Origin of the sequence: Rhizobium sp. BR 315, from assembly GCF_050577975.1 — a bacterium.
Classification (GTDB): domain Bacteria; phylum Pseudomonadota; class Alphaproteobacteria; order Rhizobiales; family Rhizobiaceae; genus Rhizobium; species Rhizobium miluonense.
Genome location: NZ_JARWKZ010000002.1, coordinates 287,556 through 344,453 on the forward strand (window position 1 = coordinate 287,556; position 56,898 = coordinate 344,453).

The 56,898-nt window shown below is 61.0% G+C and carries 52 protein-coding genes, 1 pseudogene and 1 riboswitch (1 of these 54 cut by a window edge); of the genes and pseudogenes, 32 read left to right on the forward strand and 21 right to left on the reverse strand.

Going from position 1 to position 56,898, the window contains the following annotated elements; genetic code table 11:
* Nucleotides 1-646 carry the 3' portion of an aldo/keto reductase gene (locus QD409_RS03815; protein ID WP_092847386.1) on the forward strand. 389 nt of this gene lie to the left of the window's left edge, so 646 of the gene's 1,035 nt are visible here — the last part of the coding sequence; its start codon lies off the left edge, out of view; its stop codon occupies nt 644-646.
* Between the two features lie 82 nt (nt 647-728).
* Here the strand turns inward: QD409_RS03815 and QD409_RS03820 are convergent, their stop codons facing one another.
* A complete protein-coding gene (locus tag QD409_RS03820; protein WP_092847384.1) occupies nt 729-1,760 on the reverse strand; it encodes an aldo/keto reductase in 1,032 nt (343 codons plus the stop codon).
* Nucleotides 1,761-2,040: 280 nt separating this feature from the next.
* Here QD409_RS03820 and recX point away from each other — a divergent pair, with 280 nt between their 5' ends.
* Nucleotides 2,041-2,577, forward strand: a complete 537-nt coding sequence (gene recX / locus QD409_RS03825) for a recombination regulator RecX (RefSeq protein ID WP_092847382.1) — start codon at nt 2,041-2,043, stop codon at nt 2,575-2,577.
* A gap of 130 nt (nt 2,578-2,707) precedes the next feature.
* Entirely contained in the window at nt 2,708-3,256 is a 549-nt protein-coding gene (locus QD409_RS03830) for a DUF922 domain-containing Zn-dependent protease (RefSeq protein WP_092847380.1), read from the forward strand.
* 54 nt (nt 3,257-3,310) lie between these two features.
* Here QD409_RS03830 and QD409_RS03835 read toward each other — a convergent pair whose 3' ends face one another.
* Both QD409_RS03835 and araD read right to left on the reverse strand, forming a co-directional pair.
* Nucleotides 3,311-4,036, reverse strand: coding sequence for a ribonuclease activity regulator RraA (locus QD409_RS03835; protein ID WP_092847378.1), 726 nt, complete (start codon nt 4,034-4,036; stop codon nt 3,311-3,313).
* A gap of 18 nt (nt 4,037-4,054) precedes the next feature.
* Complete coding sequence (araD, locus tag QD409_RS03840) at nt 4,055-5,791, reverse strand: L-arabinonate dehydratase (protein WP_092847376.1); 1,737 nt, start codon at nt 5,789-5,791, stop codon at nt 4,055-4,057.
* Between the two features lie 226 nt (nt 5,792-6,017).
* Here araD and QD409_RS03845 point away from each other — a divergent pair, with 226 nt between their 5' ends.
* From QD409_RS03845 to nadC, 5 genes are all read left to right on the forward strand, one after another.
* Nucleotides 6,018-6,710 carry a GntR family transcriptional regulator gene (locus QD409_RS03845; protein ID WP_092847374.1) on the forward strand — a complete coding sequence of 231 codons (693 nt, stop codon included), beginning with the start codon at nt 6,018-6,020 and terminating at the stop codon, nt 6,708-6,710.
* 114 nt (nt 6,711-6,824) lie between these two features.
* A complete protein-coding gene (locus QD409_RS03850) occupies nt 6,825-7,727 on the forward strand; it encodes an NUDIX hydrolase (protein WP_092847447.1) in 903 nt (300 codons plus the stop codon).
* Nucleotides 7,728-7,796: 69 nt separating this feature from the next.
* Complete coding sequence (gene nadA, locus QD409_RS03855) at nt 7,797-8,768, forward strand: quinolinate synthase NadA (protein ID WP_092847372.1); 972 nt, start codon at nt 7,797-7,799, stop codon at nt 8,766-8,768.
* Entirely contained in the window at nt 8,765-10,306 is a 1,542-nt protein-coding gene (locus tag QD409_RS03860) for an L-aspartate oxidase (RefSeq protein WP_092847370.1), read from the forward strand. Before nadA ends, QD409_RS03860 begins: the two co-directional genes overlap by 4 nt.
* A 1-nt stretch (nt 10,307) precedes the next feature.
* Complete coding sequence (gene nadC, locus QD409_RS03865) at nt 10,308-11,165, forward strand: carboxylating nicotinate-nucleotide diphosphorylase (RefSeq protein ID WP_092847368.1); 858 nt, start codon at nt 10,308-10,310, stop codon at nt 11,163-11,165.
* 38 nt (nt 11,166-11,203) lie between these two features.
* Here nadC and QD409_RS03870 read toward each other — a convergent pair whose 3' ends face one another.
* From QD409_RS03870 to QD409_RS03885, 4 genes are all read right to left on the reverse strand, one after another.
* Complete coding sequence (locus QD409_RS03870; protein ID WP_092847366.1) at nt 11,204-11,611, reverse strand: type II toxin-antitoxin system VapC family toxin; 408 nt, start codon at nt 11,609-11,611, stop codon at nt 11,204-11,206.
* Nucleotides 11,608-11,880 (reverse strand): type II toxin-antitoxin system VapB family antitoxin, encoded by a 273-nt coding sequence (locus QD409_RS03875; protein ID WP_092847364.1) that lies wholly within the window; start codon nt 11,878-11,880, stop codon nt 11,608-11,610. The genes QD409_RS03870 and QD409_RS03875 overlap by 4 nt, the downstream gene beginning before the upstream one ends.
* Nucleotides 11,881-11,985: 105 nt before the next feature.
* Nucleotides 11,986-12,762, reverse strand: coding sequence for an SDR family oxidoreductase (locus tag QD409_RS03880; protein ID WP_092847362.1), 777 nt, complete (start codon nt 12,760-12,762; stop codon nt 11,986-11,988).
* A gap of 116 nt (nt 12,763-12,878) precedes the next feature.
* Nucleotides 12,879-13,739, reverse strand: coding sequence for a MurR/RpiR family transcriptional regulator (locus QD409_RS03885; RefSeq protein WP_092847360.1), 861 nt, complete (start codon nt 13,737-13,739; stop codon nt 12,879-12,881).
* 242 nt (nt 13,740-13,981) lie between these two features.
* Here QD409_RS03885 and murA point away from each other — a divergent pair, with 242 nt between their 5' ends.
* From murA to QD409_RS03940, 11 genes are all read left to right on the forward strand, one after another.
* Nucleotides 13,982-15,238, forward strand: coding sequence for a UDP-N-acetylglucosamine 1-carboxyvinyltransferase (gene murA, locus QD409_RS03890; RefSeq protein ID WP_092847358.1), 1,257 nt, complete (start codon nt 13,982-13,984; stop codon nt 15,236-15,238).
* On the forward strand, nt 15,235-16,125 hold the full coding sequence (locus QD409_RS03895; protein ID WP_092847356.1) for an N-acetylglucosamine kinase: 891 nt from the start codon (nt 15,235-15,237) through the stop codon (nt 16,123-16,125). Before murA ends, QD409_RS03895 begins: the two co-directional genes overlap by 4 nt.
* 274 nt (nt 16,126-16,399) lie before the next feature.
* Nucleotides 16,400-17,323, forward strand: coding sequence for an N-acetylmuramic acid 6-phosphate etherase (murQ, locus tag QD409_RS03900; RefSeq protein ID WP_092847354.1), 924 nt, complete (start codon nt 16,400-16,402; stop codon nt 17,321-17,323).
* Nucleotides 17,324-17,403: 80 nt separating this feature from the next.
* Nucleotides 17,404-18,924 carry an ABC transporter substrate-binding protein gene (locus QD409_RS03905; protein WP_092847352.1) on the forward strand — a complete coding sequence of 507 codons (1,521 nt, stop codon included), beginning with the start codon at nt 17,404-17,406 and terminating at the stop codon, nt 18,922-18,924.
* 129 nt (nt 18,925-19,053) lie between these two features.
* Complete coding sequence (locus QD409_RS03910) at nt 19,054-20,013, forward strand: ABC transporter permease (protein WP_092847350.1); 960 nt, start codon at nt 19,054-19,056, stop codon at nt 20,011-20,013.
* Complete coding sequence (locus tag QD409_RS03915) at nt 20,013-20,852, forward strand: ABC transporter permease (protein ID WP_092847348.1); 840 nt, start codon at nt 20,013-20,015, stop codon at nt 20,850-20,852. The genes QD409_RS03910 and QD409_RS03915 overlap by 1 nt, the downstream gene beginning before the upstream one ends.
* Entirely contained in the window at nt 20,849-22,588 is a 1,740-nt protein-coding gene (locus QD409_RS03920; protein WP_092847346.1) for an ABC transporter ATP-binding protein, read from the forward strand. The genes QD409_RS03915 and QD409_RS03920 overlap by 4 nt, the downstream gene beginning before the upstream one ends.
* Nucleotides 22,589-22,625: 37 nt before the next feature.
* Entirely contained in the window at nt 22,626-23,627 is a 1,002-nt protein-coding gene (locus QD409_RS03925) for a serine hydrolase domain-containing protein (protein ID WP_425348529.1), read from the forward strand.
* A gap of 10 nt (nt 23,628-23,637) precedes the next feature.
* A complete protein-coding gene (locus QD409_RS03930; RefSeq protein WP_092847342.1) occupies nt 23,638-24,753 on the forward strand; it encodes an anhydro-N-acetylmuramic acid kinase in 1,116 nt (371 codons plus the stop codon).
* Nucleotides 24,754-24,869: 116 nt separating this feature from the next.
* Entirely contained in the window at nt 24,870-25,820 is a 951-nt protein-coding gene (locus tag QD409_RS03935) for a lytic transglycosylase domain-containing protein (RefSeq protein WP_092847338.1), read from the forward strand.
* Between the two features lie 146 nt (nt 25,821-25,966).
* Nucleotides 25,967-28,237, forward strand: coding sequence for an FdhF/YdeP family oxidoreductase (locus QD409_RS03940; protein ID WP_092847336.1), 2,271 nt, complete (start codon nt 25,967-25,969; stop codon nt 28,235-28,237).
* 97 nt (nt 28,238-28,334) lie between these two features.
* Here QD409_RS03940 and putA read toward each other — a convergent pair whose 3' ends face one another.
* Nucleotides 28,335-32,039, reverse strand: a complete 3,705-nt coding sequence (gene putA / locus QD409_RS03945; RefSeq protein ID WP_092847334.1) for a trifunctional transcriptional regulator/proline dehydrogenase/L-glutamate gamma-semialdehyde dehydrogenase — start codon at nt 32,037-32,039, stop codon at nt 28,335-28,337.
* Nucleotides 32,040-32,223: 184 nt separating this feature from the next.
* Here putA and QD409_RS03950 point away from each other — a divergent pair, with 184 nt between their 5' ends.
* Both QD409_RS03950 and QD409_RS03955 read left to right on the forward strand, forming a co-directional pair.
* Nucleotides 32,224-32,685, forward strand: a complete 462-nt coding sequence (locus QD409_RS03950) for an Lrp/AsnC family transcriptional regulator (protein ID WP_004125091.1) — start codon at nt 32,224-32,226, stop codon at nt 32,683-32,685.
* A gap of 134 nt (nt 32,686-32,819) precedes the next feature.
* Complete coding sequence (locus QD409_RS03955) at nt 32,820-33,086, forward strand: hypothetical protein (RefSeq protein WP_092847332.1); 267 nt, start codon at nt 32,820-32,822, stop codon at nt 33,084-33,086.
* Nucleotides 33,087-33,132: 46 nt separating this feature from the next.
* Here the strand turns inward: QD409_RS03955 and QD409_RS03960 are convergent, their stop codons facing one another.
* A complete protein-coding gene (locus QD409_RS03960; RefSeq protein WP_037154392.1) occupies nt 33,133-33,318 on the reverse strand; it encodes a 4-oxalocrotonate tautomerase in 186 nt (61 codons plus the stop codon).
* Between the two features lie 114 nt (nt 33,319-33,432).
* Here QD409_RS03960 and QD409_RS03965 point away from each other — a divergent pair, with 114 nt between their 5' ends.
* Complete coding sequence (locus QD409_RS03965; RefSeq protein WP_092847330.1) at nt 33,433-34,317, forward strand: LysR family transcriptional regulator; 885 nt, start codon at nt 33,433-33,435, stop codon at nt 34,315-34,317.
* Between the two features lie 41 nt (nt 34,318-34,358).
* Here QD409_RS03965 and ahpF read toward each other — a convergent pair whose 3' ends face one another.
* The 3 genes from ahpF to QD409_RS03980 all read right to left on the reverse strand — a co-directional run bounded on the left by ahpF (nt 34,359) and on the right by QD409_RS03980 (nt 37,744).
* Entirely contained in the window at nt 34,359-35,939 is a 1,581-nt protein-coding gene (ahpF, locus tag QD409_RS03970) for an alkyl hydroperoxide reductase subunit F (protein WP_092847325.1), read from the reverse strand.
* Nucleotides 35,940-36,057: 118 nt separating this feature from the next.
* Nucleotides 36,058-36,621 carry an alkyl hydroperoxide reductase subunit C gene (gene ahpC / locus QD409_RS03975; RefSeq protein ID WP_092847320.1) on the reverse strand — a complete coding sequence of 188 codons (564 nt, stop codon included), beginning with the start codon at nt 36,619-36,621 and terminating at the stop codon, nt 36,058-36,060.
* 238 nt (nt 36,622-36,859) lie between these two features.
* Nucleotides 36,860-37,744: a LysR substrate-binding domain-containing protein gene (locus tag QD409_RS03980; protein WP_092847315.1), complete on the reverse strand. Its 885-nt coding sequence runs from the start codon at nt 37,742-37,744 to the stop codon at nt 36,860-36,862.
* Nucleotides 37,745-37,914: 170 nt separating this feature from the next.
* Here QD409_RS03980 and QD409_RS03985 point away from each other — a divergent pair, with 170 nt between their 5' ends.
* The gene (locus tag QD409_RS03985) at nt 37,915-38,775 is read left to right on the forward strand and encodes an urea carboxylase-associated family protein (protein ID WP_092847311.1); all 861 of its coding nucleotides are present in this window, start codon (nt 37,915-37,917) and stop codon (nt 38,773-38,775) included.
* Nucleotides 38,776-38,897: 122 nt separating this feature from the next.
* On the opposite strand, the gene QD409_RS03990 is transcribed toward QD409_RS03985, so the two are convergent.
* From QD409_RS03990 to thiC, 6 genes are all read right to left on the reverse strand, one after another.
* Complete coding sequence (locus tag QD409_RS03990) at nt 38,898-39,218, reverse strand: hypothetical protein (RefSeq protein WP_092847305.1); 321 nt, start codon at nt 39,216-39,218, stop codon at nt 38,898-38,900.
* A 157-nt stretch (nt 39,219-39,375) separates the two neighbouring features.
* Nucleotides 39,376-39,990 carry a thiamine phosphate synthase gene (locus QD409_RS03995; RefSeq protein ID WP_092847302.1) on the reverse strand — a complete coding sequence of 205 codons (615 nt, stop codon included), beginning with the start codon at nt 39,988-39,990 and terminating at the stop codon, nt 39,376-39,378.
* Nucleotides 39,987-40,760 carry a thiazole synthase gene (locus QD409_RS04000; RefSeq protein WP_092847300.1) on the reverse strand — a complete coding sequence of 258 codons (774 nt, stop codon included), beginning with the start codon at nt 40,758-40,760 and terminating at the stop codon, nt 39,987-39,989. The genes QD409_RS03995 and QD409_RS04000 overlap by 4 nt, the downstream gene beginning before the upstream one ends.
* 3 nt (nt 40,761-40,763) lie before the next feature.
* Entirely contained in the window at nt 40,764-40,961 is a 198-nt protein-coding gene (gene thiS / locus QD409_RS04005; RefSeq protein ID WP_004125194.1) for a sulfur carrier protein ThiS, read from the reverse strand.
* The gene (thiO, locus tag QD409_RS04010) at nt 40,952-41,932 is read right to left on the reverse strand and encodes a glycine oxidase ThiO (RefSeq protein WP_092847298.1); all 981 of its coding nucleotides are present in this window, start codon (nt 41,930-41,932) and stop codon (nt 40,952-40,954) included. The genes thiS and thiO overlap by 10 nt, the downstream gene beginning before the upstream one ends.
* 1 nt (nt 41,933) lies before the next feature.
* Nucleotides 41,934-43,760, reverse strand: coding sequence for a phosphomethylpyrimidine synthase ThiC (thiC, locus tag QD409_RS04015; protein WP_092847443.1), 1,827 nt, complete (start codon nt 43,758-43,760; stop codon nt 41,934-41,936).
* Between the two features lie 92 nt (nt 43,761-43,852).
* Nucleotides 43,853-43,984: riboswitch (TPP riboswitch) on the reverse strand.
* Between the two features lie 582 nt (nt 43,985-44,566).
* Between thiC and QD409_RS04020 the strand changes: the two genes are divergently transcribed.
* The gene (locus QD409_RS04020; RefSeq protein ID WP_092847294.1) at nt 44,567-45,658 is read left to right on the forward strand and encodes a porin; all 1,092 of its coding nucleotides are present in this window, start codon (nt 44,567-44,569) and stop codon (nt 45,656-45,658) included.
* Between the two features lie 146 nt (nt 45,659-45,804).
* On the opposite strand, the gene QD409_RS04025 is transcribed toward QD409_RS04020, so the two are convergent.
* On the reverse strand, nt 45,805-46,446 hold the full coding sequence (locus QD409_RS04025; RefSeq protein WP_092847292.1) for a TetR family transcriptional regulator: 642 nt from the start codon (nt 46,444-46,446) through the stop codon (nt 45,805-45,807).
* A gap of 492 nt (nt 46,447-46,938) precedes the next feature.
* Between QD409_RS04025 and QD409_RS04030 the strand changes: the two genes are divergently transcribed.
* From QD409_RS04030 to QD409_RS04060, 7 genes and pseudogenes are all read left to right on the forward strand, one after another.
* Nucleotides 46,939-47,745 (forward strand): EF-hand domain-containing protein, encoded by an 807-nt coding sequence (locus QD409_RS04030; RefSeq protein WP_092847290.1) that lies wholly within the window; start codon nt 46,939-46,941, stop codon nt 47,743-47,745.
* A 293-nt stretch (nt 47,746-48,038) separates the two neighbouring features.
* Nucleotides 48,039-48,656 (forward strand): RNA polymerase sigma factor, encoded by a 618-nt coding sequence (locus tag QD409_RS04035; protein ID WP_280949820.1) that lies wholly within the window; start codon nt 48,039-48,041, stop codon nt 48,654-48,656.
* A complete protein-coding gene (locus QD409_RS04040; RefSeq protein WP_092847286.1) occupies nt 48,649-49,098 on the forward strand; it encodes a hypothetical protein in 450 nt (149 codons plus the stop codon). The genes QD409_RS04035 and QD409_RS04040 overlap by 8 nt, the downstream gene beginning before the upstream one ends.
* Nucleotides 49,095-49,544, forward strand: a complete 450-nt coding sequence (locus tag QD409_RS04045; RefSeq protein ID WP_092847284.1) for a periplasmic heavy metal sensor — start codon at nt 49,095-49,097, stop codon at nt 49,542-49,544. Before QD409_RS04040 ends, QD409_RS04045 begins: the two co-directional genes overlap by 4 nt.
* Nucleotides 49,545-49,618: 74 nt before the next feature.
* Nucleotides 49,619-51,133 carry a DUF1800 domain-containing protein gene (locus QD409_RS04050; protein WP_092847282.1) on the forward strand — a complete coding sequence of 505 codons (1,515 nt, stop codon included), beginning with the start codon at nt 49,619-49,621 and terminating at the stop codon, nt 51,131-51,133.
* A 2-nt stretch (nt 51,134-51,135) separates the two neighbouring features.
* Nucleotides 51,136-52,356 carry a DUF1501 domain-containing protein gene (locus QD409_RS04055; RefSeq protein ID WP_092847280.1) on the forward strand — a complete coding sequence of 407 codons (1,221 nt, stop codon included), beginning with the start codon at nt 51,136-51,138 and terminating at the stop codon, nt 52,354-52,356.
* Between the two features lie 32 nt (nt 52,357-52,388).
* Nucleotides 52,389-52,664: pseudogene (locus QD409_RS04060) on the forward strand (aldehyde dehydrogenase family protein); the annotation flags it as partial.
* A gap of 175 nt (nt 52,665-52,839) precedes the next feature.
* Here QD409_RS04060 and QD409_RS04065 read toward each other — a convergent pair.
* Nucleotides 52,840-53,085: an SMc00767 family acetate metabolism repressor gene (locus QD409_RS04065; RefSeq protein WP_092847275.1), complete on the reverse strand. Its 246-nt coding sequence runs from the start codon at nt 53,083-53,085 to the stop codon at nt 52,840-52,842.
* 365 nt (nt 53,086-53,450) lie between these two features.
* Here QD409_RS04065 and QD409_RS04070 point away from each other — a divergent pair, with 365 nt between their 5' ends.
* A complete protein-coding gene (locus tag QD409_RS04070) occupies nt 53,451-54,863 on the forward strand; it encodes a helix-turn-helix domain-containing protein (protein WP_092847271.1) in 1,413 nt (470 codons plus the stop codon).
* A gap of 139 nt (nt 54,864-55,002) precedes the next feature.
* Here the strand turns inward: QD409_RS04070 and QD409_RS04075 are convergent, their stop codons facing one another.
* Nucleotides 55,003-56,724, reverse strand: coding sequence for an ABC transporter ATP-binding protein (locus QD409_RS04075; protein WP_092847267.1), 1,722 nt, complete (start codon nt 56,722-56,724; stop codon nt 55,003-55,005).
* Between the last annotated feature and the right edge of the window lie 174 nt (nt 56,725-56,898).

Here is a 56,898-nt window from a genome sequence, read left to right on the forward strand (position 1 = left end):
TGATGCCTCGACGCCCATCGAAGAGACGCTTTCCACACTTGATGGCCTCGTGAAGGCGGGCAAGATCCGCTACGTCGGTGCTTCGAATTTCTCCGGCTGGGAGCTGATGAAATCCCTTGCCGTCTCGGAGCGGCAGTCCTACGCGCGTTATGTCGCGCATCAGGTCTATTATTCGCTTGCCGGTCGTGACTACGAATGGGAACTGATGCCGCTGGGTGCAGATCAGAATGTCGGCGCGCTGGTCTGGAGCCCGCTGGCATGGGGCAGGTTGACGGGAAAGATTCGGCGCGGTCATCCGCTGCCAGAAACCAGCCGCCTGCACGAAACGGCATCTTTCGGGCCGCCGGTCGATGACGAAAAGCTGTTCGATATTGTCGATGTACTTGACGAGATTGCCGCCGAAACCGGCAAGAGCGTGCCGCAGATCGCGATCAATTGGCTGCTGAGCCGGCCGACGGTCGCAAGCGTCATCATCGGTGCGCGCAATGAAGAACAGTTGCGGCAAAACCTCGAGGCGGTCGGCTGGACGCTTTCCAAGGAGCAGATCGAAAAGCTGGATAAAGTCAGTGCTGTTGCAGCACCCTATCCTTATTTTCCGTATCGGCGGCAGGAGGGGTTTGCCAGGCTCAATCCGCCTCTGGTCTGAGCGGAGAGCTTGCAGCTCTCCGAAATCGCCATGACGAGAAATTGGCGGCAGAGGTGGTGTCGCTCCGCCGCCAAATTTATCTTCACCGGCCGCCCTCGATCTTGCGATGGCGCTGGTTCCGGCCGCTTTCGCCGTAGGGATAGGCGGCGGGCTGGGGTGCGCTGATTTCGTTCAGCCTATCCATCTCCGCCTCGGATAGCTTCAGTTCGGCGGCGCCGAGATTGTCGGCAAGCTGCTCCGGCGTGCGCGCACCAAGAATGACCGACCTGATGGCTGGCCGCGCCGCCGTCCAGGCAAGCGCCACCTGCGCCATCGAGACGCCGCGCGCCGTGGCGATCTCTTCCACGGCCGCAATGATTGCCCAAGTCCGTTCCTGCGCATTACGCGGCGCAAAGGATTCGCTGCCGCGATTGGGATTTTCGCCAAGCCGGGTGGCGCCGGTCGGCGTTTCATCGCGCTTGTATTTGCCCGTCAGCCAGCCGCCGCCGAGCGGCGACCATGGAAGCAGGCCTATGCCGGCATCCAGGCAGGCATCGACGATCTCAAGCTCGATGTCGCGAACAAGCAGATTGTATTGCGGCTGCAGCGTGACTGGGCGTGTGTATCCACGCGCCTTGGCGATCTCGGCTGCCTTGGCGATATGCCAGCCGACATAGTTGGAAAAGCCGTAATAGCCGATCTTGCCGGCGCGCACTGCATCGTCCAGAAAGCGAAGCGTTTCCTCGATCGGCGTCAAGGCATCCCAGGCATGTATTTGGTAGAGATCGATGTGCTCGATGCCGAGACGGTGCAGGGAATCGTCCAGCGCCTGACCGAGATGCCGGCGCGAAAGTCCGAGGTCGTTCGGTCCCGTGCCCATCGGGAACCGGCCTTTGGTGGCGATGACGGCCTGGCGGGCCTCGGTCGGACGGGCCTTCAGCCAGCGGCCGATGATCGCCTCCGACTTGCCGGCGCTATAGACGTCGGCGGTGTCGATGAAATTGCCGCCCCATGCGAAATAATCGTCAAGAAGCCTATGTGACGCCGCCTCGTCCGCTTCCGCGCCGAAAGTCATGGTGCCAAGGCAATAGGCCGTGACGACGGCCCCGCTTGGGCCGAGCTTGCGATAATCCATTCCTGCCTCCTCTGAACGGAGCGCTGGTCCCCGATCGGCAAAGCGGTCGGGAGAGCTGCAGGCTCCGTGATCCATAGCAATGTGGTGCTTGAGACGGCCTCCACCGTCGATGGGGTTCGACGCTCGGCGTGTTATTGCCGCGGCCGCACTATCACCATAGCCAATCATCCCATGATTACCAAGCGAATTTGGGCCGAAAACCGCATTCGTTGCCTGGGTCGCTTGGCCCGCGCTAAGATCCCCTTTGTTATGATTCTCCTTTTGCCGAATGCCCCCCTTCATGGATGAAACGCCGACAAGCCGCATGCTCTCCTGGGCGCGCAACTCCACGATCTACCGCCTCGAACGCCGGATGATGACGGAGAAGCAGCTGTTCGATGCGATCGCCAAAAAAGCGAAACAGAAGTTCGAGGATATCAGCGACGCTCAGATCAAGGCGCTTGCCGATTTTGCCGTCAAATTCGCCTATGAGCTGAAAGTGCTCGATGATGTCGCTTATGCCGAGATCAGCACGCGCTCGGCAGTTCGCTCCGGCAAATCGAAGAAAGCCATCGCCTTCAGGCTCGCGTCCAAAGGCATTGACGGCGAAACGGTCGTCGCGGCAGTGGAAGAAGTCGACGATCTCCACTCCGCCGTCATCTTTGCCAGAAAGCGAGGTTTCGGGCCCTTCCGGCGCGGCGATCTTGATGAGAAGCGCAAGACGAAGGAACTGTCAGCCTTTGCCCGCAATGGCTTCAGCTTCGCCATCGGCAAAAGGGTTTTCGACATGGAGCGAGAGGATGCCGAAGAGCTATTGCAGTCGGCCTCCGCATTCTGACGCCTGATGCTCATTGAAATAGCTGAGGTCACCCGCTAGTTTCGCCACGCTTGAGTAGGGCGTGCAGGGGAAGTTCGTGAAAGCAGCTATTCGATTACTCGCCGTGGCGACGTGCATCGCCTGTTTGCCTATGACTGCCCGTGCTGATTGGCAGGCGGTGGAGACGACCAAGACCTACACGATTTCAGGAACAACCGGGGCCGAGCTTTACGACTCTATTGGTGAACGTGGCCCATTGCTCGGGCCGAAGGTCAGGGCGATCGCCCATACCGATTTCAAGCTGACCTGGACGCGGAAATACGAGCCGCAGCCGGATGGTGCTTGCACGATCACCGTCAACATACCGAAGCTGATCATCACCTACACTTTGCCGAAACCCCCGGCGCAATTGCTGGCTTCGACCCGCAAAAGCTGGCAGAAATTCATCGCCGGCGTCGAGGCGCATGAGCGGGTGCATGGCGGGTATATCAAGGACATGGTCAAGGAAATCGAGGCCATGAGCGTCGGCTTCTCCGTGCCCGATGACCCGAAATGCAGCAAGATCCGCGTGGAGTTGACGAAGCGGCTTGGCGAGATCTCCAACAAGGAGCGGCAGCGAAACAGCGACTTCGATAAGGTCGAGTTCAGCGACGGCGGCAATCTCCAGCAGCTCGTTCTAAAACTGGTGCGCGAGGAATAGCTGAGAGGAGCGCAGCCGGTTGGGTTGCTCCCGGCTGCGATTGGTCGGGGCCGCTTAGCGGCCCTTCTGTTTCCGCCATTCGGCGAATTTCTGTTTCGGCGCGTCGCTGGTCGCCGGATAAAGGCCGATGATGGTCGCGCCGTTCAGGACTTCCTCGGTGACGAAATCCTCATAGGCCGTCATCTCCACGGTCTCAGTGGCAATCTCATCGGCGAGATGCGCCGGGATGACGATGACGCCCTCATTGTCGCCGACGAGCACGTCACCGGGGAAAACCGCCACATCGCCGCAGCCGATCGGGCCGTTGATTTCGATGGCCTGATGCAGCGTTAGGTTCGTCGGCGCCGACGGGCGGTGATGATAGGAGGGGATGTCGAGGGCAGCGATTTCCGGGCTGTCGCGGAAGCCGCCATCGGTGACGACGCCGGCCACGCCGCGCACCTGCAGCCGCGAGATCAGGATGGAGCCCGCTGAGGCGGCACGCGCATCCTTGCGGCTGTCCATAACGAGGACGAAACCAGGCGGGCACTGTTCGACGGCGGCGCGCTGCGGGTGCTCCGGATTGCGGAAGACTTCGAGCGTGTTCAGATCTTCGCGCGCCGGAATATAGCGAAGCGTGAAGGCCTGCCCGACCATGTTTGCCTTCTTGGGCGAGAGCGGCCGAACATCCTGGAGGAATTGGTTGCGCAAGCCCCGCCGGAAAAGTGCGGTGGCGATCGTCGGCGTTGCGACGCCCATCAGCTTGTCACGCGTCTCGTTGCTCAGCACGTAGTTGCTCATGCGATATATCCTCTGGGATCAATAGATATCGGGTTCGCCCGGTGTCGGGCCGAAGGTGGTTTCCAGGAAGTCGAAGTCGCAGCCCGTATCGGCCTGCGCCACGTGGCGCGAAAACATCCAGCCATAGCCGCGGCCGAATTTTTCCGCCGGCTTGACCCAGGCGTCGCGCCGCCGCTGCAGCTCGTCCTCGTCGACAAGCATGTCGATGCGCCGCGCCTCGAGGTCGAGACGAATGATATCGCCGTTGCGCAGTAAGGCCAGCGGACCGCCGACATGGGATTCGGGCGAGACATGCAGGATGCAGGCGCCGTAACTGGTGCCGCTCATGCGGGCGTCGGAGAGGCGGAGCATGTCGCGATGTCCCTGCTTCAAGAGCGCCTTTGGGATCGGCAACATGCCCCATTCCGGCATGCCAGGGCCGCCCTGCGGGCCGGCGCCGCGCAGCACCATGACGTGGTCGGGCGTGATGTCGAGATTTTCATCGTCCACCGCTGCCTTCATCTCCGGATAGGTGTCGAAAACCAGCGCCGGTCCCTGATGCCTATGGAAGCGCGGATCGCAGGCGGCCGGCTTGATGACGGCGCCTGTTGGGGCGAGGTTGCCCTTCAGCACCGCGAGCGAACCTTCGTGATAGACCGGATTGTCGAGCGAGCGGATGACGTCGTCATTGTAGCACTTGGCGCCCTCCAGCGTTTCGCCGAGGGTGACACCGGACACGGTAAGCGTGGTGAGGTCGAGCTTGGAGGCGAGCTTTGCCATCAGCGCCCGGAGGCCGCCGGCATAATAAAAATCCTCCATCAGGTAGGCTTTTCCGGTCGGTCTGATATTGGCGAGCACCGGCGTCGTGCGCCCGGCCTCATCGAGATCGTCGAGCGAGAGATTTGTGCCCGCCCGCCGCGCCATCGCGATCAGGTGCACAACGGCATTGGTCGAACAGCCAGTCGCCATCGCCACCGCCACCGCATTGTTGACGGCCGCCTGCGTGACGATCTTGGCGGGAACGAGATCTTCCCACACCATCTCCACGATGCGGCGGCCGACAGCCGAAGACATGCGGATGTGATTGGCATCCGGCGCCGGGATGGAGCTTGCGCCGGGCAGCGTCAGCCCTAGCGCCTCGGCGATCGCCGTCATCGTGCTCGCCGTGCCCATGGTCATACAGTGACCGTAGGAGCGGGCGATACCGGCCTCGACATCGACCCATTCCTTCTCCGAAATGGTGCCGGCGCGGCGCTCGTCCCAGAATTTCCAGGCGTCGGAGCCGGAGCCGAGATATTCACCGCGATAATTGCCGCGGAGCATCGGGCCGGCCGGCAGATAGATCATCGGCAGGCCCATGGAGATCGCGCCCATGACGAGGCCGGGCGTGGTCTTGTCGCAGCCGCCCATCAGCACGGCGCCATCGACCGGGTGCGAGCGCAGCAACTCCTCAGCCTCCATCGCCAGCATATTGCGATAAAGCATGGTCGTCGGCTTCACATAGCTTTCCGATAGTGACAGTGCAGGCAGTTCCAGCGGGAAGCCACCGGCCTGCAGGATGCCGCGTTTCACATCCTCGACGCGATGCTTGAAATGCGCATGGCAAGGATTGGCGTCAGACCAGGTGTTAAGGATGGCGATGACCGGCTTGTCGGTCCATTCTTCCGGACCGTAGCCCATCTGCATGGTGCGCGAGCGATGCCCGGAGCTTCTGAGATCGTCTGGGGCGAACCATCTGGCGCTGCGCAGCTCCGAGGGCTTCTTCCTGCTGTTCATTGTATTCGAGCCTTGTTTGTGACGATGAGCCGAACTGAACGGTGTAAGCGTCGCCTCAGTTGCCGATTTCCGATTGCTGGCTGCGACGCCTGTTCGCTCAATCCTCCCGAGTGGGCCAACTGCAAGAAAGAGCGTTGGCATAAACCAACTAAAGCACTAATGTATCAGTGCATCAAGTCACAAACTGTGCTTAATGGGCCGACATTCCCGATCAGAAAGGTCGCAAGTGAAGCTCAATCCGAAAGAATTCGCGCTGGATCGTTCCCGCCAGGTGGCGCCGCAGATCCTGGAAATCCTGAGATCGCGCATTCTTTCCATGGGCTTGCCGCCGACGACGGTGCTGTCGCGCATCTCGCTGCAAAGCGAATTTAATGTCAGCCAGACCCCCGTGCGCGACGCGCTGATCCGTCTCGAGGAGGAAGGGCTGGTCGAAGTCTATCCGCAATATGCGACGGTCGTTTCGCGTATCGATATTCGCAACGCCACTGAGGCTCATTTCCTGCGGCTATCGATCGAGATCGAGGCCGTCCGCCGGCTGACGCTCAATTCTGCCGCGGAAACGGCAGAGGCTCTGGAAGCCGTGCTGGTTCGCCAGAAACATGTGATGTCGCCCGAGACCTACGATCTCTTCGATCTGCTCGACAAGGATTTCCATCGGGTGCTTTACGAACGGGCTGATATTCTCGGCCTGTGGTCGACGGTACGCCGCCAGAGCGTGCATCTCGATCGGCTGCGGATGCTGAACCTGCCGATGCCGGGCAAGCTGGAGCAGATCATTACAGACCATCAAGCGATCGTCGATGCCGTTCGCTCGGCGGATGCGGAGGCTGCCGTTGCCGCTCTGCGCAAGCATCTGTCCGGTACCCTGTCGATCATCGATCTCATCTGCGAGCAGCACCCCGACTATGTGAGCCGTTAGGCGCAAACGATCCCCCAAAATTACCGGAGACATGTGGAGCATGTGATCGCTCGCATTGGCTTGCGCGCCACTTCATGCGAGAAAGTACGCGATGAAGATGATGAGGGAGTTGCCTTGACCATCGGGCTTGCGCATGCCGAATTGATTGCGGTTCTGACGGCTGTCACAGGCAGCGACCCAAGAGTAATGACGGTACGGTCGGGCGATGCCTTGCCGTCCGGCCCGTTCGAGCTTGGGCATCGCACGCTGCAAAGCGGATTGCGCGAATGGGTTCAGGAGCAGACGGCCCATCCGGTCGGCTATCTGGAGCAGCTCTACACGTTTGCCGATCGTGATCGAAACAACGAAATTCTCGGTGGGCGCACGATTTCCATCAGCTATCTGGGGCTTGTGCGAGAGCAGGCCGCACCCGGCGGCGGGATGCCGGGCTGGCACGGCTGGTATGAATATCTTCCCTGGGAAGATCATCGGAACGGCCGGCCGCGGGTTGTCGACGATATCGCCGCTCGTCTCGCGCTTTGGATCGGCGAGGATGCGATGCGGCGCGACCAGCGTCGTCGCCGCGTCGATTTTGACTTCGGGCTGAATGGTGCGGCATGGAACGAAGATCTCGTTCTGCAGCGCTATGAACTGCTCTACGAGGCGCGGCTCGTCGCCGAGGCGGGCTGCGACCTCAAGCACAATTTCGGCAGATCGATGTTTGCCGATCATCGCCGCATCCTCGCCACCGGCATGGCGCGGCTAAGAGCCAAGATCAAATATCGCCCCGTCGTCTTCGAGCTCATGCCCCAGAATTTCACGCTTCTGCAATTGCAGAAAACCGTGGAGGCCTTAGCGGGCCTGACCCTGCATAAGCAGAACTTCCGCCGATTGATCGAACAGCAGGACCTGGTGGAAGAAACCGGCGGCACCGAAAGCGAGACCGGCGGACGTCCCGCCAAGCTCTTCCGCTTCCGCCGCGCTATCCTCGAAGAACGCGAATTCGCCGGAACGAAATTACCACTCTCCCGCAATTGACATATGCTCATGCTGAGAATATCTAATTGCGTATGATATGCTCAAAGCGAGCATAATAAGGAGCCGGTCATGAATCTTCCCATATCCGCATCCTCCCTCTACGAGCGCGTGAGCCGCGTCATCCCCAAGGCCGAATGGCTGACGTTCCAGGATGATGTCGAGGCGATCCTCGAATTGAAGCGACGGCACAACGCCGTCATTCTCGCGCATAATTACCAGACGCCGGAAATCTTCCATGGTGTCGCCGATATCGTCGGCGACAGTCTCGCGCTTGCCCGCAAGGCCGTGGAAGTCGATGCAGACATCATCGTCCTTGCCGGCGTGCACTTCATGGCGGAGACCGCCAAGCTGCTGAATCCGGAAAAGACGGTTCTGATTCCCGATATGGAAGCCGGCTGCTCGCTGGCGGAATCGATCACGCCCGAGGACATCGCCTTGCTGCGCCAGGCCCATCCCGGCGTTCCGGTCGTCACCTATGTCAATACGTCGGCGGCGGTTAAGGCGGCGTCCGATATCTGCTGCACCTCGGGAAATGCCCGGCAGGTGGTGGAATCGCTCGGCGTGCCGAAAGTACTGATGCTCCCGGACGAGTATCTGGCGCGCAATGTGGCACGAGAAACCAATGTCGAGCTCATTGCCTGGCATGGGCACTGCGAGGTGCACGAACTCTTCACCGCAGACGATATCCGCCAGCTTCGCGAGAATTATCCCGGCGTGACGGTGCTTGCCCATCCGGAATGCCCGCCCGACGTCGTCGAGGCGGCAGACTTCGCCGGTTCGACCGCCGTCATGTCCGATTATGTCGGCAAGAAGCGTCCGTCGCGCGTCGTGCTTCTGACCGAATGTTCGATGAGCGACAATGTCGCCGTGCATCATCCGGATGTGGAGTTCATCCGTCCCTGCAATCTCTGCCCCCATATGAAGCGCATCACCCTCGGCAATATCCGCAAGGCATTGGAAGAGGGTCGGCATGAAGTGACCGTCGATCCGGCGATCGCCGCCGACGCCCGCCGCGCGGTGGAAAGGATGCTGGCGATATGAGCGAGATCCTCGAAGAATTAAGCGGCCGCATCGTCATCGTCGGTAGTGGCCTTGCCGGGCTGATGACCGCCCTGACATTGGCGCCCGAACCGACTGTGATCGTCACCCGCGCCTTGATCGGCGGCGAGACGTCGAGTGCCTGGGCGCAGGGCGGCATCGCCGCCAGTGTGGGGCAGGGTGATAGTACCGCCTTGCATCTTGCCGATACGCTCGCTGCTGGCGATGGGCTCTGCGACGCAAAGGTAGCAGCAAGGATCGTCGCGGAAGCGCCGGCTGCCATCGCCGCCCTGGAACGGGCAGGGGTCGAGTTTGATCGCAATGATGCTGGCGAATTGTCCCTCGGCCTGGAAGCTGCGCATTCGCTTCGACGTATCGTGCATTCCAAAGGCGATGGCTCGGGTGCTGCCATCGTCCGCGCGCTTGCCGAAGCGGTCACCCGCACGCCGTCGATCGCGGTGCTTGAAGGCTATCAGGCGCAACGCCTGTTGCTGGATGGGGACCGTGTCGCAGGTCTTTTGTGCCTGACCGACAAAGGCAGCGTCGTTCTGCCGTCTTCCCGCATCGTGCTTGCCACAGGCGGCATCGGCGGGCTGTTCGATGCCACGACCAATCCCGTCGGCAATTTCGGGCAGGGGATTGCACTTGCAGCAAGGGCCGGAGCACGGCTCGCCGACATGGAATTCGTGCAATTCCACCCGACGGCGCTCGATAGCCGCCGGCATCCTCTCGCGCTTGTCAGCGAAGCGGTTCGCGGCGAAGGCGCGCTTCTCGTCAATGAAAGCGGTGAGCGCTTCATGGCGCAGGTGGAGGGGGCCGAGCTTGCGCCGCGTGACGTCGTCGCGCGTGCCATCAGTGCGGAAATCGCCCGTGGCGGCCGAGTTTTCCTCGATGCGCGCGATGCCCTCGGCAATCGTTTTGCCGCACGCTTTCCGGTCATCGAGGCCCTTTGCCGCGAGGCAGGCGTCGATCCGGCGAGCGATCCCATTCCGGTGCGTCCAGCCGTTCACTATCATATGGGCGGCGTGGCGACCGACGAGGACGGTCGCAGTTCCGTCCCCGGCCTGTGGGTCGTGGGCGAGGCCGCTTCCACCGGCCTGCACGGGGCTAACCGCCTTGCCAGTAACTCGCTGCTGGAAGCGGCGGTCATGGGTATGCGGGCGGCGCGCGACATTGCGAACACGGATGCAAGCCCTGCAAGATTGCCACATGACCTCCCGGAGGCGATCGCGCCGGATCTGGCACTTGTCCGGCCGATCGTGTCGCGAAATCTCGGCGTGCTGCGCAATGCCGGCGCCATTCATGGTGCGATCGCGGCGCTGTTGCCTCTTTGCAAGAGTGAAGGCCCGGCAGCCGACCCCGCGCTGGTAGCATTGCTGATTGCCGTTTTCTCAAGCCTCAGAACGGAGTCGCGCGGCGCACATGCCCGCACCGATTTTCCACTCAAGATGCATCATGCGCAGCGCCGCATGATGCATCTGTCCGATGCTCTGGATATCGCCAGGTCCGTCATCCCCTTTTCCATGGCAAGGAGTGCCTGATATGACGCTTGCTCCCCTCCCGCGGCTGATCGTCGAACCTCTCGTCCGCAACGCGCTTGTCGAAGATCTCGGTCTTGCCGGCGACGTCACGTCAACGGCCGTCATCCCCGCAGAGCATCGGTCTCGTGTCGATATGGTGGCCCGCCAGCCGGGCGTCGTCGCCGGTCTTGATGCATCCGAACTTGCCTTCCAGCTGGTTGATCCCGGTATCGTCATGACCCGTCATCTGCCCGATGGTACCAAGGTCAGGGCAGGTGATGTGATCGCAACGATCGAAGGGTCTTCGCGCGGTCTGTTGACCGCCGAGCGTACCGCTTTGAACTTCCTCGGCCACCTCTCCGGCATCGCGTCTGTGACGGGCGGCATTGTCGAGGCGATCGCCGGCACGAAGGCATCGATCGTCTGCACGCGCAAGACGACGCCCGGTCTAAGAGCCCTGGAAAAGTACGCCGTGCGTGCCGGTGGCGGCATAAACCATCGCTTCGCGCTCTATGATGCGGTGCTCATCAAGGACAATCACGTCGCCATTGCCGGTGGCATTGCCGAAGCGATCCGCCGTGCCAAGGGCGGCGTGGGGCATATGGTCAAGATCGAAGTCGAGGTGGACACACTGGAGCAGCTTCGCGAAGCGATGCACCAAGGTGTCGATGCCGTGCTGCTCGACAACATGACGCCCGATCAATTGCGCGAGGCCGTCGATATCGTCGGAGGTCGCGCGATCACCGAGGCGTCGGGCCGCATTACGCCGGAAACTGCCGCTGCAATTGCTGCTTCCGGCGTCGATCTCATATCCGTCGGCTGGCTGACGCACAGTGCGCCGACACTCGATATCGGGCTGGATTGGAAGGCGGCGGCCTGAAGCAAAGTCCTTGCGCCTGCGGGTTGGCCATCACCTCGTCAACGCGCGGATTGCACGTCGGTCAATGCGAAGTCATCTCCGACATACAGCAGCGGCGCGGAATGCCGTTTGGCGAGGGCATAGGCGAAGCAATCACCGAAATTGAGGCCGCCTCGCGTGCCGAAACCCTTGCCGTATTCTAGACGGGCCTTCATCGCGGCACGCGCGAGACTTTCGTCAACCGAGGCGATCTCGACGCCGAATTCGACCAAAAACTCGTCGAGATCGGCAATCGCTTCGCTTCGGTCTCCGTCTTTAATCCTACCTGCCATGACCGTACCGGCTTCGACGTAGTTCACCGCCGATACAAGACGTGGGCTGTTCGTCTGAAGAGCCATCATGCAGTCAGGAGCTTCCACTTCTTCAAACATGATTGCGATGATGGCGGATGCATCAACGATTATCATCGGGGAAGATCTAACTCTTCAGATGTGTCGCCGACCGCTTCATCCCATTCCTGCTTCGTGACAGGACGGCGGTCGTAGCGGCCGGCGCGCTCGCGCACGAAAGCCTTCATACGGGCAACATAGTCGCCCTGCGCCTCCCGTTCGGCGCGCAGCCGTTCCAGCCGCTCGCGCATCGCTCGGGTAATGGCGTCGGTCATAGTCTCACCGGTGAGGCGGGACAACTCGCGCGCCAACCGATCCGCTTCTTCGGTTTTGATGCTCAATGCCATATTGTCTTCTTTCTAGACGAATGATCTAGATAGCATTCATGGATCGTCTCTTCAATGAAAAAGCCGCGCAATCAAGTGGGAACCATTTAAAGAATAGACTAAATTTCATACTACGACCGGTACCTGTGCGCCGTCCATGCTGATCACGACGCCGGTGACGTAACCCGCCTTGGCCGAGCTCAGGAAAGCGACGACATTGGCGATGTCGGCCGGATCGGCCATGCGGCCGATCGGGATGCGCTTTAAGGCATCGGCAAGGACTTCGTTCTCGGTCGAGCCGGTAGCCTTTGCCGCCGCCTTCAGGCCCTCAGCAACACGATCCGTTTCCGTGAGCCCGGGATTGAGGCCGACGACGCGCACGCCCCGGCCGGCATAGGCATTGGCGAGCCCGACGCTTGCGAGCATCAGGGCCGCATTGGCCGATCCGCCCGCCAGATGCACGGGTGAAGCGATCTTGCCGCCATTGCCGATGATGTTGATCACTGCGCCCGAACTGCGCGCGCCCATGCGCTTGATGACGGGATCGATCACGTTGATGTAGGAAAAATACTTCGCATCCATCGCAGCGCGCCAGATGGCTGGGGTCAGATCGTCTGCGGGCGTGCGCGCCGCAGCACCCGCGCTGTTGACGAGGATATCGATCGGGCCGAGTTCCGACTCGACCTTATTCACGACCGTGAGGGCCTGCTCGTCGGATATCAGGTCGGCGGCGTAGCCGCGTGCTCCGCGAAGCTTGGAAAGCGCCGTGTCGATATTGGCCTGCGAGCGTGAGCAGATTGCAACTCGTGCACCCTCCTGCAGGAAGAGTTCAGCGCAGGCATAGCCGATGCCCTTCGAGCCGCCTGTGATCAGAACGACTTTATCCTTGAGGCCAAGGTCCATCAGATGTCTCCGGGTGTGTTGCGAAAGTGCCCGCAAGCTACGTCCGGAAATCCGTGCCGTACAGATGTGCAGCCGTCACAGCTTGTTTACCGCGAACCGATGCGGCGAGCAGCTGCTTAGGAAAGCCGTTTGGCCTTCAGTACGGAAACGGCCGTCTCGCTGTTATGGACATAGTCGTTGGCATCGGGTTGCCGCTGCACCAGCAGAATGAAGAGCAGGTCGGTCAGCATCAGCTGCGCGTCGCGCGCGGTGATCGCCGAGGAGCGGACGCGATCTTCGTCGCCGACGGTGTGAAGGCAGATATCGGCGACGCGGGCGAGCGGATTGTCCTGCAGACCAGTCACAGCAATGACGGTCGCCTTGCGCTGGCTCGCCAGTTCTGCGATCCGCAGTGTCTCGATGCTGGCGCCGGAATAGGAAAGGGCAAAGAGCAGGTCGTCAGGACCGAGCGTCGATGCATTGGCCATCTGCACATGGCTGTCGCTGTCGTGCAGGACATTGCGGCCGAGTTTCATCAGTTTGTAGGAAAAATCGCGGGCGACCAGCGAGGAGGCGCCGACGCCGGCCAAATGGATGCGCCTGGCATCGTGAAGGGCTTCGAGCGCCTTGTCTATATCGCCTTCATTGTTGACCGAGATCGTCTGCTGCATGGCTTGCAGCTTGCTGCCCAGCAGTTTCTGCAGGATGGTGAGGTAGCCGTCGCCCACCTCGATCGTGCCGTGGATCATGCCGACCGGTGCGGGCCACTCCTGGGCCTTCGCCTCACTGACGGCAAGCTTCAATTCCTGATAGCCGGCATAGCCGAGCTTCTGGCTGAACTTGACGACGCTCGATTGGCTGCGCCCGGTTTCGATTGCGAGAGCCGCCGATGAGAGGCGGAGCATCTGGTCAGGTTTGTCGACGATGAATTGCCCGATCTGGCGATCTGCGGGTGCCATGGTTTCGAGCTGCGCGCTGATTTTCTTCAAGATAGACATTTGGTCCTTTTGGGGTCCCCTCGAGTCTTCGCGGCCGATACACGCATCATCACGAGCACATGGAAAATAGCATTTGGGTGAAGCTGGGCAACCATGCTTCGCGCGATGAGAGACTATCACAGGGAATTGGAATAAAAAATTCCAATGATCGTTGACAGCATGGAATGATCGAATAATCTTCTGCGGGAAACGGATGGCGAAATCTCCGGCATTTCGCATCATGCCTCAACGGGTTTCTGATCATGGACAGACTTCGCATCTACGGCGGCAAAAGGTTGCAGGGTGCCGTGACGATTTCGGGTGCCAAGAATGCCGCCTTGCCGCAGATCGCAGCGGCACTTTTGAGCCCTCATCCGCTGGAGCTCACCAACCTGCCTTTGGTGAGCGATGTCGAGAACATGCTCGGTGTCATTGCTCTTCATGGCGCGCAGATCACACGAACGGCGCAGGGCATCACGATCGATCCGAGCGCCATCGTCTCGAGGGAAACCTCTTACGATACGGTTCGGCGCATGCGGGCGACGGTTCTGGTGCTGGCGCCGCTGCTTGCCCGTTTCGGTCATGCACGCGTTTCTCTTCCGGGCGGCTGCGCCATCGGCGCCCGGCCCGTGGATATGCATATCAAGGCGCTCGCGACCCTCGGCGCGGATATCGCCATCGAAAACGGTTTGATCGTCGCACAGACTCCCAACGGGCTGAAGGGTGCGCGCATCGTGCTCAGCTCCCCGTCGGTCGGCGCAACGGAAACAGTGATGATGGCGGCCTGCGCCGCCACGGGCGAGACGGAGATTTTGAACGCGGCGCGCGAGCCGGAGGTCGCTGACCTTGCCGCCTGCCTCAGCGCCATGGGCGCGCGGATCGAAGGGGCAGGTACACACCGCATCCTGATCAATGGTGAGACCAGCTGGCGCCCAGCCAAACACCACGGCATTCCCGATCGTATCGAGGCCGGCACCTATGCCGTGGCGGCTGCAATCACCGGCGGACGGCTTGAGCTTATTCACGCCCGGTTGGAAAACCTTGCCTCGGTTGTGCAGGCGCTGGAAGGCATGGGCGTCAGCGTCTGGCCGAGCGATCGCGGCCTTGTCGTTTCGAGAGATGGACCGCTCAAGGGCGCCGATATCACCACCGAACCTTATCCGGGTTTTCCGACGGATCTCCAAGCACAATTCATGGCGCTTGCTTGCTGTGCGGAGGGTGCGTCGCTGATCCGCGAGACGGTCTTCGAAAATCGCTTCATGCATGTGCCCGAGCTCATTCGGCTTGGGGCGAACATCACCCTACAGGGGACGACGGCTCTTGTGCGTGGCGGCACACCGCTCAAAGGGGCGCAGGTGATGGCGACGGACCTTCGCGCTTCGGTCTCGCTGGTGCTGGCAGCGCTTGTTTCGCAAGGCGAGACCATCGTCAATCGCGTCTATCATCTCGACCGCGGCTACGAGCAGCTCGATCGCAAGCTTCGCCTTTGCGGCGCGGATATCGAACGGCTGACGTCATGATCGCTGTGGCAAAAGGCTCCCCTTATTTCCTCGGTGTCGATGGCGGCGGCACCGGCTGCCGTGCCCGCATCGAGGATGCCGTCGGCGCGGTGCTGGGGCAGGGACTATCCGGTCCGGCGACGACGCGGCTTGGCATAGACGAGGCATGGGCTTCCATCACCCGGGCCTCCGATGCCGCAATCGAAGAGGCGGGTCTGAGTGCCGCCGATATCGGCCGCATTCATGCGGGCATTGGTTTGGCGGGCATTGGCCGCAAGGGAGCATTGGCGGCTCTCAAAGCCATAGCGCATCCCTTCGCCAGTATCGATTTTGTCAGCGATGGCGAGGGGGCCTGCCTCGGCGCTCATTCCGGCCGCGACGGAGCGATCGTCATCGCCGGCACTGGGTCCATCGGGTTAGGTCTTGTGGAGGGGCGACAGTTACGGGTCGGCGGCTACGGCTTTCCGATCTCCGACGAGGGCAGCGGTGCCTATCTCGGGCTGAAGGCGGTGCAGCTTGCTTTGCGCGCCCATGATGGTCGCGAGCAGAAGACGGCATTGCTGAGCGAGATCATGCAGCGGTTCCAGAACGATCCGATGGAGGCAGTCGCCTGGATGGATCGCGCATCGGCGACGGACTACGCGACATTCGCACCGATGGTTCTGCGTCATGCAGATCAGGGCGATGCCGTGGCGCGGCGCATCGTCCAGAGTGCCGCCGGACATATCGATACTTTGATCCGTACTCTTTTCGAAAAAGGGGCGCCGCGCGTCTGCCTACTTGGCGGACTTGCAAGCCCGCTCGAGCCGTGGCTTGCGCCGGATGTGCGCCGCAGCCTCAAACCCATCGACGGCGATGCCGTCTCGGGTGCCATCATCCTTGCCAGAAGGGCGATTTGCCAACACTGACCGGCGGCTTTTTTGCCATCGGGTTTTCGCATGTTCAAAGTGGAATATTTTATTCCTTTTCTGATTGACGAGAGGAATAATCGGACATAATGTTAACGAAAGTAAACAGGGAGTGGGTGCTGAACGAGGCCGAAAAGGCACGGCTGCACCGTGACTGATTTCAGTCTTTCGCTTTGTTGAAAACCGAACTTCGCGGAGGCAGGCCCGGCGTCTCATCGGCCGGACTTGCCGCCCTGACCTATCGATATCGAAGCCTCATTTCGAGAACAGGCCCATGACAGAGCAGAAGTTGATATCCGAGCTGGAGCAGTTGGTTTCCGAAGGCCGCAATCCGAATACGATGCATATCGATCTGCTGCCGACCTTCGATCTCCTGCGCGAGATCAATTATGAGGATCAGACGGTACCGATCGCCGTCGAGAAGGTTATTCCGGCCATCGCCGCCGCCGTCAATCAGATCGTCGCCGCCTTCCAGAAGGAAGGCCGGCTGATTTACATGGGGGCAGGCACGAGCGGCCGTCTCGGCGTTCTCGATGCGTCCGAGTGCCCGCCTACCTTCAGCGTGCCATCGAACATGGTGGTTGGTCTGATCGCGGGCGGTCCCGATGCGCTGCGGAGTTCGATCGAAGGTGCAGAAGACGATCCGGAGCAGGGGCGCCGGGCGCTGGAAGAGATCAATCTGACCAAGGTCGATGTCGTCGTCGGCATCGCCGTCAGCGGCCGCACGCCTTATGTCATTGGCGGCTTGAACTATGCCAAGAGCATCGGTGCCTTCACCGTTGCGCTGTCATGCAATCCCAATTCCATCATTGCCGGTATCGCCGATCTGGCGATCTCACCGGTCGTCGGCCCGGAAATTCTGACCGGCTCGACCCGCCTGAAATCCGGTACGGCGCAGAAGCTCATCCTCAACATGCTGACGACGGCGAGCATGATCCGCATCGGCAAAAGCTATCAGAATCTGATGGTTGACGTCAGCGCCAGCAACAAGAAGCTGGTGGCGCGCGCCGCGCGCATCGTCATGCAGGCGACCGGTTGCTCGCAACAGGAAGCGCGCCGAGTGCTCGACTTGACCGGCAACGACGTCAAGCTCGCCATTCTCATGGAAATAACCGGAATGGGCATTGAAGAAGCCCGCGTGGCATTGCAAAACGCTGATGGATTCCTGCGCAAGGCCATCAATGCGAAGAGTACTTAAAAGGACGTCGCGGCGAGCCGCGACGGCAATCAATTGGCCAAAATCGGCCGGGGACATTTGAAAAAGTCGGAGGGATAGGAATGCAAGCGCATTTTGTAGGGAAGTTGATTTCGGGGGTGGTACTGGCGGCAGGCTTTGGCATGGCGGCGGTCGCAATGCCAGCGCAGGCGGCAACGCTGCGCATGGCATGGTCGCAGGACGCGACCGGCCTCGATCCACATAAACAGACTGCCTTCTCCTCCATCCGTTTGCTGGAATTGATCTACGAGCCGCTCGTTCGTCTCGATGGCAATCTGCAGATCGTACCCGGCGTCGCCGAGAGCTGGCAGTTCTCGCCCGATGGCAAGCAGCTGACCTTCAAGCTTAAAGCCAAGGGCAAGTTCCAGAACGGGGCGCCCGTCACTTCGGCTGATGTGAAGGCTTCCTTCCAGCGTATTCTCGACCAAGCGACCGGTGCGGTCGCCCGCGCCAACTTCCTGTCCATCGCCAGCATCGACACGCCCGATGCCACGACCGTGGTCTTCAACCTCTCGCAGCCCGACGTTCCGCTTCTGACGGCCATGACCAGCCTCAACGCCGCTGTCGTGCCGGCGAGCGAAATTACCGCCGGCACCATTGGCACCAAGGCGATCGGCTCCGGCCCGTTCAAGCTCGACAGCTGGGTTCCGAACTCCAAGGAAGTGCTGAGCGCCAATAAGGACTGGGCAGGCGGGACGATCGGCGTCGACGGCATCAATATCAGCGTATTGCCTGACGAAACGGCGATCCTCGCTTCGTTGCGCACCGGCCAGACCGATTTCGCGCTTCTGAACGATCCGCTCGTGGCAACGCTGGTGCCCAAGGAGCCGAAGCTGCAGCTCACCCGCACGCCGGTGCTGTCCTATAATGTCCTTCAGCTCAATCCTTCCCGCAAGCCGATGGACCAGCTTGCCGTGCGCCAGGCGATCTCCTGCGCCATCGACCGCAAGGACGTGATGGATACGGCAGCGCTCGGCGAAGGCAAGGTGACCGGGCCGTTGACGATGCCGCTTTATGCAACCGACCCGAGCCAGCTCTTCTGCTATAAGCGCGACGTTGCCAAGGCGAAAAAGCTGATGGCCGATGCCGGCTTTGCCAATGGCTTTTCGGCGACCGTGATCGCCGCCACCGGCGAACCGCCGACCGCGACGGCTGAAGCGCAAGTCATCCAGTCGCAGCTCGCCGAAATCGGCATCAAGCTCGATATCAAGGTGATGGAACTTAACGTCTATGTCGACACCTGGCTGAAGGGCAATTTCGACATGGCGGTTGCGCTCAATGGCGGCAGTGCCGATCCCTATTCCATGTATAACCGCTACTGGACGAAGACCGGCAACCTGCAGAAGGTCGCCAACTATATCGACGATACGCTCGACAGCCTGATGCAGAAGGGCCGCGCCGAAACCGATCCGACCAAGCGCAAGGCGATCTTTGCCGAATTCGAAAAGCATATCGCCGAAGTCTCGCCCTGGATCTGGCTCTACACGGCTTATGGCTATACCGCCGAGCAGAAGAACGTCGAGGGCTTTGTCCCGACGCCGACCGGTTCGCTGTTTGGTCTGAGCAAGGTCTCGATCAAGTAACGGCTACCTAGACCTAGAGCATTTCCGTTTCAAACGGAGTCACGGGAATGCTCTATCTCTTTGTTTTCACGCAATTCCTGGCGCAAAGCTGCTTCGCATGTTTGCTGGAATTGCTCTAGAGGAATTGCAATGTCATATCTGACGCGCCGGCTGATGACATTCCCGCTGATCATGCTGGGCGTGTCCATCTTCGTCTTCGTCGCCATCCGGCTGGTGCCGGGCGATGCGATTACGGCGATGCTCGGAACCAATGCGGGCCTGTTGACGCCGGAGCAGCGGCAGGCCCTTGCTGCCTATTTCGGCATCGATCAGTCCTGGCCCATCCAATACTGGCATTGGTTGCTGGGGATATTCCAGGGCAATCTCGGCATATCGGTTACTTACGGCAAGCCGGTGCTCGATATCATCCTGGAGCGCTTTCCACTGACGCTCGAGCTTGCGTTGCTTTCCATGGTGATCGCGCTTGCCATCGGCCTGCCGGCGGGCGTGTTTGCCGCTACACGAAACGAAAAACTGTCCGATCTTGCCGTGCGCATCGTTGCCATGATCGGGCAATCCACGCCGAATTTCGTTCTCGGTCTTCTGCTGATCTATGCCTTGTCCGCCGGTTTTGGCGTGCTGCCGACCATGGGTGCCTTCACGCCCCTCTGGCAGAATCCGCTTGAGAATCTCGGCCAGATGATCCTGCCGGCACTGACATTGGGCTTTGCCTTTGCGGCTTCCGTGACGCGTGTCGTGCGCTCCGCCATGCTTGACGTCTTGAGCGATGATTACGTTCGCACGGCCCGCAGCCGCGGTGTGCCGGCGCGGGGCGTTATTTGGCGGCATGCCTTGCCGAATGCGCTGATCCCGGTGGTGACGCTGAGCGGCGTCGAGTTCGGCTACCTGCTCGGCGGTGCCGTGCTCGTCGAGCAGATCTATGCTCTGCCGGGCCTCGGACGCATGGTGCTCGACGCCATTCTGCAGCGCGACTATGCGCTGGTGCAGGGCAGCGTGCTGTTCATTGCGTTCAACTTCATGATCGTCAACCTGCTCGTCGATCTCGCTTATGTCGCGCTCGATCCGCGCGTCCGTCTGGGAGAAGGCTGATGCGGATCGTCAAGGCTATTTTCGGACATATGAGTGGCCGGATCGGCGGCATCATCGTCCTCATCTATGTCGTGCTTGCCATTCTCGGCATGCTGGGCGTGACCCCGCATGATCCCTTGATGCAGAACCGGATCGACCGCCTGCATGCGCCGAGCCTCACCTATTGGATGGGCACCGACCTCTTCGGCCGCGATGTCGCGAGCCGGTTGATGAAGGGCATCGGTGAATCCTTCGTCGTCGCCTTCTTTTCCGTTGCCGCAGCAACCTTGGTCGGCACCGTGCTCGGCCTGACTGCGGCTTGGTCCGGCAAGCGTTGGGACGGCGTGATCATGCGCACTATGGATGTGCTGCTGGCCTTCCCGGCGATCCTGCTTGCGCTTTTGATCATCGCGATCGTCGGGCCAGGCACCTGGACCAGCGTCGCTGCGATCGCGATCGTCTATACGCCGATCTTTACCCGCGTCGTGCGCGGTCCGGCCCTTTCGCTGAAGGGACGCGATTTTGTTGATGCGGCTCGCACTTTCGGCAGCAGCCGCTTCTACATCCTGACGCGGCATCTCCTGCTCAATCTCGTTGCGCCGTTGACGGTGCAGGTGACGCTGGCGCTCGCCTGGTCGCTGCTGACGGAGGCAGGTTTGAGCTTCCTCGGCCTGGGAACGCAGCCGCCGGCCTCCTCATTGGGCCTGATGCTGAGTGACAGCCGCAATCTCATGGAAACGGCGCCCTGGCTGCTGATTTTCCCCGGCGTGACCATCATGATCTCTATTCTCGGCTTCAACCTGCTCGGTGACGCGCTGCGCGATATTCTCGATCCTAAAATGCGGAGGGCGACGATATGAGCCCTCTGCTGTCAGTCTCGGATCTGCGCGTCGGTTTTGGCCGCAATCCGCAGGCCAATCCCATCGTTCGCGGCGTCAGTTTCGATCTCGAAGCCGGCGAGACGCTGGCGATCGTCGGTGAGAGCGGTTCGGGCAAATCCGTTACCGCGCTCTCGATCAATCGCCTCGTCGATTTCGGCGGCGGTCGCATTATCGGCGGATCGATCCGGCTGAAACGTGCCGATAACAGCATCATCGACCTCACCGAGGCCAGCGAAGCGGAGCTGACGAAGATCCGTGGCGCCGAAATCGGCATGATCTTCCAGGAACCGATGACCTCGCTCAATCCGGTCCTGACCATCGGCTCGCAGATCGAGGAATCGTTTAGGCTGCATCGTGGGCTGACGGGCAGGCAGGCAAAGGCCGCCGCCAAGGACGCCTTGGATCGCGTGCGCATTCCCGATGCTGCACGCCGTCTGACCTATTGCCCGAACCAACTCTCCGGCGGCATGCTTCAGCGCGTGATGATCGCGACGGCACTCGCCTGCAATCCGCGCCTGCTGATTGCCGACGAGCCGACGACGGCGCTCGATGTTACCGTCCAGGCGCAGATCATGGCGCTGCTCGCCGAGCTGAAGCGTGAGACCGGCATGTCGATGATTTTCATCACGCACGACATCGGTCTTGTCGCCGGCATTGCCGACAAGGTAATGGTGATGCAGGCCGGCCAGGCGGTCGAGCAAGGCGAGCTCAATCAGATGCTCGATCAGCCAACGCATCCCTACACCCAGCATCTCTTGCATTCCGTCCCGCATTTCGCCGCAGGAAAGGCCGCGCGCACGGATTTCCAAAGTGACGAGGCGCGGGCCAAGCCTGCATTGAAAGTGGATGGCTTGACCGTCCGCTTCCCGGTCAGGGGCAGCTTTCTGCACCGCGCGACTGGTACGGTCCATGCCGTCGAAGGGGTGGGCTTCGACCTGATGCCCAGCGAGACGCTGGCGATCGTCGGCGAGAGCGGTTCGGGCAAATCCACCACTGCGCGGGCAATCCTCGGGCTGGTCAAGTCGACCCGCGGCACGTTTACGACCAATGCCGGCAAGGCTGCCGATCGCACCAGTGCCGTGCAGATGGTTTTCCAGAACCCCTATGCCTCGCTTAACCCGAGACTACGCGTCGACAACATTCTTGCCGAACCGGTGATCGCCGCAAGTGGCCGCATTTCGGCCGAAACGCGCGAACGAATGGCCATGCTGCTGAAGCGCGTTGGATTGCCGGAAAATGCCCTTGAACGCTATCCGCACGAATTTTCAGGCGGCCAGCGGCAAAGACTGTGCATTGCCCGTGCCCTGATGCTGAACCCGTCCGTGCTCGTGCTTGACGAAGCGGTGTCCGCACTCGACGTTTCCGTTCAGGCGCAGGTTCTGGAATTGCTGATCGAGCTTCAGCGCGAATACGGGCTTGCCTATCTCTTCATCTCGCATGACATGGCCGTCGTGGAGCGGATCGCCCATCGCATCGCCGTGATCTATGCCGGGCAGATCGTCGAGATCGGCGATGCGGCCTCGATCTTGTCGCAGCCCAAGCATTCCTATACCAGGCAGCTGATTTCGGCAGTTCCGACGATGGCCCGGCGAAAGGAAAACTTTACGCTCGATACGCGGCAGGTTCCTTCGCTGGTGCGGCCGATCGGCTTTGAGCCGGCTGCGCCGGAATGGCGCCGGTTCGCGCCGGATCACATGGCTCTGGCGGAAGCCTGAGCAACCGGCAAAGAGGCGAGATATGGCTGGGGGGCGCATGCAATTTGAAGAACGTTTCGATCGAGCTTTCGCACCGCTTAAGCAGGCCGTAGCGACCGCTCGCATTCCGGGCGGCGTCCTCGGTATGGTCGATCTCGGCGGCAACCGGCTCGTGCGCGCCATCGGTTCGGCACAGAAGATCCCGAACGTCAGGGCGATGGAGGTCGACACGTGGTTCGATCTCGCGTCGCTCACCAAGGTCATTTTCACCACGCCGCGCATCCTTGCGCAGGCCGAGGCCGGCACCATCGATCTCGATGCACCATTGACGACGCTTCTGCCCGATCTGCGGCAGTACAGTGCCGAGGCCTGGGAGCGAAAGGTGACCTTTCGCCAATGCCTCGTGCATCAGACACCTTTTCCGGCGGTCGAACCGATCTACACCTATGGCCGCGATCCGGATCTCCTGCGCGCCTTCATCCTGCAGCGCGAGTGGCAGGCCGGTCCGCCCGTCTATTCCGACATCAACTTCATCCTGCTGGGCTTTGCACTCGAGCGTCTGAGCGGGCAGACGATCCGTGCCATGGATCCCGGGCCGGGCTTTGCCTTTTCCGCCGCGCCCGATCAGGCAGCGGCGACCGAAGACTGCACCTGGCGCCATCGCATCCTGTCGGGCGAAGTTCATGACGACAATTGCTCGGCATTGCAGGGTGCCGGTCATGCCGGGCTTTTCGGAACGGCGGCGGCAGTTCTCGATTTCGCCAAAGGCCTGCTCGATGGCACCAGGGCATCAGCGCATTCGATCGCGCTGATGCGGACACCGCTTTCCGCCACACGCACGCATGGCTGGGAGCGGCCCTTTGACGGCTGGCATGGCGGTACCCTGTGTTCGCCGGGAACCATCGGCCATACCGGATTTACTGGCACGGCTCTATGGATCGACTTCGACAAGGGCAGGGCCTGGACCCTGCTCACCAACCGCATTCATCCGACACGCCACTTCGACAGCGGCATCCTGGCGCTTCGTCAGACTGTCGGCGATCTTGTCAACGCAGCATAGGAGCCTGACCATGGAACCAATCTGGGCAGTCGGTCTGATGACCGGAACCGTCCTCGACGGCAATATCGATGTCGCCATGCTGAAAACGGACGGCGAGCGGATCGAGGAATTTGGCCCCTATGTTCTCGCTCCCTATCCCGGCTGGATCCGGGCTCTGCTGGAGGAGACGCTGCGACAGGCGCGGGTCTGGAATTTCGAAGGCCCCGAGCCGGCGATCTTCAAGGAAGCAGAACAGGCTTTGACGCGCGCCCAGTCAGAGGCGGTCAGGGAACTGGTGGAAAGCCAGGGAATGACCATGGCCGACATCGGCGTCGTCGGCTTTCATGGCCAAACCGTGCTGCATCGCGCACCGCAAAAGGATCGGCTGGGGCAGACGCGCCAGCTTGGCGACGGCGAGTTGATGCACTCCATCCTCGGCACCAAGGTCGCCTATGATTTCCGCTCTGCCGACATGCGCGCTGGCGGCCAGGGTGCGCCACTCGCCGCCGCCTATCACACCGCCCTGTTGCGCGGCGCGGGTTCTGCTGGCGAGACCGCCATTCTCAATCTCGGCGGCGTCGCCAATATTACCTGGTGGGATGGTGAGGGCAATTTCGTTGCTTTCGATACCGGACCGGCCAATGCGCCGCTCAACGACTTCATCAAATCTCGTGGCCTCGGCGAAATGGATCGCGACGGCGCGCTCGGACGGGCGGGGAAGGTCGATGAGGCGAGGCTCGCGCGGCTACTGCAGCATCCCTATCTCACAGCACCCTATCCGAAGTCACTGGACCGTTTCGATTTCGGCGCCTCGATGGCCGATGGTCTCAGCCCGGAAGATGGCGCCGCGACGCTTTCGGCCTTCACGGCAGGCGCTGTCGGCAAGGCGCTCGATCTTTTGCCACGCCGGCCGAAGAAGGTCGTCGTCAGCGGCGGCGGTCGCCACAATCCGACGATCATGTCGATGCTGCAAAGCCGTGCCGGCGTTGAGCCGATTTTTGCTGAAACGCTGGGCTGGCGCGGCGACGCCGTCGAAGCGGAGTGCTTTGCATTTCTGGCGGTGCGGGTGTTGCGAGGCTTGCCGATCAGCTTCCCCGGCACGACAGGTGCGCCGGCGCCGATGCGCGGCGGACGTCTTGCCGAATAAGGAGGCACCCGTTTGATATAGGCGCGTCGCGCCGTCACAGGTTCTCGCGGCAGTCCAACGATGCTATGAAGAGATCGCAATTGGCGATCGGACGATCTTGGACGGGTATCGCACGGATGGCAGGCAAGCGGTATTGGACAAGGGCTGTCGGCGGCGTGGTCGCCTTGGTCATGTCGTGTTTTGTTACGGTCTCTGCCTTTCTCCCGGCGAATGCGCAACCGGAATGGAGCGTTGCGCCGTCGGCCTGCATCTCTGGCCCCATGATCACGGATACGGGCCAAACCCTTTGCCTTCGCAAAGACAGCTATAACCGCGACCTCTGCGCGGCCATCGATTATTTCGCTCATGCCAATCATCTGCCACCGGATTATCTGGCCCGGCTGGTCTGGCGCGAAAGCCTGTTTCGCTCCGATGCCGTCAGTCCCAAGGGAGCGCGGGGCATCGCGCAGTTCATGCCTGGGACGGCAAGGCTGCGTGGCGTTCGCGATAGCTACGATGCGCTTGAAGCGCTCGGCAAGGCGGCCACTTATCTCGACGAGCTGCGTAACCGCTTCGGCAATCTCGGGCTGGCGGCGGCCGCCTATAATGCCGGCGAGGGCGGCCTCGCGAATTTCTTGAATTCCGGCGATCTTCCCTATGAAACGCGCAGCTACGTCAGTGCGATCACCGCGCATACGGTCGAAGAATGGCGGGATGGGCCGCCTGATCTTGTCGCGCCCGCCTTGGACAAGAACAGGCCTTTCATTCCATCCTGCGTGGCTCTTGCAGAAAGCCGGCGGCTGAAGCCGATTCCCTTCGAGCAGGAGCGGCCCTGGGCACCTTGGGGTGCGCAATTGGCCGAGCATTTTCAGGTCGATGCCGCTCGCCGTTTGTTTGCGGCCAATGTTCGGAAGCTTCCCTCGCCTTTGAACGCGGAAAAGCCTTTGATCGTGCGCCAGCGCAACGCCGATTTCGGCCGGCGCATCCGCTTTGCAGCCCGCATCGGCCGGCAGACGCGCGCCGAGGCCGATGCCGTTTGCACCCAGGTTCGGCAGCAGGGCGGCACTTGCCTGGTGTTCAAAAATTGAGCTTTGCCGATCTTCCGGGCAGATTGCAGATAGGTCGCCAGCATGTAGCGACTGTCCGATCGTCTGCTGATGGATTGTGCTTTACTCCCTTCTGAGGCGCGCCTATTCGTTAAGGCTAGGCCGTTGGGTAACCACAGGAGCGTATGATGGCGCAAAAGCGTGAAGTCCCTGGTATCCGTCCCTACAACAGTCCCGCCGGCGGCTGGGGAGCGTTGAAGGCCACTGCCAATGCCGTGCGCGAGCAGATGGACATTACCGAGGCGCCCGGTCTTCTTTTCCGCACCAACAAGCCGGCCGGCTTCGATTGCCCCGGCTGCGCGTGGCCCGATAAAGAGCATACCTCGACTTTCCAATTCTGCGAAAACGGCGCCAAGGCCGTCACCTGGGAAGCGACGAACAAGCGCGTGACGCCGGAATTCTTCGCCGAACACACCGTTAGCGAGCTCCTGACATGGAGCGATTACGAGCTGGAGAACTCCGGCCGGTTGACCCATCCGATGGTTTATGACCACGCAACCGACACCTATCGGCCTGTTGCCTGGGAGGACGCTTTTGCCCGCATCGGCGAGGTCATGCGCAGCATGCCGGATCCGGATATGGTCGAGTTCTATACATCGGGTCGCGCTTCCAACGAAGCGGCGTTTCTCTTCCAGATCTTCGCGCGAGAATACGGCACCAACAATTTCCCTGATTGCTCGAACATGTGCCACGAGGCGACCAGCGTCGGCCTGCCGCAGTCGATCGGCATCGGCAAGGGCACGGTATCGCTCGACGACTTCGACGAATGCGATCTGATAATCTCGATGGGGCACAACCCCGGCACCAATCATCCGCGGATGATGGGCACGCTGCACGAATGTTCCCGCCGCGGCGTGCCGATCATCGTGTTCAATCCTTTGAAGGAGCGTGCACTCGAGCGTTTCGCGGATCCGCAGAATCCGATCGAAATGGGAACCTTCGGATCGACCCGGATTGCCTCCTCCTACTATCAGGTCAAGATCGGCGGCGATGCGGCGGCGCTCAAGGGCATCATGAAAGCCGTTCTGGCGCTTGCCGAGACCTCGGAAGATGTGCTCGATCATGCCTTCATCGCCGAACACACCACCGGCTTCGATGCTCTCGTCGATGACATCAATCAGACCGAATGGGCCGACATCGAGCGGGTTTCGGGCCTTGCCCGCGCCGATCTGGAGCGGGTCGCCGCGATCTATGCCAAATCCAAGGCGACGATCATCGCTTATGGCATGGGCATCACCCAGCACGCGAAGGGGACGGCCAATGTGCAGCAGATCGCCAATCTTCTGCTGTTGCGCGGCAATTTCGGCAAGCCGGGCGCCGGCATCTGCCCGCTGCGCGGACATTCCAATGTGCAGGGTAATCGCACGGTCGGGATTACGGAGAAGCCAAATGCCGCGCTGATCGAAGGTGTCGAGCGCGCCTTCGGTTTCAAGTCGCCGGTCCATCATGGCCACGATGCTGTTGCTGCCATGCAGGCCATGGCGGAAGGCCGCTCCAAGGTGCTGCTTTGCCTCGGCGGCAATTTCTCGATCGCGCTTCCTGATCCGGAACTGTGCGCCGAGGGCATGCGCAAGCTCGATCTTGCCGTCCATATGAACACCAAGCTCAATCGCTCCAACTTGCTCATCGGCAAGGAGTCTTTCTTGTTCCCCGTGCTCGGCCGTACCGAGCAGGACATTCAGACAACCGGTGCGCAGTCGGTGACGATCGAGGATTCGATGTCGATGGTGCATGCCTCGCGCGGCCGGCTGAAACCGGCTTCGGACGAGCTGCGCTCCGAGCCGGCCATCGTTGCCGCCATGGCGCAGGCCGCTTTGCCGGACAGCAATGTTTCTTGGACGGAGCTCGTGGCCGACTACGATCTCATCCGCGACAAGATCGAAATCGTCTTTCCCGATTTTGCCGATTACAACGAGCGCATCCGCGTGCCGGGCGGCTTTCGCCTGCCGCTTGGGCCGACGGAGCGTGTCTGGAATACGCCCTCGGGCAAGGCCGAGTTCAAGCTGTTTTCCGGGCTTAACGAGGATATCCTGCTTTCGGATAACAGCATCCTCAAGCTTGCGACGATCCGCAGCCACGATCAGTACAATACGACGATCTACGGTTTGGACGACCGCTATCGCGGCGTCTTTGGCCGTCGTGACGTCCTGTTCATGAACGACAGGGACCTGCGAGCCAACGGATTGGAGCATGGCGATCTCGTCGAGATCGAAACGGCGCTGCCCTCAGGCGCCAAGCGTTTGCTGCAGCTGACGGCGATTTCCTACGACATCTCAGAGGGATCCGTCGCTGCCTACTACCCAGAGGCCAATTGCCTGATCCCGATCGATTACCAGGACAAGGAAAGCGGCACGCCTTCCTATAAGTCCATCCCGGTGCGCATCAGCAAGGCGGCGTGATATTTTCGACACGAATGTCGTCACGGAGATATTTGAAAAGCCACCGGCCGGGACAATGTTTGCCCGGCCGGTATGCATTTCGAGTTCGCGCCGGGTGTTATCCGATCGTCATCAGGCTCGCGTTGCCACCGGCTGCCGCGGTGTTGATCGATGTCGTCACCTCTTCCAGCAGCCAGTTCAGGCAATAGGCGTCCGCGCTTGCAGCGATTTCTTCGCTGGAGGCGGCTTGCGTCAGCACCAAAGGGCCGGGAAGGGCGGCAATCGTCTTGATGGTCTGCTTGACCCGTTCGGCATCTCCTTCGATGAGGGCGCCGGCGAACGGTCCGTCGACCGCCCAGTCCTTCGACCAGGAGATGCGGGCGGCGACTGCCGCCGGCAAATTCCGAAGCTCGCTTTGCAAGCCCGAGGTGGCGTCGATGGTGATCGAATTGCCCGCTGCGAGTGCGGCCGCGATCTGGACCTGCAGGCCAAGTGCGGTCTGCGGGACGAGCAGGACCCTGCCGCGCGGATGCAGCGCATAGAGGTTCAATTCGCCGACAGGGCCTGGCAGTTCGGCGTTGAAGCCCAGGGACGACTGGCCGGCAATTGCTCGCGCCTGCTTGGCAGCCCCGGCGGCTCCGTTGCTGTCGAGCCAGGTAAGATACTGCTGTGCAGCCGAATCCGCCTGCACGGTGGCGTTGCGCAGCGGCTCAGTCGACGAGGCGACCAGGCGGCGCAGATACATCGGACCGCCCGCCTTCGGGCCGGTGCCGGAAAGGCCGCGGCCGCCGAAGGGCTGAACGCCAACAACGGCGCCGATGATGTTGCGGTTGACGTAGAGATTGCCCGCTTTGACACGTCCGGTGACATGCGCGATGGTGTCGTCGAGCCGGGTGTGCAGGCCGAAGGTCAGGCCATAGCCGGATGCATTGACGTCGTCGATCAGCTTGTCGAGCCCCTTGCGCTTGTAGCGGATGATATGAAGGACGGGGCCGAACACTTCGCGCTTCAGGTCGCTCAGCTTCTTCAGCTCGATGATCGTCGGGGCGACGAATGTGCCCTTTGCAGCGCTCGAGGGGAGGTCGAGCTGCTCGACGGAGCAGCCGAGCTTGCGCATGCGTTCGATGTGCTCATCGATGCCACGCTTGGCGCTTTCGTCGATGACGGGGCCAATATCGATCGCAAGCTTGTCGGTGCGGCCGACCGACAGTTCGCGAAGCGCACCTCGCAACATGGTCAGGGTACGATCCGCCACTTCCTCCTGCAGGCACAGCACGCGTAGTGCCGAGCAGCGCTGGCCGGCACTGTCGAAGGCGGAAGCGATGACGTCGCCGACGACCTGCTCGGCGAGGGCCGAGGAGTCGACGATCATGCCGTTCTGACCGCCGGTTTCGGCGATCAGCGGGATTGGCTTGCTGAATTTCGACAGTTTCTCGGAAAGCTGCGCCTGGATCAGACGGGCGACTTCCGTCGAGCCGGTGAACATGACGCCGGCCGTTTCGGGCGCGCCGACCAAGGCAGAACCCATCCTGCCGCTGCCCGGCGCGAACTGCAGTACTTCACGCGGAATTCCGGCTTCATGCAGGATGCGGATACCCTGAGCAGCAATCAGCGGCGTGTTGCCGGCGGGCTTGGCGACGACCGGATTGCCCGCAACCAATGCGGCGGCCACCTGACCCGTGAAGATCGCCAGCGGGAAGTTCCACGGGCTGATGCAGACAATCGGGCCGAGGGGCACGCTTTCGGGCGACAGCACCTTGCGCGCCTGTTCAGCGTAATAGCGCAGGAAGTCGATGGCTTCGCGGACTTCGCCGACAGCGTTGGCGGCCGATTTGCCGGCCTCGCGGATCGTCAAGCCCACAAGCAACGGCATCTCGCCCTGCATCATTTCGGCAGCGCGCTCCAAGATCGTCGCGCGCGCGTCCGGGCTGACCGCAGCCCATTGGGCGGCACCAGCGGCGGCAAGGCGCATCACTTCGGCTGCGTCATCGGGGGCAAGCTCGGCAACCTGACCGACAACGTCGGAATGATCGGCGGGATTGAGGATCGGGCGCGTCTCGCCGCGTTCCGAACCATCGGCGAGCAGCGGCTTGGCGATCCACGCCTTGGCGGCGGAAGCATGAAGCTGTCCGGAGAGGTCGGAAAGTGCCATTTCGTTTGACAGATCTATGCCGGCCGAATTCGCCCGAGCGCCTTCGAACAGATCGGCGGGAAGCACGATCTTGTCGTGCTGGGCGCCCATGACAGGCATTGCGCGTACCCGCTCGACGGGATCGGCGATCAGTTCGGATACGGGAACGGCAGGATCGGCAATCTTGTTGACGAAGGAGGAGTTGGCGCCGTTTTCCAGCAGGCGACGGACGAGATAGGCAAGCAGCGTTTCATGAGTGCCGACCGGCGCGTAGATGCGGCAGGGGCGACCGAGGTTTTCGGCGCCGACGACTTCCTCATAGAGCGGCTCGCCCATGCCGTGCAGGCATTGGAACTCATACTTGCCGATCGAAAAATCACTTCCGGCCATCTGATAGATCGTCGCCAGCGTCTGGGCATTGTGGGTGGCGAATTGCGGGAAGACGACGTCGGTTGCCGAGAGCAGCTTCTTGGCGCAGGCGACATAGGAGACATCGGTGTAGATCTTGCGGGTGTAAACCGGGAAGCCTTCGAGGCCATCCAGCTGCGCGCGCTTGATTTCGGCGTCCCAATAGGCGCCCTTGACGAGGCGAACCATCAGGCGATGCCCGGAGCGGCGGGCAAGATCGATGATGAAATCGAGAACGAATGGGCAGCGCTTGCCATAGGCCTGCACGACGAAGCCGATACCATCCCAGCCGGCAAGCTGCGGATCGAGGCAAAGCGTTTCCAGCAGGTCAAGCGACAATTCCAGCCGGTCGGCTTCCTCGGCGTCGATATTCAGCCCGATATTATATTGCTTGGAGAGCAGGGCGAGCGCCTTCACCTTCGGCAGAAGCTCACTCATGACCCTGTCGACCTGCGAGCGCGAATAGCGGGGATGCAGCGCAGAGAGCTTGATGGAGATACCAGGGCCCTCATAGATGCCGCGGCCGGCCGAAGCCTTGCCGATCGCATGGATGGCGGTCTCGTAGTCGCGGTAGTAGCGTTCGGCATCGGCATGCGTCGTGGCTGCTTCGCCAAGCATGTCGTAGGAATAGCGGAAGCCCTTCGCCTCGAGCGCGCGCGCGCGCTTCAGTGCCTCATCGATCGTCTCGCCGGTGACGAATTGCTCACCCATCATGCGCATGGCCATATCGATGCCGCGCCGGATGACGGGCTCGCCGCAGCGCGCGATCAGTCGCGTCAGGGAGGCAGAAAGGCCACTTTCGTTGACGGTCGATGTCAGCTTGCCGGTGACGACCAGTCCCCAGGTGGCGGCATTGACGAACATCGAACGGCCGCCGCCCAGATGCGATTTCCAGTCGCCGCCGGCGATCTTGTCGCGGATCAGCGCATCACGTGTCTCGGTATCGGGAATGCGCAACAATGCCTCCGCAAGGCACATCAGCGCGACGCCCTCCTGGCTCGAAAGAGAGTATTCCTGCACCAGCCCTTCGACGCCGTCGCCCTTGTGCTTGGCGCGCAGCGCCTCGATCAGCGTCTTGGCCGTCTTCTTGGCAGCCGCGCGAACGGGCTCCGGCAGGGTAGCGGCCTCGACCAGCATCGGGAGGCATTCGGTCTCCGGGCGCCGATAGGCAGCGGTGATCGCCTTGCGAAGCGGGCTTTGAGGCTGGATCGGCGGGGCAAACTGCGAAAATGGGGCGGCGTCTGGCGATGGTTCTTCTGCAGAATGTGCGACAATGGCAGTCATGATAACCTCAAGGTGCAAGGGACCCAATAACCAAGCAGGCGCGAGCGATTTCGCTCTGCTTGGCCCTCCCGTTGCTTCGGTGTGAACATACTTCATTCCCGAAAGGCGTTCCGCCTTGAAATTGCGGCTTTCAAGTCATATTGGACTTCAATGGCCCATATTTCAAATAGGAATGCCTATAGGAATGACCAAATCCAGTGAAATTGACCAATTCGACCAAAAGATCCTCGACGCGCTGGTCGAAGATGGCCGCATGTCGATCACGGAGCTGTCCGAACGGGTCGGTCTTTCCAAGACGCCATGCCAGGCGCGGCTGAAGAAATTGATCGATTCCGGTTACATCGATGGCTTCAAGGCGGTGCTCAATCCGATCAAGCTCGGCCTCGATCATGTCGCCTTTGCCGAAGTGAAGCTGACCGACACGCGCGAGGAGGCTTTGCTCAGCTTCAACAATGCCATCAAGAAAATCAAGGAAATCGAAGAGTGCCATATGATCGCCGGCCGCTTCGACTATCTCCTCAAGGTGCGGACGTCGGATATTCGCCGTTATCGCATCGTTCTCGGCGAGAAGATCTCCAGCCTGCCCTTCGTTGCAAGCACATCGACCAATGTGGTGATGCAGTCCGTCAAGGAAAACTGGTCGTAGTTCCAATGTGACATGGAAACGCCAACTAACTCCCTCTGCGCGCCGGATATCCGTCCCGATCTGCCACTCCGTCTAGATTTCGCCAACCGAATCGGATCATTGCGAAACGCTAAAATGAGTGAGATGGAGTACGCATGGAGACCAATGCCAGAGACCGCGACCTTGTCGAGGTCATGAAGCGGTACTTTGCGGTGAAGGCCGAAGTAGAAGACGTGAAGTCCCGCCTGGAGGCGGCAAGGCAGGAGAGCGGCGAAGAGATCGGCGCATTTTACAATCCGCGCACCAATCTGAATCACTCTGCCGATATCGTCCGTTCCCACGCCCTCAAGCAGGAGATGGCGCGTCTGATGGATTGGGCCGAAGCATGGGGGCGTCAGGTTCTGACGCCGAATGGGGCCTGACGGTCGGATAGGGACCGCCAGGCCAAGATCATGAAACCGGATTGGTTCAGCTATCCGATTTCAGCTTGCCCGCCGTCGCCCAGGAATCCTTCGAAATCTCGGTAATGATGATTTCCAGCGATTCCGGCGGGCAGGCCAGCGTTTCGACGGCGACCTTGGTCGCTTCGCGAACGAAGGCGCGCTTCTGGTCCTGTGTGCGTCCGGGATGCATTTCCAAGCGCAAGATGGGCATGACGACTCCTTGATAAACCTTGCCTGACATCAGGCTGGTGGGACTATCTTGCAAAACCAGGGGTCGATAAATAGGCTGTCAATTGGTTCATTCCGAACCTACAGGTACGCAATCATGGACAAATTGGCTGGCATGGCGATGTTCGTCCGAGTCGTCGACGAGGGAAGCTTTGCCGCGGCCGCGGAGACCAGCCAGGTATCGGCCACCATGGTTGCCAAGCATATCCGGACGATCGAGCAGCGCCTGGGCGCGCGGTTGCTCCATCGGACCACGCGTCGCCATCAACTGACCGAGGTCGGCAAGCTTTACTATGAACGGTGCAAGACGGTGCTGGCCGAGGTCGAGCTGGCCGAGGCGGCGGCCTCGGAACTGCAATCGGCACCGCGCGGCCGGCTTCGCCTCGTCGCACCCGTCAGCTTCGGCACACAGACCCTCGTCCCGGCCCTTGTCGAGTATCTGCATCAGAATCTCGACGTCAGCGTCGATCTGGCGCTCGACAACAATCCGTATGATCTGATTGGCGAGGGCTACGAGCTCGGCATTCAGATCGGCGCCTTGACGAACACCGGTCTGGTGGCCCGCCCATTAAAGCCTTACCGGCGTATTCTCGCGGCATCGCCGGATTATCTTGCCCGCTGCGGCAGACCGGAAAGCCCGGAGGATCTCGCCAATCACATGTGTCTCGGCCATTCCTACTGGCGCCTGCAGGGCCTCTGGCACCTCGTTGGTCCGGAGGGCGAGACGCGCGAAATCGCCATAAAGGGCAGGTTCACCACAAACCAAGGGGGTGCTCTGCGCGTTGCCGCTTTGCATGGTGCCGGCATCGTGTTGCAGCCGGAGCTGCTTTTGGCTGCCGATCTCGATGCCGGGCGGCTGGAAGCTGTATTGCCGCTATGGTCGTACAAGCCGACGCCGATGCATCTGGTTTACGCACCGGACCGGCGCCCCACGGCGATGTTGCGCAGCGTGATCGATTTCCTCGTGGCCCGCTTCGGCTGAGGCCAAAAGCCGCTTTTATCGTCGGCGATGCTAATATCGGCTCAGGCGGCCTTGGCCTCTTCCTCGCTCGGCGCCGAAGTGCGGATCAGATAATCGAAAGCTGCTAGCGAAGCTTTGGCACCCTCGCCGACAGCAATGACGATCTGCTTGTAGGGAACCGTCGTGCAATCGCCGGCGGCAAAGACGCCTGGCATCGATGTCTGGCCATGATGATCGACCTCGATTTCGCCGCGAACAGACAGCGCGATCGTGCCCTTCAGCCACTCGGTATTCGGCAGCAATCCGATCTGCACGAACACGCCGTCGAGCGCCAGCGTATGCTTGTCACCCTTCAGGCGATCCTCATAGACAAGGCCGGTGACCTTGCTGCCGTCGCCCAGCACTTCCATCGTCTTGGCCGAGAGAATGACATCGACATTGGCAAGGCTGCGGAGCTTGCGTTGCAGCACGTCGTCGGCGCGAAGTTTGCTGTCGAACTCGATGAGCGTGACGTGCTTGACGATGCCGGCAAGATCGATCGCCGCTTCGACGCCGGAATTGCCACCGCCGATGACGGCGACGCTCTTGCCCTTGAACAGCGGACCATCGCAATGCGGGCAATAGGCGACGCCGTTGTTGCGATAGAGTTCCTCGCCCGGCACGCCCATCTGCCGCCAGCGCGCGCCAGTCGAAAGGATGACGGAGCGAGACTTGAGTGTTGCGCCACTCTCCAGCTCCACTTCGAACAGGTCGCCGTGGCGGCTGAGCTTCTGTGCGCGCTGCAGGTTTATGATCTCGACCGGATAGTCTTTGACATGCGTCTCAAGCGCTGTGGCGAAAGCCGGCCCTTCGGTATGTGGAACCGAAATGAAGTTTTCGATCGCCATGGTGTCGAGCACCTGACCGCCGAAGCGTTCGGCAACGACGCCAGTGCGGATGCCCTTGCGTGCGGCATAAATCGCAGAGGCCGCACCAGCTGGTCCCCCACCGACGACCAGCACGTCGAAGGCTTCCAGCGTCTTGAGCTTTTCGGCCGCGCGTTTGGCGGCACCTGTGTCGAGCTTGGCGATGATCTGCTCGACTTCCATGCGGCCCTGCCCGAAAACCTCGCCGTTCAGGTAGATCGTCGGCACGGACATGACCTGCCGGTCGGCGACCTCCTTCGGGAAGACGGCGCCGTCGATAGCGACATGGCTGATTCGCGGATTGAGGATCGACATCAGGTTCAGCGCCTGCACGACGTCGGGGCAGTTCTGGCAGGACAGCGAGAAATAGGTCTCGAAGCGGAAGTCGCCGTCGAGATCACGGATCTGATCGAGGATCGTCTGTTCGACGCGCGGCGGGTGGCCGCCCACCTGCAGCAATGCGAGGACCAGCGAGGTGAATTCATGACCGAGCGGAATGCCGGCAAAACGCAGGCTGATATCGTGGCCTGGGCTCGTCAGCGCGAAAGAAGGTGCGCGCTCGTTGCCATCATACTGTTGTGTCAGGGCAATCTTGTCTGAGAGGCCGACGATGTCTTTCAGAAGAGCCACCATTTCAGTCGATTTTGCGCTGTCGTCGACGTTGGCGCTGATCTCGATCGGACGCACGACCTTCTCCAGATAGGCCTTCAATTGGCTTTTCAGCGCGTCGTCAAGCATCGATATGTCTCCTGCGGGAAATGGGAATTCTTCGCCTGCGTGAGGTGGCGGACGGTATAGGCTCTTGTATTTGTTAGGTGGCCCTCCCTGGATCCAGGAAGGGCCAGCAATCCTCAAATCAGATCTTGCCGATGAGGTGCAGCGAGGGAGCGAGTGTCTTTTCGCCTTCTTCCCACTTGGCCGGGCAAACTTCGCCCGGATGCGAGCGGACATACTGGGCCGCCTTGATCCTGCGCAAGAGGTCGGCGGCGTTGCGGCCGATGCCTTCGGCGGTGATTTCCATCGCCTGGATGACGCCGTCCGGATCGACGACGAAGGTGCCGCGGTCGGCAAGGCCTTCGGCTTCGCGCATGACGTCGAAGTTGCGAGTGACTGTGCCGGTCGGGTCGCCGATCATGGCATACTGGATCTTGCCGATGGTCTCGGAGCTGTCATGCCAGGCCTTGTGCGTAAAGTGCGTGTCGGTCGAGACGGAGAAGACCTCGACGCCGAGGCGTTGCAGTTCGGCGTAATGATCGGCGACGTCGCCAAGCTCAGTCGGGCAGACGAAGGTGAAATCGGCCGGATAGAAGAAGAAAACCGCCCACTTGCCTGCGATGTCAGCTTCCGTGACCTCGATGAATTTGCCCTGCTTGAAGGCTTGGGCTTTGAACGGCTTAACGGCGGTATTGAGAACGGACATGGTACCCTTGCAATGTTTGGACTGAATGGCTTTCGCGCCGCAACATAGAGCGTGCGCCGCAATAGGCAAAATAGATAAATCAGAAAGAATCGATAGTTTCCATCTATTTAAGCGGCCTTGCACGGCTTCGTTTGTGGATATCATCTGCGCCTTAACGACGCAGCAAGGCGGCCAGGAGACGAGACGCAAAAGTATCGTTTGCCAACGCCCCAAGCGGCGGATTCGGAGGTACAGATTATCAAGGAACCAGCTTGGATTCCGATCTGCAGCTTTCCGCGACGAGCCAGTCGCGAAAAGTTTCCGCCTCCCTGGAAAGGCGGTCGGCTTCGATCAGCCAATAGAACTTGTCGGTGTCCAGGGGCGAATCGAACAGGGTGACCAATGTTCCGTTGGCCAGTTCCTCGGCAATCAAGGAGACCGGGCAGAGGCCGATGCCCTGAGCACCGATGACCGATCCGATCATCAGGCTGAAATCGGCAAAGATCGGGCCTGGCTTCAGAGGCCGATGGACCCCTTTGAGTGCAAACCAGCGCGCCCAGGCCGCCGTCGTTTCATCATGCAGGAGCTCGGCATCGACCAGGTCGGCCGGCGCGTTGAACGAGCCATGGCGAAGCTTGAATTCCGTCGAGCACGTCGGTCGGGTTTGAGCGCTCAAAAGGGGGATGGAATTTGCTCCGGGCCTTGTTCCATGGCGGATCAGCAGATCGACGCTTGCTGCTTCCGGCGTCTTCGCATCGAGCGCATAGACGATGTTGATGCGAATCTCCGGGTGCTCCTTCCGGAAATCCGGCAGCCGCGGTATCAGCCAGCGCGTGGCGAAGGATGCGATGCAGGCGACGCTGACCGGTCTGTCATGGCTCTCCCGCTTCAACTGCTGTGCCGCGTTCTGGATATGACCGAGGCCACTTGCCACGACAGCCCCGAACTCGCGGCCGGCCGCCGTTGCCGTCACGCCGCGGGCGTGGCGCGTGAACAGCGCAACGCCAAGCCAGTTCTCCATTATCCGCACATGCTGACTTATCCCGGCCGCCGTCAGATTGAGCTCAGCCGCAGCTCGGGCGAAACTCTCGTGGCGCACGGCCGCCTCGAAGGCGCAAAGGGAGGCATAGGGGATATGGCGCATGAACCAAGGCTAAGCAAAACTTAGCCAAAGCGCAAGAACAATGAGCGTTGTGCATTGGCATGATGTCGCTACATTGCGGGCGACATCGTGGCTTGCCCACCGCCGCCTGCGGCGTTGTTGAAAGCCCGAAACCTCGAAACCCGGAGCCGACAAGGGGCTATGTGACCGCAATGCAGACAATTCGTGACATTTCCGCTTCCGCTGATGCCGAGGAACGGCGCAGCAAGCCGCCCGTTGTCGTCTATCCGAATGAGACGCTGCCACCCGCCGGGATGAATATACTCCAAGCCGCAAGGCAAAGCATGACCAAGGTCGCAGAGGTCATCGTGCCGCCGCGGGAAGCGGGCAGCTTCCGGGTGCCGAAAGGGCATTTCTTCCGTATCGTCAGTATGGAGGGCTCCCAGGTCGGCGACCTCAATCTATGGAATGCCGACGATCTTTCGGAACGCTTCTTCAGCGGCAAGACCCGCGCGCTTCATGCCACGCATGTCGGCGTCGGCGATCGCTTGTGGAGCAGCCTGCCACATCTACGTCCGATGGCGACGATCACCCATGACACGCTCGGCTGGTATGGATGGGATAAGGATGGAGCCGGCGTTCACGATGTCATCGGCACGCGCTGCGACCCCTATACCAATCGACTGCTGAAAGGCGACAATTACCATCATTGCTGCCATTCGAACCTGTCGCGCGCGCTCGCTTCAGAAATGAACATGTCGGTTCGGGAGGCGGAAGCCCATGTTCATGATGTGCTGAATGTCTTCATGTGCACGGGGTTCACCCACGACACCCATCAGTATTTCATGAAGGCAAGTCCGGTAAGGCCGGGCGATTTCATTGAGTTCTTTGCTGAGATCGATCTTCTCGGTGCTCTTTCGGCCTGCCCAGGTGGTGATTGCGGTAGCGGCCATTCGAGCGATGCGGCACCGTGCTATCCGCTAGGCGTCGAAATCTGGCGGCCTCATCCGGAGAGCCTTGCCGGTCGGACTTTTCCCGAGCGCAACGCCTATTCGAGAACGCATGGCCTTTAGGCGGGCGAACGGTGTGTACTCACGTCGCCCATAGATACATTGCCGGCGGTTTGGGTCGCCGGCAATACAAAGCCGCTCGTTAAACGAGACGTCCGTCTGTGAGTTGACCAAGCCTTAGCTGCTTAATCGCAGACGCGGACGCGCTCGTAGTGGTAGCCTTCGTCGTAGCGGTTCTGAACCGGCCGGCTTTCAAGCCAGCATCTCGGCGCCGGTTCTTCGTAAACAGGGCCTCCGTAAACGGGGCCGCGGTTGGCAAGGGCGCCACCGACGATGAGGCCGCCGAGGAGGCCTGCGGCTACGCCGCCTGCGATTGCGCCACCATTGTGATGGTGATGATGGTGGTAGCGATAATATTGCTGCGCCTGAGCGAAGTTGGCGGGAGCCAACGTGCCGCCTACAACCGTAGCGGCCAGCAAAACTGTAAGGACCGTTTTCTTTATCATGACTACCTCCAAAGCAGTCTACATTGCTCAGCGAATTCGCGAGTCATCTATTCAACGTTTGAAGCATGAATATGTTCAGCTGAATGTTCGATGAATGCGCCGTTCATCCGCGCTGAAGTCCTGAAATTCAGCGCTTCCACGATGATTTTGCGTGGGATCACGTGGCCGGAATGTGGCTGCGCGTCGCTTTGAGCCATTCCAGCGTCCGTGATTCGGGATCGGGATTGCGTGTGATGTCGGTGACGACCGCGGCGCTGTCGGCGCCACTCTCCAACACGCCGGAAATGCGCTCCACGGTCAGGCCGCCGATCGCCACAAGCGGGATATTGCCGACCCGCGCTTTCCAGTGGCCGATGCGCTGCAGGCCTTGCGGCGCCCACGGCATGACCTTGAGCACGGTGGGATAAATCGGCCCGAGCGCGATGTAGTCGGGGCAGGCGGCAAGCGCTGTTTCCAGCTCGGCTTCGTCGTGCGTCGAAAGCCCCAGTCTTAGTCCTGCCGCCCGGATGGCATCGAGGTCCGCCTCCGCCAGGTCTTCCTGGCCGAGATGAATGAAATCGCAGCCTTCCTCGATGGCAAGCTGCCAGTAGTCGTTCACGATCAGCTGGCATCCATGGACCGCGCAGATTGCCTTAGCCTTGCGGATATCCGCGCGGATTTCAGCAGCGCTGCGATCCTTGATGCGCAGCTGCACCAGCCTGACGCCCAGCGGCACCAGCCTTTCGATCCAGGCGCCGCTGTCGATGATCAGATAGAAGGGATCGAGCCTCACGCGAACACCGCCTTTCCGATCACGGGCGTCGAGGGCACCGCCATGTCGCGGGGCTCCAGCATGCCCGCACCGAACGCCTGCCTGCCGGCATCGATGGCCTTGGCGAAGGCCTCCGCCATCGTGGCCGGATCGCCGGCGCCGGCAACCGCTGTGTTGAGCAGCACGGCGTCGAAGCCGAGCTCCATGACGATCGCCGCATGCGAGGGTCGGCCGATGCCGGCATCCACGATCAGCGGCACCTCGGGAAAATGCGCCCGCATGGAACGTAGGGCAGAAAGATTGAGCGGCCCCGCCGCCGTTCCGATAGGCGCGCACCAGGGCATAAGCACCTTGCATCCGGCTTCCAGCAGCCGTTCGGCGACCACGAGATCGTCCGTGGTATAGGGAAAGACCTCGAAGCCGTCATCGGCCAGAATTCGTGCCGCCTCGACAAGTGCGAAAACATCCGGCTGTAGCGTATCGTGATTGCCGATCACTTCGAGCTTGATCCAGTTGGTCTGAAATACCTCGCGGGCCATCCTTGCCGTCAGCACTGCTTCCGAGACGCCATGGCAGCCGGCCGTGTTGGGAAGAACACGAACGCCAAGCGCGCGGATCATGTCGAAGAAGGCGCCGCCATTGCGCCCGCCGGCCGTTTCACGCCGCAGCGACACGGTGACGATTTCTGTTTGCGATCGCCTGACCGCTTCGGCAAGGACGGCCGGCGAGGGATAGCGCGCGGTACCGAGTAGGAGACGAGATTCGATTTGGCTTCCGTAGAAATCGGGCATGGCTCAACCTCCCTGCATTGGGGTCAGAATTTCGATCCTGTCGTTATCGTTCAGCGCGTGATCATCGCGGTCTTCGCGGTGCACGAGCTCGCCGTTGACGGCGGTTGCCAACCAGTCGCCTTCGTAGTCGAGCGCCGTCAGAAGTTGCGAAAGTGTGGTTGCGGCGATTGTCTGAGCTTCTCCATTGATGATCAGGCGCATCTGGGGCTCCTTTGCCTGGATTGTTCGGAAAGCACGAGGTCGGCAGTTTCGGCCGCGATTGCCGGCGCCAGAAGGAAACCGTGGCGATAGAAGCCATTCGTCACGACGACGTTTCCCTCCCGCGTCACCCGCGGGAGATTGTCGGGAAAGGCGGGGCGGATGCCGGCACCGGTTTCGATGACCGCGGCGTCTGCAAAGGCGGGGTGCAGCGCGTAGGCGGCGTTCAGCAGTTCCATCAGCGAACGCGCCGTGATCGGTCCGTCGAATTCGGTCTCGATCATGGTCGCCCCGACCATGAAGTGACCGCTGCCGCGCGGAACGATATAGACGGGAATGCGAGGGTGCAGCAGGCGGATGGGCCGGGCGAGTGCCACTTCTTCCGTGCGCAGATAGAGCATTTCGCCGCGCACACCGCGCAGGTCAGGAGTGTGTCCGATGCGAGCGGCGCCGGTGCAATCGACGATTTCGGAGAAATCGTCCTCGCTTACATCCATGGCGGCAAAAGCAACGCCTCTCGCCAGAAGCTTTTCCTGCAGTCGGCGCAGCGCCCGGCGTGGATCCAGATGGGCTTCCTGCGGAAAGAACAGGCCTTGCCTGAAACGGCCGGCAAGGACGGGTTCGAGAGCGGCGATTTCGCTCTCCTCTATCAAACGATAGCCGGAGGTGCGGCCGGCGAATCGCTTGAGCTCGCCGTGATCGCGCGGCGGCGCGACGACCAGGGTGCCGTTGCGCGCCACTTCGCCCGGCAGGATCGCATCCCATCGATCGGCGGCGTCGAGGCCGCGCCGAAGCACTGCCTCATCGGCACTTTCCCGTTCGCACCAGGGCGCCAGCATGCCGCCGGCGAGCCAGGAGGCGGCATGGTCGAATTTCAGGCACGGGTCCAGCACGGTTACGTCCGCGCCCCGAACATGAAGTTCATGGGCGACCGTGAGGCCGGCGACGCCGGCCCCTTTGACTAGGACGCGCATCTCACTCGGCCGGATGCGGAAGGTTGTCGATCGGCATATAGAGATCGCCACCTTCACGGTATTTGGCCGCCATTGCGTCCAGCCCCTCTTTCTGGGCCTCGGCGCGAATGTCGTGCGAAATCCGCATCGAACAGAATTTCGGGCCGCACATCGAGCAGAAATGCGCAACCTTATGGGCTTCCTTCGGCAAGGTCTCGTCGTGGAAGCTGCGGGCGGTGTCCGGATCGAGCGACAGGTTGAACTGATCTTCCCAGCGGAACTCGAAGCGGGCGCGCGACAACGCGTCGTCACGCACCTGCGCGGCTGGATGACCCTTGGCAAGGTCGGCCGCATGGGCCGCGATCTTGTAGGTGATGACGCCGGTCTTGACGTCGTTGCGGTCGGGCAGGCCGAGATGCTCCTTCGGGGTGACGTAGCAGAGCATCGCCGTGCCGAACCAGCCGATCATGGCAGCGCCGATTCCCGAGGTGATATGATCGTAGCCCGGCGCGATATCCGTCGTCAGCGGCCCGAGCGTGTAGAAAGGCGCTTCGCCACAGACGGCCAGCTGCTTGTCCATGTTTTCCTTGATCTTGTGCATCGGCACATGGCCGGGGCCTTCGATCATCACCTGGCAGTCTTTCGCCCAGGCGATCTTCGTCAGTTCGCCCAGGGTTTCGAGTTCGGCAAACTGCGCGGCGTCATTGGCGTCGGCGATCGAGCCGGGGCGCAGGCCGTCGCCGAGCGAGAAGGAGACGTCATAGGCGCGGCAGATATCGCAGATCTCCTCGAAATGCTCGTAGAGGAAGCTCTCGCGGTGGTGATGGAGACACCACTTCGCCATGATCGAGCCGCCGCGCGACACGATGCCGGTGACGCGATTGACCGTCAGCGGGATGTAGTGCAGCCGCACGCCGGCATGGATGGTGAAATAGTCGACGCCCTGTTCGGCCTGCTCGATCAGCGTGTCGCGATAGACCTCCCAGGTGAGTTCCTCGGCAATGCCGCCGACCTTTTCGAGCGCCTGATAGAGCGGAACCGTGCCGATCGGCAGCGGCGAATTGCGGATGATCCATTCGCGGATGTTGTGGATGTTGCGGCCGGTCGAAAGATCCATGACGGTATCGGCGCCCCAGCGGGCAGCCCAGACCATCTTCTCGACTTCCTCTGCCATGGAGGAGGTAACGGCGGAGTTGCCGATATTGGCGTTGATTTTCACCAGGAAGTTCCGGCCGATGATCATCGGTTCGGCCTCGGGGTGATTGATGTTGGCCGGGATGATGGCGCGGCCGGCGGCGACTTCCTGGCGAACGAATTCCGGCGTCACATGATCGGGAATATGAGCACCGAAGCTTTCGCCGTCTCGAACCAACGCTTCTGCCTTGGCCTTTCGACCGAGATTCTCGCGGATGGCGATGAATTCCATCTCCGGGGTGATGATGCCGGCACGCGCATAGGCAAGCTGCGTGACCGCCTTGCCGTCTTTGGCGCGCAGCGGCTGGCGACGTCCGGGAAATTCGGGTGTCAACCGGTCGCCGCTGACGAAGCCATTGTCTTCGGGGCGCACATGGCGGCCTTCGTAGGCCTCGACATCGCCGCGGGCGAGCACCCAGTCGCGGCGGAGCTGCGACAGGCCCTGCTCGATGCTGATATCGGCGCCCTCGATCGTATAGGGGCCTGAAGAATCATAGACGACGACGGGCGGTTCACCCGATGTCGGATGGACGCTGATCTCACGCATCGGCACACGGATATCGGCATGGATGTCTCCAGGAATGTAGATCTTCCTCGAGGCCGGCAGTGGGCCGGTGGTGACGGTCGGAGTGAGGTTTTTTGCGGCAATGTTCATGGTTTGAGGCTCCAAATTGCGGTTGGAGACCCAGTCAATCAGCCGGAATGATGGAAAGACGTCGATATGGATTCCACGCGTGAACCCAGAGCCATCGAGCGCTTGCACCGTCCCTACGCCAGTATGAACTGGATCAGGTTCAACGGGTCACTGCGCCACAACAGGCAAAGCCATATTGTCCAGCAGTATCTCAGCCCCTTGCCGGGACCCCCCTGGTGAATGCTGGAAGGCTAAGCTCTCTCTTCCGCTGCTGTCAACCCTATAGCGACGATCGCATTTCGCCTGGTGGCTCCCAGCTGCGCCGGGCACCGGATGGCTTCGACGGGAACGTTCCACCATGAGTCGAAAATATCGGTGCGCGCCGATCGGAGTTGACCACCAAGCTCGGACTTGTCCAGGATGCCGCCCGCTGGCGCGTTCATGCTTCCGGTAGGGCGCAATCGGCGCCTTTCGGCTTTCGCCAGAGGAGGTTGCATGGGCCTCGCTGTCGGCAGTTGCATTTAGGCAACAGCGATCAAGACTAATGCGCGGGTCGGTTTCACATAATTGACAAACATACGGGCTGTTTGTAAATCGGATGCAGGACACAAGTTGTCTTACGGTCGAGCTATCGGCCGGATCGGTAAAGGCATTTCCAGACCTTTGCCGCGGGGTCAATTGTGGAGGTTCGAGGGGACTCAAGCCAACATTAGGTGCGTATTTGCCGGGCTGCCTGGTCGCGTTTGAACGAGGCCGATCTTTAAAGTGGTATTCCAGCCCTGTACTCGCGGTAGGTTCGAAATGCATATTGCAACCAGGAGTTTATCATGAACATCAAGAGCCTTCTTCTCGGCTCCGCTGCTGCGCTGGCAGCAGTATCCGGTGCTCACGCAGCCGACGCCATCGTTGCTGCTGAGCCGGAGCCGCTGGAATACGTTCGCATCTGCGACGCATACGGTGCTGGCTACTTCTTCATTCCGGGCACGGAAACCTGCCTCAAGATCGGCGGCCGCGTCCGTACCGAAGGTGAATGGTATGATGCCTACAACCCGAACAGCAAGCAGGGCACGCTGTGGCACACCCGTGCTGAGCTGAACGTCAATACCGCTTCCGACACTGAATACGGCCCGCTGAAGACCAACATGGTTATTCGCTGGGATTGGAGCGAAGGCAACACGACCAGCACCAAGCTGCTGTTCGCTAACATCAGCCTTGGTGGCTTCCTCGTCGGTAAGGCTGACTCGCAGTACAATTCGTACATCGGCTACGCCGGCGACGTCATCAACGACGACGTCATCTATGACGGCCCGTACGAGCTGAACCAGATCAGCTATAACTACGATGCCGGCAACGGCTTCACGGCTGTGGTCTCGGTCGAAGACAGCAACTCCAGCGGCTCCGGCGCTTCCTACGGCTCCAGCTGGTGGGCAGACGACAAGGCTAACCACTACGCTCCTGACGCCGTTGCCGGTGTTGGCTACAAGGTTGGCAACTTCGGCTTCAAGGTCGTCGGCGGTTACGACTCGATCGTTGAAGAAGGCGCTATCAAGGCTCGCGTCGATGCCGACTTCGGCGTATTCTCGGCCTTCTTGATGGGTGGTTACAACACCGATGGCAAGAAGCTGAACAAGTATGCCGGCACGAACCTTGACCGTTCTGCTTGCCCCGTTGCTGATGCATCGAAGTGCGGCTGGGGTGACTGGGCCGTTTGGGGTGGCGCTAGCGTTCCGATCAACGAAAAGCTGAAGTGGAACCTCCAGCTCGCCTACACCGACAGCAAGATCTTCGCCGCTACCACGAACCTGAAGTGGAACCCGGTCAAGAACCTGCTCATCGAGCCGGAAGTTTCCTACACCAACTTCGATTCTGTGAACCAGGATCAGTGGGCTGGTATCCTGCGCTTCGAGCGTAGCTTCTAATAAGAGATTACCCGGCCCGCGCCGGGTAAGGGAAGCCTGACGTTCCAATCCGTCAGGCTTCTTCAACTGATCGGTTGACCTCCGATCAAAGAGAAAGGATCCGGCTTTCCCTCCGGATCCTTTTTAGTTTTCGAGCCGCTAAGTTTTTAAGCCGCAGACGTCTCTATTTCCTGCATCTGGGCCGATGGGAACCAGGTCTTCAAAACCATCTTGATGAACATCTGTCCGCAGGGCGCGAGCTGGAAATTGCCCCTGTCGAGCGTCCATTCGGTGATCAAGCCACCGATGACGGCGGTTAGCGCCGAGGCAGCCGTGTCCGGCGTCCAGGGTGCCGGCAACTGCGTCTTCTCGTTCATCAACGTGAAGATTCGCTCAAAATTATCGTGCATATCCTGCCGGAAGGAGCTCGCGCGGCTCGTCGTTCCGTCGCAAAAAGCCATGTCGAGATGCATCATCACCTTCAGCATGCTGCGCTTGCGCGGATCTTGCTGAACGTCCTCGAATATGGCTGCAATCGCATCTGCCACGAGATCGAGTGGGTTGGGCGGCAGCTCGCGCGACATCCGCTCGGCCAATTCCTGAAATGGCTGTTGCGCCTCGTCGCGGATCGCAAACATCAGCCCCTGCTTGTTCTTAAAATGCCAGTGCACCGCCCCCCGCGTAACACCGGCTGTTGTGGCTATCTCCTCGAGGCTGACATTCTCATATCCCTTGTCGAGAAACAGAGCTTTTGCGGATTGCAAAATCTCGCTTCTCGTTTCCGCCGCCTCTTCCTTAGTTCGCCGCATTCAGTTCTCCCCAGAAGCACATTTCTAGCCGTACCCCTCTTTTTTGGTATTTTTATTCCGCCTCGCCGCGTCAGTGCCGGTAACCCCATACACCAGGCAACGTCAGGTGGCGAAGCGAACCCCTAAATACTCCCTAGAAATCGAGAGAGAAAATCGCAACGAGACGTATTCGTCAAGCACCTATAAGCCACGCACAAGTTTCATTCGGCAATTTCGCTGCGTTGGGAAGTGCAAAATCGAAAATGTGCAGATGCCGATAGCGCCATGATGGCGACAGGTCGCCACTGGCGATCACCGCTTCATGATTGGCCTATCCGTCAAATCCGGGCGCAACGCGGATTTGACCGCCAGCCTTCGGCAATTCCATGCGCCCATATCGATGGTCGAAGCCATGGCGGCGCTTTCGCGCGGTCGGCCTCGACGGCCTTATGTTCGATTCGTGTACGCGCGGGCTATCGCAATTCTCCTCAACGCTCCCCCCTGGAGGTCCCCATGACGAGCATTACCTCGGTCCTACCAAACAACTATTATCAGTATCTGACATCGCGTTCGACACTGTCCGCAACAGACGATTCCACATCCTTGACACTAGCGGGCGGTTCTTCGCGGGGAAACTCCTCGTCATCATCAGACGGTCAATCTCAGACCGCTGCCGCCGAGCAATTGATGGCGCAGCTGATGAATATCATTCTCAACCTGCAGGCCAGCAGCGATGGTAGCAACGACGACCCCACGTTGAACTCCGACGGCAGCTCCGTCGATCCGACGTCGAGCACGCAGCAGTCCGCGGCCGCCGCTACAGTGAGCAGCAGTCAGAGCGATAAGATCAAAGCCATGGATACCAACGGCGATGGCAAGATTAGCGAGGCGGAATTCGTTGCCGCGCGTCCCTCCAGTGTCAGCGAGGATCAAGCCCGGACGCTGTTCAAAAGCTTCGACAAGAACAAAACCGGCTCGCTGAGCGAAACGCAGTTGGCAGAGGCGATGCGTTCGGGTCGACACATGCATCATGGCGGACATATGAGCGACAAGCAGCTCTCCGACTTATTTTCCTCGATGGACACCAACGGCGACGGCAATGTGACGGAAGCGGAATTCGTAGCCGCCCGCCCGTCCGATGTCGGCGAAGATCAGGCAACGACGCTGTTCAAGAGCCTGGATACTTCAAATTCCGGATCGCTGACGCAAAGCCAGTTCGAAGCGGCTGTGAAGGCGCAGCGCCCGCAAACGCCGGATGTCGGCAACCCCTACACCGCCAATGATCAGGGGCAGACGACAAGCGATCTGCTCACGCTCTGATCGGAAGTGATCTTGGCATCTGAGCCAGCGGATGCGCCGGCAGCCTGGAGGCTAGAGGCTGGGCCTCGGTGTCCAGGCGAGCCGGCTTTTCGCATCTTCGCTGCAGCGCCATCATGCGGCAATAATTATTCGCAAATCGATGATGTGAGAGCGACGGATTTCGGCGCCTTGTGCGTTGAACCGTTGAGAACCCATGCTCGATGTCGAAGGAAAGAGACGCTGCGATCGGATTGGTACCATGCGCCGCAAGCGGCAGGTAGGCAAAGCTCTCTTGTCAACGGCAGGGAAGGGGCGTGCTATGCGAAAGTCGCACGAAACTTGGACGGTGGCGATTGTCGATGAAAAGGGATCGCGCGCCCGAGAGTGGCGACCCGGATGAGGATTTGGTGGGTCGCATCGCCGCCGGCGATGTCCCGGCAATGCGCGTTATGGTGACACGGCAGCTGCCTCGTATCCTTTCGGTGGCGACCCGCATGCTTGGCGATGCCGCCGAGGCCGAGGATGTGGCGCAGGAGACATTCCTGCGGGTGTGGCGAAACGCCGGCGGCTGGCGCCAGCGCAACGCCCGCTTCAGCACCTGGGTGCACCGTGTCGCGATCAACCTTTGCTACGATCGCCTAAGGCGGCGCAAGGACGTTCTTGCCGAACAACCGCCCGACATCGAGGATGAAGGGCCGGGACCGGATGCGGGTCTGATGAGCGAGGATGATCCCTCCCGGCGTGTGGAGCGAGCGATGCAGATGATCGCGCCCCGGCAGCGCGAGGCGATCATTCTGGTTTATTATCAGGCGCTGTCGAATGTGGAAGCGGCTGCGATCATGGATGTCAGCGTGGATGCATTGGAAAGCCTGCTGGCGCGAGGAAGGCGATCCCTGCAGGCGCTTTTGTTGAAGGAACAGAGCGATGGCTGAACATGTCGCGGGCCCGATGAGCGGCGAACGATTTGCTGAACTGGCCGATGCCTATGGCAGCGATATCGGCCGCTGGCCTCAGGCGGAGCGAGCGGCGGCGCGCGACTATGCCAGGAACAACGATGTGGGCGGCCTGCTGGAGCGGGCCGCCGATCTCGATGCGCTGCTTGATACCTATATGCCGAAAGTTGCGCTTGCCGGCTTGGATGGCCGGATCGTCGCGCAGATCGCCCGCCGATCGAAGATCCGCAATTGGTTCCGGTTCGGCTCTGCCGGCATTGGCCTTGTCGGCGTCGGGCTCGCGGGCGCTCTTGCCGGCAGCGTTGCCATCGCCGTGTTGGCGCCGAGCCTGACATCGGAAACGCCGCCCATATCCGATGGGACCAGCACCATGTTCGGCGACATCGGGCCGGACGTGACCATAACGCAGGAAAGCCAATGACAGACCGCAGTTTCCGAATACTGGTCATATCTCTGCTGGTGTTGAACACCTTCCTGATCGCAGCACTTGCAGGTGGAGGGTTGACCTGGATCCGCAATTCGCAGGCGCGTACCGCCATGATGCCCTTGGGCGGCGAGCAATTGCCGTCGTCGCAGAGAAAGGCCCTCCGGGCCGCCCTCAACGAGGCGCGCAAGGAGGAAAGGCAAACCATTCTCGATGCGCAACAGGCCAAGGTCGACGCCGCTTCCATTCTGGGGCAGCCGACACTCGATACGGAAGCGCTGTCGGCCGCTCTGGCCAGAGCCCGCAACGCCGATACTGGGTTGAGGGCCAAACTCGAGCAGCGCGCCGTCGATTTCGCGGCAACGCTTTCCTATGACGAACGCCGCGCTCTTGCCGAAAGCATGATCCGCCGCAGCGTGCCGAAAGCCGCTGTCACAAAATGATCATGCCTGCCGGGCGACAGATCGGGAAGACGACCGCGTTTAAGAAACGTGTTTGAAACAGGAGTTGGCAGGACATGGCTCAGCAATCGAATGATGTTTATGCCGCGCTCGCCCTTTCCCGCTTCGGGTTGGGAGCAGACCGTAACGGCACCGCGCCGATCGCATCGAACCCGCGCGGAGCATTGATGGAGGAAATCACGGAACGCTTCGTTCCCGTTCCGGTCGGACCGCAGCTTCAATCCACCGCTGATCTTCTCGTCTCTCTCTTTGCTTTCCAGGAGCAGCGCAAGGAGGCCAGAGAGCAGGCTGCAGCCGCCATGCAACAGGACAAGCCGATGCAAGGGCCGCAACGGCCACAGCAACCGCCTGTACAGGCCTCGGGTGCCATGGCAGCCCAGCCAAGCAATCCGGCAATGGCTGCGCCAACAGGCAAGCCGGTCGAGAAGCAGGAAAAGCCTGCAATGGCCGCAATGCCATACCTTCCGCAGCAGGTTCTGCTGGCAGAGGTCGATGCACGCTTCAACGGCACCATCCGGCAGCCCTTGATCGGCTTCGGCGAGCGGCTTGCCATGTTCTGGGCAAACCACTTCGCGGTCGCCGTCTCGAAGAGCGAGGAGGTTCATATCGTTGCCGGCGCCTTCGAGCGCGAAGCCATCCGGCCGCATGTTTTCGGGCGTTTCGCCGATATGCTGCTCGCCGTCGAGACGCACCCGGCCATGCTCGGCTATCTCGACAATCAGCAATCGATCGGGCCGAACTCCAGGGCCAACGCCAACAAGAAGCGCGGCCTCAATGAAAACCTCGCCCGCGAGACACTGGAATTGCATACGCTCGGCGTCAACGGCGGCTATACGCAGACCGATGTGACGACGCTTGCCAAGATCATCACCGGCTGGACAGTGGCGCGAGCCGAAGGCAAGCTCGGCGAACCCGGCACCTTCGTCTTCAATGCGGGCGCGCACGAGCCCGGCGACCAGACGCTGCTTGGCCTCACCTATGCCGACAATGGCGTCGGGCAGGGGCGGGAAGCGCTGCGGGATCTCGCCCGCCACCCGGCGACCGCGCAGCATATTGCCACCAAGCTTGTTCGCCATTTCGTCACCGATACGCCGCCGCCGGCGCTCGTGCAGACCGTCGCTGCGACCTTCAGCAAGACGGATGGCGATCTCTCGGCCGTCTACCGGGCGCTGATCGGCTCCGAGGAGGCCTGGGACCCGACGCTGTCAAAGGTTCGCTCCCCGCTGGAATTCATGATCGCTCTCTTACGGGCAAGCGGCGAGACGCCGAAGCCGAATGTCGTTCTCGGCGCTTTGACGGCGATGGGCCAACCCTTCTGGGCGCCCGCCGGTCCCAACGGCTTTGCCGACACCGTCGACGCCTGGGCCTCCAGCGAGAGCCTCAGCATGCGCATGGATGTCGCCAATATGATCGCGAATGCGGTACCGCCTCAGATTGATCCCCGACGTTTCGTTTCCGACAGCCTCGGACCGCTTCTTTCGAATGAGACGCTACAGGCGGTGTCGCGCGCGGAGACCCGTAATCAGGGTCTGGCAATCGCTTATCTTTCCCCCGAATTTCAAAGGCGCTGACCATGACCTGCGAACTCATGACCCCCACCCGTCGTGCCGTTCTTGGCGCTTCAAGCGCCTTGTTCGCCTGGGCCTTCATTCCGCGCTTCGCCCATGCGGCCGGCGGACGCGACCCGCGCTTCGTCACCATCATTCTGCGCGGCGCGCTCGATGGATTGACGGCCGTGCCGCCCGTCGGCGATCCAGACTATGAAGCGCTGCGGCAGCAGATCGCCATGACGACGAGCGGCCCCCAGGCGGCCTTGCCACTCGACAGCTTTTTTGCGCTGCATCCGTCGATGCTGAATTTCAACCGGCTCTATCGGGCAGGGCAGGCGGCCGTCGTGCATGCCAGCGCGACCCCCTATCGCGACCGATCTCATTTCGACGGTCAGGATGTGCTAGAATCGGGCTATGAAATGCCCGGCCGCGTCGAGTCCGGCTGGCTGAACCGGATGCTGGACGGGCTGCCGAAGGGCGACAAGGTTGCGCCGGGCGCATCGGCGATCCGCGGATTGTCCGTTGGTGCCAACGCCCCGCTGGTCATCCGCGGAAAGGCGCCGGTGCTCGGCTGGTCTCCGTCCAACCTGCAGCCGGTGAGCGACGACCTGCCGCCGCGCCTGATGGATCTTTACAATCACACTGACCCTCTTTTTGCGAAAATCCTCGCCGAGGGCATTTCGACCGGCAAGATCGCCGCCGGCCTCGACGTCAAGGCAAAAGGCGGCCCGGGCGACCCCACCGGAATGGAGCAGATGGCGAGAGGCGCTGCGCGGTTGCTCGCGCAGGATGACGGTCCCCGCGTCGCGGCATTGGCCTTCGAAGGATGGGATACGCACGCCGGCGAGGTGGACCGGCTAAACAAGCTGCTCGTCGGGCTCGACAATTCCCTGGCTGCGTTCCAGCAAGAGCTTGGTCCGGCATGGAAGGACACGGCCATCCTCGTTGCGACCGAATTCGGCCGCACGGCCCAGGTCAACGGTACGCAGGGCACCGACCACGGCACCGGAACGGCGGCCTTCCTCGCCGGCGGCGCAATCAAGGGCGGCCGGGTGATTGCCGATTGGCCCGGTCTCAAGCAGGCGCAATTGCGCGATGGCCGCGACCTTGCCGCCACGACGGATCTGCGCGCTGTGGTCAAGGGTATCGCGGTCGATCTGCTCGGCGCTTCTCCAGCCGTATTGACGCGTGATGTCTTTCCCGGATCCGATCATGTGCTGCCAATGAAGGGGCTGATCGTCTGATCGGCGCCGGGCGAAAAACCGGTCTTCCGTTTGAAGACGGCGCAGTGCGGGTTGCCAGCCACACCGAACGTGGTCTCTCGTCAGCGGTCGTCAGCAGTGACGTACAGCGGGCGTCGGCCGTCGCCGGCCGCATCCAGTCCGGCATTTGCCACATCAACGGCCCGACCTTGAACGACGAGGCACGGATGCCATTCGGCGGGGTCAAGGGCAGCGTCTGCGGCCGCTTCGGCGGCAAGGCGGCGATTGCCGAGTTCACCGATCTCAGATGGATCACCATCAAGGATCCCGCGCAGCGCTATCCCTTCTGATCAAACGAAACTGCGGCGACCAATGATTGATTGGCCGCCGCGGATTCCGCCTTCAATCGATGTGTTAGCGCAGGCAGACTGCCGTTTGCAGGCCCGAGACCTGACGGCTGGCGGGGCAAGGCCGCCCCTCTGCGCGCGGGGGGCACATCACGGAGGCAGCCGCTGAAGGTGCACCCTAGTTCGTGCGAACCGCATTGGCAACGATGACGGGGATCAGCAGGTCGCCCCAATTGCCGTTGCCGCCATGGTGGCGCGCCGAGCGAACGAGTTCAACGGAAACGCCAGCCTCGACCGCGTTCATGACCGCCTGGTTGAGGCGATGCAGCTCATTGGCCAGCATACGGATTGTAGCCTGCTGGTCGGTATTCATGGTGAGAGACTGTTCCTCTGCTCTCTCCCGAACGCGTGCTATCGATGGCATTTCATTCTCCTCCTCTTGAGCTGGATGTTACTCTGCAGCTGGCTTGAACCGAGCATGCACTGTTGCTTCACGCATGGCGGCCGTCGGTTATCACCGGCGAACCCCTATTGAAACGCCCTGCCGAGGCGTCGGAAACCAGTTTGTAAAAATCTGTCATACTGATCTCTCTATACTGTTCCGTTGAGCGTTTGGCTGACCGGGTGTGTATAACGAGTTTTACAAGAGACTCGCCCTGAGTGCCAGAAAAACCAAAAGACCTAGATAGATAAAAGGGTTATGATGTGTTATTGTTGACGGCGACCGCCAGTAAATTTGTAATTATTGTAAAAATCGACTTTCGGTGAATCCTGTAAAAGGAATGACAGATGGCTGAGCGCAAGATTTTTGCAGGACCTCGGGTTCGGCGCATCCGGACGGGTCTCGGTCTCACGCAGACGACGATGGCGCAGGCGCTGGATATATCGCCGTCCTATCTCAATCTCATCGAGCGCAATCAGCGGCCACTGACCGTGCAGCTGCTTTTGAAGCTGTCGGCGGTCTATAAGGTCGATCTCGACGAATTGCAGAGCGGGCAGGGCGGCAATGCCGGGCAATTGCGGGAAATCTTCGCCGATCCGCTGCTGGCCGGAGAGATCCCCGGCGACCAGGAATTGATCGAGCTTGCGGAGGCTGCGCCCAATGCGACGAATGGCATGATCCGGCTCTATCGGGCCTATCGGGAACAGGCGGCGAGGCTTTCCGATCTTGCCGAGCTTCTGTCCCGTGAGGGCCGGGTCGCGGAAGTGGCTGGTCCGCGTCTGCCGCTCGACGAAGTGCATGATCGGTTGCAAAGTCGAGCGAATTTCTTCGCCCGTATCGAGGATGCCGCGGAGGGCTTTCATATCCGTCTCGCACCGGGCGACGACATCGCCGGCGCGTTGAAGGCGTGGCTGAAAAGCGAGCATGGCGTTGCCGTGCGTCTGCTGCCGGTGCGCGCCATGCCGGGTTTGCGCCGCCGCTATGATCGCCATTCCATGCGGCTTTTTCTTTCCGAGCGGCTGTCGCCCTTCGACCAGCTTCGCGAGATCGCTACCGAAGTCTGCCTACTGGTCATGCGCGAAGAGATCGCCGCCGAGCTGGACGCGCTCGCTCTCTCGACGCCGGAAGCCAGGCGGATCGCCCGTTTCGAGCTGGCGCGCTATGCGTCGCATGCCCTGCTCATGCCTTACGGTGCTTATCTTTCGGCGGCGCAGCGCCTGCATTATGACATTGACGGGCTTAGCGCCCGTTTCGGTGTTTCCTTTGAGCAGGCGGCCACGCGCCTGACGACATTGCAGCGTCCTGGCGCTTCGGGCATTGCCTTCTTTCTGATGGAGATCGACGGCGCCGGCCACCGCCTGCGGAAGGTCGGGGCACAGGGTTTCCCGCAGGCCCGGTTCGGCGGCGGCTGTCCCAAGCTCAACGTTCACGCAGCCTTTGCTCAGCCGGGGCAGATACTGGCCGAGGTAACGGAAATGCCGGATGGCATGGGTTTTTTGACGGTATCGCGTACCATCGAAGGCCCGCAGGCGGATTTCGGCGAAAGGGCGCGCCGCACGGCGCTTCTCATTGGTTGCGATCTCGCCCATCGCGACGAGATCGTCTATGGCAAGGCGCTGAGCTCTATGTCGGTTGCGATCGGCCCGGCCTGTCGCCTGTGCGAGCGCCAAGGCTGTCTGGCAAGAGCCGAGCCGCCGGTTACGCGGCCGCTTGGTCTCGACGAAATGGCGACGGGTCTCAGCGTGTTCGATTTTCAATGACGTCATCCGCCGCCGCCCAAGGAGCGGCTCGGTCTGCGGGGCTGATGCTTGAGCCGCTACTCATCACACGATCTGGTTGAGCTCGATGGTCGCCGAGGCATGGCGCCTCGGCTTGGAATTACGGGCTCATACCTGCAGATCAGGCATAAAGACCGAATTGTGCATTGTGAAGTCGGGCATACGCGCCGCGGCGAGCGAGCAGCTCGTCATGCGATCCCTGTTCGATAATGCCATTGTCACCCATGACGATGATGCGATCCGCGTTGCGGATGGTCGACAGCCGATGCGCGACAACAAGCGTGGTGCGCCCCTTCGCAAGCTCTGAAAGTGCCTGCTGAATCGCGTATTCGGTCGCCGTGTCGAGTGCGGAAGTCGCCTCGTCGAGGATCAGGATCGGCGGATCCTTCAGGAAGATGCGAGCGATCGCAAGACGTTGCTTCTGCCCGCCCGAAAGCTTGACGCCGCGCTCGCCGGTCGGCGTGTCGAGCCCGCCGGGAAGGGATCGGATAAACTCGTCGAGCGAGGCGCGTTCCAGCGCCTTCATGATGTCCTCGTCGGTCGCACCCAGCTTTCCATAGGCAATATTCTCGCGAATGGTCGAGCCGAACAGGAAGACGTCCTGTTGCACGATGCCGATCTGGCTGCGCAATGACGCCTGTGTCATGTCGCGGATATCGATGCCGTCGATGGTGATGCTGCCCGACGTCACGTCATAGAAGCGTGGCAGCAGCGAGCAGACCGTCGTCTTGCCGGTGCCGGAGGCGCCGACGAAAGCGACAGTCTCGCCGGCGGCGATGATCAGAGAGAGATCCTTGAAGATCGAGTCTCGCTCGGAATAACCGAAGGCGACGCTATTATAGGCGATATCGCCCTTGAGGTGATCGACCGCGATCGCATTCGGCCGATCGGCGAGGTCCGGCTCGGTGTCGATCAGAGACAGGAAACGTTTGAAGCCTGCGATCCCCTTGGGATAGGTTTCGATCACCGACGTGATCTTGTCGATCGGCCGGAAGAAGACATTGATGAGCAGCAGGAAGCTGACGAAGCCGCCATAGCTCAGCTCTCCCGAAATCACGAACCAGGTCCCGGCCATCATGACGACGAGCTGCACCAGGCGCGTGCTGAAATAGCTGAGCGCGATGCCGGCGGTCATATAGGCATAGCCGTCCAGCTTGGTCGCCTTGTAATCTTCGTTGTCGCTGGCAAACAGCTGGCTTTCGTATCTCTCGTTGGCGAAGGCCTTGACCACCCGGATGCCGCCGACGGTTTCCTGCATCCGCGTGTTGAAGTTGCCGACCTTGCCGAACAGGCTGCGCGAGTTCAGCGTCATCTTGGAGCCGTAGCGGCTGACCAGCCATGTCATGAACGGCACGATTGTCGTCGTCAGCAGCGCGAGCTTCCAATGGACGCTGAACATCAGCAGGAAGGCGCCGATGAAGGTCATGATCGCGATGAACAGGTCCTCGGGGCCATGGTGGGCAATCTCGCCGACCTCCTCGAGATCCTTGGTGACGTGAGTAATGAGGTGGCCGGTGCGGTTGTTGTCGAAATAGCGGAAAGAGAGCTTCTGGATATGGTCGAAGGCCTGACGGCGCATGTCGGACTCGATCGAGATGCCGAGCGCATGGCCCCAATAGTTGACGATGGCCGAAAGGCCAGTGTTCAGCGCATAGACGACAAGCAGCAGCGCCGCCGTCGCAAAGATCAGAGCCCAGTCGCGGCTCGGCAGCAATTCATCGACGAAAAGCTTGACTGCAAGAGGGAAGCCGAGTTCCAGCAGGCCCGCGAGCACGGCGCAGCCGAAATCGAGGAAAAACAGCTTTTTATAGCGCGCATAATAGGAGAAGAAACGACGAAGCATGAATGCCCTCCATGGGCACAGAAGAGGATGTCGGTAGACGAGAATGGACTGGACAGCAGCCCCATTCGGCATTGCCGTTCAGCGTCAATTGGTGCTGAAATTTCTCATCTGGCGATCCTCCTGCTTGAGTCGCGCAGTTTTTATAATCCAGGCGTGCATCGGTGTCACCCCTCA

Bases quoted from the DNA above. Each gene is read 5' to 3' on its own strand.
- murA (WP_092847358.1), top strand. From the start codon at position 13,982: ATGGACAGACTTCGCATCTACGGCGGCAAAAGGTTGCAGGGTGCCGTG.
- QD409_RS03895 (WP_092847356.1), top strand. From the start codon at position 15,235: ATGATCGCTGTGGCAAAAGGCTCCCCTTATTTCCTCGGTGTCGATGGC.
- ahpF (WP_092847325.1), bottom strand. From the start codon at position 35,939: ATGCTTGACGACGCGCTGAAAAGCCAATTGAAGGCCTATCTGGAGAAG.
- QD409_RS03885 (WP_092847360.1), bottom strand. From the start codon at position 13,739: ATGTCTATCTTGAAGAAAATCAGCGCGCAGCTCGAAACCATGGCACCC.
- putA (WP_092847334.1), bottom strand. From the start codon at position 32,039: ATGACTGCCATTGTCGCACATTCTGCAGAAGAACCATCGCCAGACGCC.
- QD409_RS04000 (WP_092847300.1), bottom strand. From the start codon at position 40,760: ATGCCCGATTTCTACGGAAGCCAAATCGAATCTCGTCTCCTACTCGGT.
- QD409_RS04030 (WP_092847290.1), top strand. From the start codon at position 46,939: ATGACGAGCATTACCTCGGTCCTACCAAACAACTATTATCAGTATCTG.
- recX (WP_092847382.1), top strand. From the start codon at position 2,041: ATGGATGAAACGCCGACAAGCCGCATGCTCTCCTGGGCGCGCAACTCC.
- QD409_RS03905 (WP_092847352.1), top strand. From the start codon at position 17,404: ATGCAAGCGCATTTTGTAGGGAAGTTGATTTCGGGGGTGGTACTGGCG.
- QD409_RS03925 (WP_425348529.1), top strand. From the start codon at position 22,626: ATGCAATTTGAAGAACGTTTCGATCGAGCTTTCGCACCGCTTAAGCAG.
- QD409_RS04070 (WP_092847271.1), top strand. From the start codon at position 53,451: ATGGCTGAGCGCAAGATTTTTGCAGGACCTCGGGTTCGGCGCATCCGG.
- QD409_RS03965 (WP_092847330.1), top strand. From the start codon at position 33,433: ATGGACAAATTGGCTGGCATGGCGATGTTCGTCCGAGTCGTCGACGAG.
- QD409_RS04025 (WP_092847292.1), bottom strand. From the start codon at position 46,446: ATGCGGCGAACTAAGGAAGAGGCGGCGGAAACGAGAAGCGAGATTTTG.
- QD409_RS03985 (WP_092847311.1), top strand. From the start codon at position 37,915: ATGCAGACAATTCGTGACATTTCCGCTTCCGCTGATGCCGAGGAACGG.
- QD409_RS03935 (WP_092847338.1), top strand. From the start codon at position 24,870: ATGGCAGGCAAGCGGTATTGGACAAGGGCTGTCGGCGGCGTGGTCGCC.
- nadA (WP_092847372.1), top strand. From the start codon at position 7,797: ATGAATCTTCCCATATCCGCATCCTCCCTCTACGAGCGCGTGAGCCGC.
- QD409_RS03915 (WP_092847348.1), top strand. From the start codon at position 20,013: ATGCGGATCGTCAAGGCTATTTTCGGACATATGAGTGGCCGGATCGGC.
- QD409_RS03990 (WP_092847305.1), bottom strand. From the start codon at position 39,218: ATGATAAAGAAAACGGTCCTTACAGTTTTGCTGGCCGCTACGGTTGTA.
- QD409_RS04075 (WP_092847267.1), bottom strand. From the start codon at position 56,724: ATGCTTCGTCGTTTCTTCTCCTATTATGCGCGCTATAAAAAGCTGTTT.
- QD409_RS03835 (WP_092847378.1), bottom strand. From the start codon at position 4,036: ATGAGCAACTACGTGCTGAGCAACGAGACGCGTGACAAGCTGATGGGC.
- QD409_RS03880 (WP_092847362.1), bottom strand. From the start codon at position 12,762: ATGGACCTTGGCCTCAAGGATAAAGTCGTTCTGATCACAGGCGGCTCG.
- QD409_RS03820 (WP_092847384.1), bottom strand. From the start codon at position 1,760: ATGGATTATCGCAAGCTCGGCCCAAGCGGGGCCGTCGTCACGGCCTAT.
- QD409_RS03860 (WP_092847370.1), top strand. From the start codon at position 8,765: ATGAGCGAGATCCTCGAAGAATTAAGCGGCCGCATCGTCATCGTCGGT.
- QD409_RS04055 (WP_092847280.1), top strand. From the start codon at position 51,136: ATGACCTGCGAACTCATGACCCCCACCCGTCGTGCCGTTCTTGGCGCT.
- QD409_RS03830 (WP_092847380.1), top strand. From the start codon at position 2,708: ATGACTGCCCGTGCTGATTGGCAGGCGGTGGAGACGACCAAGACCTAC.
- thiO (WP_092847298.1), bottom strand. From the start codon at position 41,932: ATGCGCGTCCTAGTCAAAGGGGCCGGCGTCGCCGGCCTCACGGTCGCC.
- QD409_RS03875 (WP_092847364.1), bottom strand. From the start codon at position 11,880: ATGGCATTGAGCATCAAAACCGAAGAAGCGGATCGGTTGGCGCGCGAG.
- QD409_RS03950 (WP_004125091.1), top strand. From the start codon at position 32,224: ATGACCAAATCCAGTGAAATTGACCAATTCGACCAAAAGATCCTCGAC.
- thiC (WP_092847443.1), bottom strand. From the start codon at position 43,760: ATGAACATTGCCGCAAAAAACCTCACTCCGACCGTCACCACCGGCCCA.
- QD409_RS03870 (WP_092847366.1), bottom strand. From the start codon at position 11,611: ATGATAATCGTTGATGCATCCGCCATCATCGCAATCATGTTTGAAGAA.
- thiS (WP_004125194.1), bottom strand. From the start codon at position 40,961: ATGCGCCTGATCATCAATGGAGAAGCTCAGACAATCGCCGCAACCACA.
- QD409_RS03980 (WP_092847315.1), bottom strand. From the start codon at position 37,744: ATGCGCCATATCCCCTATGCCTCCCTTTGCGCCTTCGAGGCGGCCGTG.
- murQ (WP_092847354.1), top strand. From the start codon at position 16,400: ATGACAGAGCAGAAGTTGATATCCGAGCTGGAGCAGTTGGTTTCCGAA.
- QD409_RS03955 (WP_092847332.1), top strand. From the start codon at position 32,820: ATGGAGACCAATGCCAGAGACCGCGACCTTGTCGAGGTCATGAAGCGG.
- QD409_RS04040 (WP_092847286.1), top strand. From the start codon at position 48,649: ATGGCTGAACATGTCGCGGGCCCGATGAGCGGCGAACGATTTGCTGAA.
- QD409_RS04065 (WP_092847275.1), bottom strand. From the start codon at position 53,085: ATGCCATCGATAGCACGCGTTCGGGAGAGAGCAGAGGAACAGTCTCTC.
- QD409_RS03920 (WP_092847346.1), top strand. From the start codon at position 20,849: ATGAGCCCTCTGCTGTCAGTCTCGGATCTGCGCGTCGGTTTTGGCCGC.
- QD409_RS03940 (WP_092847336.1), top strand. From the start codon at position 25,967: ATGGCGCAAAAGCGTGAAGTCCCTGGTATCCGTCCCTACAACAGTCCC.
- QD409_RS04020 (WP_092847294.1), top strand. From the start codon at position 44,567: ATGAACATCAAGAGCCTTCTTCTCGGCTCCGCTGCTGCGCTGGCAGCA.
- QD409_RS04045 (WP_092847284.1), top strand. From the start codon at position 49,095: ATGACAGACCGCAGTTTCCGAATACTGGTCATATCTCTGCTGGTGTTG.
- nadC (WP_092847368.1), top strand. From the start codon at position 10,308: ATGACGCTTGCTCCCCTCCCGCGGCTGATCGTCGAACCTCTCGTCCGC.
- QD409_RS03930 (WP_092847342.1), top strand. From the start codon at position 23,638: ATGGAACCAATCTGGGCAGTCGGTCTGATGACCGGAACCGTCCTCGAC.
- QD409_RS03910 (WP_092847350.1), top strand. From the start codon at position 19,054: ATGTCATATCTGACGCGCCGGCTGATGACATTCCCGCTGATCATGCTG.
- araD (WP_092847376.1), bottom strand. From the start codon at position 5,791: ATGAACAGCAGGAAGAAGCCCTCGGAGCTGCGCAGCGCCAGATGGTTC.
- ahpC (WP_092847320.1), bottom strand. From the start codon at position 36,621: ATGTCCGTTCTCAATACCGCCGTTAAGCCGTTCAAAGCCCAAGCCTTC.
- QD409_RS03960 (WP_037154392.1), bottom strand. From the start codon at position 33,318: ATGCCCATCTTGCGCTTGGAAATGCATCCCGGACGCACACAGGACCAG.
- QD409_RS04050 (WP_092847282.1), top strand. From the start codon at position 49,619: ATGGCTCAGCAATCGAATGATGTTTATGCCGCGCTCGCCCTTTCCCGC.